The 56476-nt window shown below is 46.5% G+C and carries 58 protein-coding genes and 1 tRNA gene (1 of these 59 only partly in view); 31 read left to right on the forward strand and 28 right to left on the reverse strand.

All coding sequences use genetic code 11. The annotated features are described in order from the left end of the window. Positions 1-369 (reverse strand): hypothetical protein (locus AC1RNB_RS15560; protein ID WP_493084309.1); only part of this gene is annotated, 369 nt, incomplete at its 3' end. Between the two features lie 23 nt (positions 370-392). Continuing rightward, positions 393-1025, reverse strand: coding sequence for an orotate phosphoribosyltransferase (gene pyrE, locus AC1RNB_RS15565; protein ID WP_493084310.1), 633 nt, complete (start codon positions 1023-1025; stop codon positions 393-395). A 71-nt stretch (positions 1026-1096) separates the two neighbouring features. Here pyrE and AC1RNB_RS15570 point away from each other — a divergent pair, with 71 nt between their 5' ends. Then, on the forward strand, positions 1097-1513 hold the full coding sequence (locus AC1RNB_RS15570; protein WP_493084312.1) for an NUDIX hydrolase: 417 nt from the start codon (positions 1097-1099) through the stop codon (positions 1511-1513). Between the two features lie 26 nt (positions 1514-1539). On the opposite strand, the gene AC1RNB_RS15575 is transcribed toward AC1RNB_RS15570, so the two are convergent. From AC1RNB_RS15575 to pyrR, 4 genes are all read right to left on the reverse strand, one after another. Further along, the gene (locus AC1RNB_RS15575; RefSeq protein WP_493084314.1) at positions 1540-1968 is read right to left on the reverse strand and encodes a hotdog fold thioesterase; all 429 of its coding nucleotides are present in this window, start codon (positions 1966-1968) and stop codon (positions 1540-1542) included. A gap of 5 nt (positions 1969-1973) precedes the next feature. Then, a complete protein-coding gene (coaD, locus tag AC1RNB_RS15580) occupies positions 1974-2459 on the reverse strand; it encodes a pantetheine-phosphate adenylyltransferase (RefSeq protein ID WP_493084315.1) in 486 nt (161 codons plus the stop codon). 91 nt (positions 2460-2550) lie between these two features. Beyond that, the gene (locus AC1RNB_RS15585; RefSeq protein ID WP_493084317.1) at positions 2551-3477 is read right to left on the reverse strand and encodes an aspartate carbamoyltransferase catalytic subunit; all 927 of its coding nucleotides are present in this window, start codon (positions 3475-3477) and stop codon (positions 2551-2553) included. A 123-nt stretch (positions 3478-3600) separates the two neighbouring features. Beyond that, positions 3601-4122, reverse strand: a complete 522-nt coding sequence (pyrR, locus tag AC1RNB_RS15590; RefSeq protein ID WP_493084318.1) for a bifunctional pyr operon transcriptional regulator/uracil phosphoribosyltransferase PyrR — start codon at positions 4120-4122, stop codon at positions 3601-3603. An 82-nt stretch (positions 4123-4204) separates the two neighbouring features. Between pyrR and recF the strand changes: the two genes are divergently transcribed. Beyond that, positions 4205-5290 (forward strand): DNA replication/repair protein RecF, encoded by a 1086-nt coding sequence (gene recF, locus AC1RNB_RS15595; protein ID WP_493084320.1) that lies wholly within the window; start codon positions 4205-4207, stop codon positions 5288-5290. A 93-nt stretch (positions 5291-5383) separates the two neighbouring features. Next, positions 5384-5665, forward strand: coding sequence for a DciA family protein (locus tag AC1RNB_RS15600; RefSeq protein WP_493084322.1), 282 nt, complete (start codon positions 5384-5386; stop codon positions 5663-5665). A 12-nt stretch (positions 5666-5677) separates the two neighbouring features. On the opposite strand, the gene AC1RNB_RS15605 is transcribed toward AC1RNB_RS15600, so the two are convergent. Genes AC1RNB_RS15605 through AC1RNB_RS15615 form a run of 3 tightly spaced genes read right to left on the reverse strand, consistent with a single transcriptional unit; the run spans position 5678 to position 8419 of the window. Then, the gene (locus AC1RNB_RS15605; RefSeq protein WP_493084324.1) at positions 5678-6721 is read right to left on the reverse strand and encodes an ABC transporter permease; all 1044 of its coding nucleotides are present in this window, start codon (positions 6719-6721) and stop codon (positions 5678-5680) included. Positions 6722-6765: 44 nt separating this feature from the next. After that, positions 6766-7869, reverse strand: coding sequence for a BT_3928 family protein (locus tag AC1RNB_RS15610; protein WP_493084325.1), 1104 nt, complete (start codon positions 7867-7869; stop codon positions 6766-6768). A 4-nt stretch (positions 7870-7873) separates the two neighbouring features. After that, positions 7874-8419, reverse strand: coding sequence for a DUF1599 domain-containing protein (locus AC1RNB_RS15615; protein WP_493084327.1), 546 nt, complete (start codon positions 8417-8419; stop codon positions 7874-7876). Positions 8420-8488: 69 nt separating this feature from the next. Here AC1RNB_RS15615 and folP point away from each other — a divergent pair, with 69 nt between their 5' ends. Beyond that, positions 8489-9313: a dihydropteroate synthase gene (folP, locus tag AC1RNB_RS15620; RefSeq protein ID WP_493084328.1), complete on the forward strand. Its 825-nt coding sequence runs from the start codon at positions 8489-8491 to the stop codon at positions 9311-9313. An 84-nt stretch (positions 9314-9397) separates the two neighbouring features. Here folP and AC1RNB_RS15625 read toward each other — a convergent pair whose 3' ends face one another. Together AC1RNB_RS15625 and AC1RNB_RS15630 are read right to left on the reverse strand one after the other, a co-directional pair. Next, positions 9398-10312 (reverse strand): FKBP-type peptidyl-prolyl cis-trans isomerase, encoded by a 915-nt coding sequence (locus tag AC1RNB_RS15625; RefSeq protein ID WP_493084330.1) that lies wholly within the window; start codon positions 10310-10312, stop codon positions 9398-9400. A 6-nt stretch (positions 10313-10318) separates the two neighbouring features. Continuing rightward, positions 10319-11326 (reverse strand): DHH family phosphoesterase, encoded by a 1008-nt coding sequence (locus tag AC1RNB_RS15630; protein WP_493084332.1) that lies wholly within the window; start codon positions 11324-11326, stop codon positions 10319-10321. Between the two features lie 134 nt (positions 11327-11460). Between AC1RNB_RS15630 and AC1RNB_RS15635 the strand changes: the two genes are divergently transcribed. Beyond that, positions 11461-11877, forward strand: coding sequence for a nucleoside-diphosphate kinase (locus AC1RNB_RS15635; protein ID WP_493084334.1), 417 nt, complete (start codon positions 11461-11463; stop codon positions 11875-11877). A gap of 76 nt (positions 11878-11953) precedes the next feature. Here the strand turns inward: AC1RNB_RS15635 and AC1RNB_RS15640 are convergent, their stop codons facing one another. Then, positions 11954-12382, reverse strand: a complete 429-nt coding sequence (locus AC1RNB_RS15640) for a DUF1573 domain-containing protein (protein WP_493084336.1) — start codon at positions 12380-12382, stop codon at positions 11954-11956. Between the two features lie 154 nt (positions 12383-12536). Here AC1RNB_RS15640 and AC1RNB_RS15645 point away from each other — a divergent pair, with 154 nt between their 5' ends. Then, positions 12537-13811 (forward strand): T9SS type A sorting domain-containing protein, encoded by a 1275-nt coding sequence (locus tag AC1RNB_RS15645; protein ID WP_493084490.1) that lies wholly within the window; start codon positions 12537-12539, stop codon positions 13809-13811. 91 nt (positions 13812-13902) lie between these two features. Here AC1RNB_RS15645 and AC1RNB_RS15650 read toward each other — a convergent pair whose 3' ends face one another. From AC1RNB_RS15650 to AC1RNB_RS15660, 3 genes are all read right to left on the reverse strand, one after another. Continuing rightward, positions 13903-14355 (reverse strand): phage tail protein, encoded by a 453-nt coding sequence (locus tag AC1RNB_RS15650; RefSeq protein WP_493084338.1) that lies wholly within the window; start codon positions 14353-14355, stop codon positions 13903-13905. 276 nt (positions 14356-14631) lie between these two features. Continuing rightward, positions 14632-14705, reverse strand: a tRNA-Pro gene (locus AC1RNB_RS15655). 5 nt (positions 14706-14710) lie between these two features. Further along, the gene (locus AC1RNB_RS15660) at positions 14711-14956 is read right to left on the reverse strand and encodes a GIY-YIG nuclease family protein (RefSeq protein ID WP_493084340.1); all 246 of its coding nucleotides are present in this window, start codon (positions 14954-14956) and stop codon (positions 14711-14713) included. Between the two features lie 226 nt (positions 14957-15182). Here AC1RNB_RS15660 and AC1RNB_RS15665 point away from each other — a divergent pair, with 226 nt between their 5' ends. The 9 genes from AC1RNB_RS15665 to AC1RNB_RS15705 all read left to right on the forward strand — a co-directional run bounded on the left by AC1RNB_RS15665 (position 15183) and on the right by AC1RNB_RS15705 (position 23112). Continuing rightward, positions 15183-16451: a dihydroorotase gene (locus AC1RNB_RS15665; protein ID WP_493084342.1), complete on the forward strand. Its 1269-nt coding sequence runs from the start codon at positions 15183-15185 to the stop codon at positions 16449-16451. A gap of 5 nt (positions 16452-16456) precedes the next feature. Continuing rightward, positions 16457-16993, forward strand: coding sequence for a DUF4199 domain-containing protein (locus tag AC1RNB_RS15670; protein ID WP_493084343.1), 537 nt, complete (start codon positions 16457-16459; stop codon positions 16991-16993). A gap of 9 nt (positions 16994-17002) precedes the next feature. After that, positions 17003-17947, forward strand: coding sequence for a glycosyltransferase family 2 protein (locus AC1RNB_RS15675; RefSeq protein ID WP_493084345.1), 945 nt, complete (start codon positions 17003-17005; stop codon positions 17945-17947). An 82-nt stretch (positions 17948-18029) separates the two neighbouring features. Continuing rightward, a complete protein-coding gene (locus tag AC1RNB_RS15680; RefSeq protein ID WP_493084347.1) occupies positions 18030-19163 on the forward strand; it encodes a glycosyltransferase in 1134 nt (377 codons plus the stop codon). Between the two features lie 67 nt (positions 19164-19230). Beyond that, positions 19231-20256: a GHMP family kinase ATP-binding protein gene (locus tag AC1RNB_RS15685; protein WP_493084349.1), complete on the forward strand. Its 1026-nt coding sequence runs from the start codon at positions 19231-19233 to the stop codon at positions 20254-20256. Positions 20257-20278: 22 nt separating this feature from the next. Continuing rightward, positions 20279-20854: a D-sedoheptulose-7-phosphate isomerase gene (locus AC1RNB_RS15690; protein ID WP_493084350.1), complete on the forward strand. Its 576-nt coding sequence runs from the start codon at positions 20279-20281 to the stop codon at positions 20852-20854. Then, positions 20854-21552, forward strand: a complete 699-nt coding sequence (locus AC1RNB_RS15695; RefSeq protein WP_493084352.1) for a nucleotidyltransferase family protein — start codon at positions 20854-20856, stop codon at positions 21550-21552. Before AC1RNB_RS15690 ends, AC1RNB_RS15695 begins: the two co-directional genes overlap by 1 nt. 1 nt (position 21553) lies before the next feature. Next, on the forward strand, positions 21554-22108 hold the full coding sequence (locus AC1RNB_RS15700) for a D-glycero-alpha-D-manno-heptose-1,7-bisphosphate 7-phosphatase (RefSeq protein WP_493084354.1): 555 nt from the start codon (positions 21554-21556) through the stop codon (positions 22106-22108). 71 nt (positions 22109-22179) lie between these two features. Next, positions 22180-23112 carry a hypothetical protein gene (locus AC1RNB_RS15705; protein WP_493084356.1) on the forward strand — a complete coding sequence of 311 codons (933 nt, stop codon included), beginning with the start codon at positions 22180-22182 and terminating at the stop codon, positions 23110-23112. 76 nt (positions 23113-23188) lie between these two features. Here the strand turns inward: AC1RNB_RS15705 and lepA are convergent, their stop codons facing one another. Next, complete coding sequence (lepA, locus tag AC1RNB_RS15710; protein ID WP_493084358.1) at positions 23189-24973, reverse strand: translation elongation factor 4; 1785 nt, start codon at positions 24971-24973, stop codon at positions 23189-23191. A 111-nt stretch (positions 24974-25084) separates the two neighbouring features. On the opposite strand from lepA, the gene AC1RNB_RS15715 reads away from it, so the two are divergent. Both AC1RNB_RS15715 and AC1RNB_RS15720 read left to right on the forward strand, forming a co-directional pair. Beyond that, entirely contained in the window at positions 25085-26053 is a 969-nt protein-coding gene (locus tag AC1RNB_RS15715; RefSeq protein WP_493084360.1) for an ion channel, read from the forward strand. Further along, positions 26053-27015 carry an L-threonylcarbamoyladenylate synthase gene (locus AC1RNB_RS15720; protein ID WP_493084362.1) on the forward strand — a complete coding sequence of 321 codons (963 nt, stop codon included), beginning with the start codon at positions 26053-26055 and terminating at the stop codon, positions 27013-27015. The genes AC1RNB_RS15715 and AC1RNB_RS15720 overlap by 1 nt, the downstream gene beginning before the upstream one ends. Here AC1RNB_RS15720 and tpiA read toward each other — a convergent pair whose 3' ends face one another. Then, complete coding sequence (tpiA, locus tag AC1RNB_RS15725; RefSeq protein WP_493084364.1) at positions 27016-27780, reverse strand: triose-phosphate isomerase; 765 nt, start codon at positions 27778-27780, stop codon at positions 27016-27018. It lies immediately after the preceding gene. A gap of 36 nt (positions 27781-27816) precedes the next feature. Then, positions 27817-28974, reverse strand: coding sequence for a putative sugar nucleotidyl transferase (locus tag AC1RNB_RS15730; protein ID WP_493084366.1), 1158 nt, complete (start codon positions 28972-28974; stop codon positions 27817-27819). Positions 28975-29134: 160 nt separating this feature from the next. Between AC1RNB_RS15730 and pruA the strand changes: the two genes are divergently transcribed. From pruA to AC1RNB_RS15765, 7 genes are all read left to right on the forward strand, one after another. After that, positions 29135-30766 (forward strand): L-glutamate gamma-semialdehyde dehydrogenase, encoded by a 1632-nt coding sequence (gene pruA, locus AC1RNB_RS15735; protein ID WP_493084368.1) that lies wholly within the window; start codon positions 29135-29137, stop codon positions 30764-30766. A gap of 251 nt (positions 30767-31017) precedes the next feature. After that, a complete protein-coding gene (pdhA, locus tag AC1RNB_RS15740; protein ID WP_493084370.1) occupies positions 31018-32013 on the forward strand; it encodes a pyruvate dehydrogenase (acetyl-transferring) E1 component subunit alpha in 996 nt (331 codons plus the stop codon). A gap of 45 nt (positions 32014-32058) precedes the next feature. Beyond that, a complete protein-coding gene (locus tag AC1RNB_RS15745; protein ID WP_493084372.1) occupies positions 32059-32727 on the forward strand; it encodes a tetratricopeptide repeat protein in 669 nt (222 codons plus the stop codon). Positions 32728-32739: 12 nt separating this feature from the next. After that, positions 32740-33222 carry a 6,7-dimethyl-8-ribityllumazine synthase gene (ribH, locus tag AC1RNB_RS15750; protein ID WP_493084374.1) on the forward strand — a complete coding sequence of 161 codons (483 nt, stop codon included), beginning with the start codon at positions 32740-32742 and terminating at the stop codon, positions 33220-33222. 17 nt (positions 33223-33239) lie between these two features. Continuing rightward, on the forward strand, positions 33240-33959 hold the full coding sequence (locus tag AC1RNB_RS15755) for a (Fe-S)-binding protein (protein WP_493084376.1): 720 nt from the start codon (positions 33240-33242) through the stop codon (positions 33957-33959). 149 nt (positions 33960-34108) lie between these two features. Further along, the gene (locus AC1RNB_RS15760) at positions 34109-34513 is read left to right on the forward strand and encodes an EVE domain-containing protein (protein WP_493084377.1); all 405 of its coding nucleotides are present in this window, start codon (positions 34109-34111) and stop codon (positions 34511-34513) included. A gap of 116 nt (positions 34514-34629) precedes the next feature. Further along, a complete protein-coding gene (locus tag AC1RNB_RS15765; RefSeq protein ID WP_493084378.1) occupies positions 34630-35370 on the forward strand; it encodes an SIR2 family NAD-dependent protein deacylase in 741 nt (246 codons plus the stop codon). Between the two features lie 113 nt (positions 35371-35483). On the opposite strand, the gene AC1RNB_RS15770 is transcribed toward AC1RNB_RS15765, so the two are convergent. Next, complete coding sequence (locus AC1RNB_RS15770; RefSeq protein ID WP_493084380.1) at positions 35484-36743, reverse strand: nucleoside recognition domain-containing protein; 1260 nt, start codon at positions 36741-36743, stop codon at positions 35484-35486. A gap of 304 nt (positions 36744-37047) precedes the next feature. Between AC1RNB_RS15770 and ychF the strand changes: the two genes are divergently transcribed. The 3 genes from ychF (at position 37048) to AC1RNB_RS15785 (ending at position 40263) form a co-directional block, all read left to right on the forward strand. Next, positions 37048-38151, forward strand: coding sequence for a redox-regulated ATPase YchF (ychF, locus tag AC1RNB_RS15775; RefSeq protein WP_493084382.1), 1104 nt, complete (start codon positions 37048-37050; stop codon positions 38149-38151). Positions 38152-38259: 108 nt separating this feature from the next. Continuing rightward, positions 38260-39405, forward strand: coding sequence for an NAD(P)/FAD-dependent oxidoreductase (locus AC1RNB_RS15780; RefSeq protein WP_493084384.1), 1146 nt, complete (start codon positions 38260-38262; stop codon positions 39403-39405). 45 nt (positions 39406-39450) lie between these two features. Further along, positions 39451-40263, forward strand: a complete 813-nt coding sequence (locus AC1RNB_RS15785) for a glutaminyl-peptide cyclotransferase (protein ID WP_493084385.1) — start codon at positions 39451-39453, stop codon at positions 40261-40263. A gap of 511 nt (positions 40264-40774) precedes the next feature. Here the strand turns inward: AC1RNB_RS15785 and AC1RNB_RS15790 are convergent. The 4 genes from AC1RNB_RS15790 to AC1RNB_RS15805 are packed head-to-tail and all read right to left on the reverse strand — an operon-like array spanning position 40775 to position 47072. Next, positions 40775-41674, reverse strand: a complete 900-nt coding sequence (locus AC1RNB_RS15790; protein WP_493084387.1) for a class I SAM-dependent methyltransferase — start codon at positions 41672-41674, stop codon at positions 40775-40777. 15 nt (positions 41675-41689) lie between these two features. Beyond that, the gene (locus tag AC1RNB_RS15795) at positions 41690-42211 is read right to left on the reverse strand and encodes a hypothetical protein (protein ID WP_493084389.1); all 522 of its coding nucleotides are present in this window, start codon (positions 42209-42211) and stop codon (positions 41690-41692) included. A 12-nt stretch (positions 42212-42223) separates the two neighbouring features. Beyond that, complete coding sequence (locus AC1RNB_RS15800; protein ID WP_493084391.1) at positions 42224-44017, reverse strand: TonB-dependent receptor; 1794 nt, start codon at positions 44015-44017, stop codon at positions 42224-42226. Between the two features lie 13 nt (positions 44018-44030). Beyond that, entirely contained in the window at positions 44031-47072 is a 3042-nt protein-coding gene (locus AC1RNB_RS15805) for a tetratricopeptide repeat protein (protein ID WP_493084393.1), read from the reverse strand. Between the two features lie 414 nt (positions 47073-47486). Here AC1RNB_RS15805 and AC1RNB_RS15810 point away from each other — a divergent pair, with 414 nt between their 5' ends. Then, positions 47487-47909, forward strand: a complete 423-nt coding sequence (locus tag AC1RNB_RS15810) for an acyl-CoA thioesterase (RefSeq protein ID WP_493084395.1) — start codon at positions 47487-47489, stop codon at positions 47907-47909. Here AC1RNB_RS15810 and AC1RNB_RS15815 read toward each other — a convergent pair. Continuing rightward, positions 47897-48325, reverse strand: coding sequence for a DUF6526 family protein (locus tag AC1RNB_RS15815; RefSeq protein WP_493084397.1), 429 nt, complete (start codon positions 48323-48325; stop codon positions 47897-47899). The two genes, AC1RNB_RS15810 and AC1RNB_RS15815, sit on opposite strands and share 13 nt — an antisense overlap. Before the next feature lie 88 nt (positions 48326-48413). Beyond that, on the reverse strand, positions 48414-49805 hold the full coding sequence (gene dacB, locus AC1RNB_RS15820; protein WP_493084399.1) for a D-alanyl-D-alanine carboxypeptidase/D-alanyl-D-alanine endopeptidase: 1392 nt from the start codon (positions 49803-49805) through the stop codon (positions 48414-48416). A gap of 42 nt (positions 49806-49847) precedes the next feature. Here dacB and AC1RNB_RS15825 point away from each other — a divergent pair, with 42 nt between their 5' ends. Both AC1RNB_RS15825 and AC1RNB_RS15830 read left to right on the forward strand, forming a co-directional pair. Then, a complete protein-coding gene (locus tag AC1RNB_RS15825; RefSeq protein WP_493084401.1) occupies positions 49848-51104 on the forward strand; it encodes a competence/damage-inducible protein A in 1257 nt (418 codons plus the stop codon). 130 nt (positions 51105-51234) lie between these two features. After that, positions 51235-52707 (forward strand): dihydrolipoamide acetyltransferase family protein, encoded by a 1473-nt coding sequence (locus AC1RNB_RS15830; protein ID WP_493084403.1) that lies wholly within the window; start codon positions 51235-51237, stop codon positions 52705-52707. Positions 52708-52763: 56 nt separating this feature from the next. On the opposite strand, the gene AC1RNB_RS15835 is transcribed toward AC1RNB_RS15830, so the two are convergent. Beyond that, positions 52764-53249, reverse strand: coding sequence for a DedA family protein (locus AC1RNB_RS15835; RefSeq protein ID WP_493084405.1), 486 nt, complete (start codon positions 53247-53249; stop codon positions 52764-52766). A 2-nt stretch (positions 53250-53251) separates the two neighbouring features. Further along, positions 53252-54379, reverse strand: coding sequence for an alkaline phosphatase family protein (locus AC1RNB_RS15840; protein WP_493084407.1), 1128 nt, complete (start codon positions 54377-54379; stop codon positions 53252-53254). Positions 54380-54533: 154 nt separating this feature from the next. Here AC1RNB_RS15840 and AC1RNB_RS15845 point away from each other — a divergent pair, with 154 nt between their 5' ends. Beyond that, the gene (locus AC1RNB_RS15845; protein ID WP_493084409.1) at positions 54534-55307 is read left to right on the forward strand and encodes a glycosyltransferase family 2 protein; all 774 of its coding nucleotides are present in this window, start codon (positions 54534-54536) and stop codon (positions 55305-55307) included. 26 nt (positions 55308-55333) lie between these two features. Here AC1RNB_RS15845 and AC1RNB_RS15850 read toward each other — a convergent pair whose 3' ends face one another. Further along, on the reverse strand, positions 55334-56476 hold the end of the coding sequence (locus AC1RNB_RS15850) for a bifunctional YncE family protein/alkaline phosphatase family protein (RefSeq protein ID WP_493084411.1). It continues 1293 nt past the right edge of the window; 1143 of the gene's 2436 nt are visible here — the last part of the coding sequence; its start codon lies beyond the right edge, outside the window — the gene reads right to left on this strand; the stop codon is at positions 55334-55336.

Below are 56476 nucleotides of genomic sequence, written 5' to 3' on the forward strand. Positions count from 1 at the left end.
CGGGCCGCCGCCGTCTTCGGCGCGTTTACAGATGGGAGGTAATAATTTATAGGCTTCCGGTTCGGCTTTATCGGCATCGGCATCAAAACCGGCATTGTTCAGGGCCGCTTTAATGGCAGAAGCACTGGTACGGTCGGGCAAAAACTGTACTTTGATCTCGCCCTGCAGCAGGTTGATCTTCCAGGTCATCATACCACTTTCCATATTGGCCTTGTTCTCCATCAACAGGTATTTGTCCAGCTTTTCTTTACACTCCCAGCAACGCAGGTTGGCCGATTTAATGGTTACCCATTCCGGTTTGGGTTGCTGCGCCTGTAAGGCATTGACACCGGCCAGTAAACAACCGGTTAAGAACAGTATTTTTTTCATGGGTACAAATTTCAGTTACTAGGTCAAATACCCTGCCAGTTAGCCGGGTCGTTACGCCAGGAAAGCAGTAATTGTTCGGTATCGGCAGACACCTGCCCTTTGTCCACCGCCAGGCTGATCAGGTTGGCATAATTGGTGAGCGAGCGGTAAGGCACTTTGGCCTCTTCGAAAGCTTTATCTGCCACAGAAAACCCGTAGGTAAAAATGGAGACCATGCCTACCACTTCCACGCCGGCATTACGCAGCACATCCACCACCTGCAAACTGCTTTTACCGGTAGAGATCAGATCCTCGATCACCAATACGCGCTGCCCTGGGGTATAAAACCCTTCGATCTGGTTGCCCAGGCCATGTTCCTTGGGTTTTGGGCGCACATAGATATAAGGCAGCTTTAACTGGTCGGCAGCCATGGCTCCCCAGGGAATGCCTGCCGTGGCCACACCCGCCAGTACTTCGGCCTGCGGAAAATGTTCGAAGATCACATTACACATTTCGCTCTTCACAAAATCACGTACAAAAGGAAAGGATAATACCCGGCGGTTATCGCAATAAATAGGGCTTTTCCAGCCACTGGCCCAGGTAAAAGGTTTCTCCGGACTCAGTTTTACAGCTGCTACCTGCAGCAGTTTTTCAGCAACGGCTTTTTCGTTTGTCATAGCGCGAAAGTAAGGCCATTTTAGAAAGGGGAATTGGGAAATTGAGAAATTGTATTCACATTTGATGCATCATGGAAAAAATGAAAATTATTGCGGGAGGCGGCCTGGTGCTGAACGAAGCGGGCGAACTGCTGCTGATCTTCCGCAGGGGTAAATGGGATCTTCCCAAAGGCAAACTGGATGAAGGCGAAACCATTGCCCAATGCGCCGCCAGGGAAGTGATGGAAGAAACCGGCATCACTGGATTAACCCTCGGAAAACTGATCGGCATCAGCTACCACGAATACTTTGACACATTTATCAACCAGGATGTGATCAAGGAAACCCATTGGTTTGCCATGCAGGCCAGCGGCGTGCAAAACCTGGTTCCGCAAACAGAAGAAGATATCCTGGAGATCCGATGGGTAAAGGGTGAAACATTGGCCACCTGCCTTGAAAACAGTTATGATACGGTAATCGATATCATTAAAAAGGCTGGACTGATCTGACTGTGTTACTCACCATAAAAATAGGCTTACCGTTTTTTCAGGATCGCCACGGTTAACCGGCTCACACAAACCAGTTTTCCCTGCTCATCGTGGATTTTGATCTCCCATACATGTGAGGTGGCACCCAGGTGTATCGGCGTAGCCGTTCCGGTTACCTGTCCGCTTTGGGCACTGCGGATATGGTTGGCATTGATCTCCTGTCCTACACAAATAAAATTCTCCGGATCTATCACCAGCGCTGAACCTACGCTGCCCAAAGTTTCTGCCAGCGTAACAGAAGCTCCTCCATGCAATAAACCATAAGGTTGTTTGGTGCGGTGGTCTACCGGCATGGTAGCTGAGAGATGGGTATCGCCCAGTTCCGAAAAACGGATCCCGATAAAATCGCCCATGGTGTCTTTACCCAGTGCCTGAAAATCTTCCAGAGTAAGGTCTTTGTTGAACCAGATGCGCATGTGGATTATTTATTTGTATTCAATGAACGTAATGTAATATTCACGGCTTCCGGCAGAAAGGGAGAAGCATCTCCCCCGTTGCGGATGATGTCGCGTACAATGGTAGACGCCACCGATGTATATTTTGGCTCGCCGGTAAGGAAAATGGTTTCGATGTTTTTATCAAGTGTACGGTTGGCATCGGCGATGGTTTTTTCGTACTCAAAATCGCTCACGTACCGGATGCCCCGTAAAATAAAACCGGCATGGATGATACGGCAGTAGTTCACGGTCAGTCCGTCATACACCACACTCTGTACCCGCGGCTCATCCTTATAGATTTCGCTGAACCAGTGCATCCGCTGTTCGGCGCTGAACATGGGACTTTTGGAGGAATTGATACCGATACCCACATAGATCTTATCGAACAGGGGTAAAGCCCGGTTGATGATATCCACATGGCCCAGTGTTACAGGGTCAAAGGTTCCGGGAAACAAGCAGATTCGCTCCATATAGCAGGTTTGAGGAGGTGAAAATACGAAGTAGACAGTACAAACCACGAAGGCCGCTAAACATTCCCAGTTCAGCAGTTTGTTACGGAGATCAGCTTTCTCTGTCAACCAGCAGGTACAGCACGGCCATTCTCACCGCCACCCCGTTCTCTACCTGGTTCAGGATGATGGAATAAGGCCCGTCGGCCACATCGCTGTCCAGCTCCACACCGCGGTTAATGGGTCCGGGGTGCATGATCACAATGTCTTTGCCCAGGCTTTCCAGTACTTTCCGTTTGATACCATAGGCCAGGTTATACTCGCGCAGCGAAGAGAATAAAGGCTGGTTCTGGCGCTCCAGCTGTATGCGCAGCACATTGGCCACATCGCACCATTGCAGGGCTTTTTTGAGGTTATATTCCACCCTTACGCCAAGGGCTTCGGCAATGTATTTGGGAATGAGGGTAGGTGGACCTGCCACCATGATCTCTGCCCCCATTTTTTTCAGCAGGTACATATTACTCAGGGCCACCCGGCTATGCATGATATCGCCAATGATGGCCACTTTCAGTCCTTCCAGTTTGCCCAGCTTTTCCTGCATGGAATAGGCATCGAGCAAAGCCTGGGTGGGGTGTTCATTGATTCCGTCGCCGGCATTCACAATGGCAGCAGGAATATGTTTGGCCAGAAAATGCGGGGCGCCGGAAGCGCTGTGACGCATCACCACCATATCCACTTTCATGCTGAGAATATTGTTCACGGTATCCAGCAGGGTTTCGCCTTTGGCGGAGGATGAACTGCTGGCTGCAAAATTGAGTACATCTGCTGAGAGCCTGCGTTCTGCCAGTTCAAAAGACATACGGGTACGGGTAGAATTCTCGTAAAACAGGTTTACGATGGTTACATCACGCAGTGAGGGAACTTTCTTTACCGGCCTTTGTAAAACTTCTTTGAATTGCTGTGCAGTGGAGAGAATTAACTCAATATCTTCTCTGTTGAGATCTTTGATACCAAGGAGATGTTTGGTAGATAGTTTCATTAAAAATCAAAGGTAATGGTTTCGGGAACAAGAAACAAGTGGGTTACTTGTTACTGGATACCGGTTGCGGGTTACAAGTTGCCGGATAGGCTGGTTTTGTTCTGTGCAGTTTCCCTGCGTCAGTTAAATTAGCACCACTTCATCGCCACCGTCTTTCTCTTTCCAGTACACTTTTACTTTCTGCGAAATGATGGTATCGATCACTTTTCCGGCATAATCGGGCTGTATGGGTAATTCCCGGTTGAACCTGCGGTCTACCAGTACGCAAAGCGACACTTTGGAAGGGCGTCCAAAATCCAGCAGGGCATCCAGCGCCGCACGGATGGTGCGGCCGGTGTACAACACATCATCGATCAGCACTACTTTTTTATTGGAAATACTGAAGGGAATATCTGTGTGGTTGGCAATGTGCAGGCTTTTACGCACATCATCACGGTAAAAAGTGATATCCAGTTTGCCGTATTGCACCAGTTCGGGAGATACAATGGCTTTCAGTTCCTGCACAATCCTATCGCTGAGGAATATCCCCCTTGGCTGCAGGCCAATAATGACCGTATCAGCCAGCTGGAGATTGTTCTCCAGGATCTGGTGTGCCAGTCGTTTAACGGTTAATGCCAGTTGTTGCTCGGATAATATCGTCTTCAAAACCGAATTTTTCATAAAAATAAATGCTTTCTCGCATACCCGATAGGAATTATTCCCTGCGTCTGGTTTAATTTGCCCGCAAATGCTCAGGCTTCATTCCATATCATTGGTTCAGTTCCGTAATTACCTGCAACAGCAGTTTTCTTTTACAGAAAGAATTGTGGGGATCTGTGGCCTGAATGGTTCCGGCAAAACCAACCTGCTGGATGCTGTGTATTACCTGAGTTTTACCCGCAGTTATTTTTCGCGGCCCGATTCACAGAATGTGCACCACGGACTGGCAGGTTTACGCTTACAGGCCACTTATGATTTACAGGGAGAGCCACAGGAGCTGGTCTGCATTCTGCGCGAGAACAACCGGAAAGAACTGCAGCTGAATGAGGAAGCCTATAAAAAATTCTCCGATCATATCGGCAAAATCCCCTGTGTGATGATTGCACCGGATGATGTGGTGCTGGTAACCGGCGGTAGCGAAGAAAGAAGAACTTTTATTGACACCCTGCTTTCGCAGATCAGTAAAGAATACCTGCTTTGCCTGATCAACTACCAGAAACTCTTACAGCAACGCAACAGTTTATTGAAGCAATCTGCCGAAACAGGATCGATGGATGATACCCTGCTCCAGATTCTGGACGAACAGCTATGCAAAAAGGGAAATTATATTTTCAAGGAAAGAAAAACATTCCTCGAAGGTTTCCTTCCGCTGGCGGCATCTATTTACCAGCGTATTGCCGGCAAGGATGATGGACTTTCGCTGGTATACGACAGCCAGTTACTGAAAGATGATTTTGCCACACTACTGAACCTGAGCCGTTCAAAAGACCTGGTCCTGCAAAGAACCACCGCCGGTACTCACCGCGATGACCTGTTGTTTTATATGGGGTCGGCCCCTTTCAAAACCGAAGCCTCACAGGGTCAACGGAAAAGTCTCCTCTTTGCATTGAAGCTCGCCGAGTGGCAGGTGCTGAAAGAAAAAAAAGGCTTCACCCCTATCCTTTTACTGGATGATGTATTTGAAAAATTAGACGAGCAACGCATGTTCCAGTTACTGAACTGGGTTTGCACCGAAAGCGACGGGCAGGTGTTTATTACGGATACACATGCGGATCGCTTGCAATTACAATTATCCGGCATTCGTATTCCCTTTCAATTAATTGAACTGGATTAGAAATGGTCTGGAGTTTGGAGTTAGGAGTTGGGAGTTAGAAATAATGTTAACCGTGACTCCAAACTTCTAACTTCTAACTCCTAACTTTACTTCATGTCTGAGTTTCATATCGGCGATGCGATCAAGGGTTTTCTGCACAAGAGTCATTTGCGCAATGGGATCCGTGCGATACAGATCGAAGAGATCTGGGAGCAGCTGATGGGTAAAACCATTGCAAAATACACGGACAAGATCCAGATCATTAACCAGAAATTATTTATCCATACTGCTGTAGGGCCTTTGAAGAATGAATTGCTTTACCAGAAACAGCAGATCATTGACCGGGTAAATGAAGCCTTTGGAGAGAAAGTGATCAATGAAGTGATCATACAGTAAGCAGTTGCCCCTTTATTTTACCCGTACACGCGGGTCTACCACTCCGTATAACAGATCAGCAAGGATATTCACAAGGATAAAAAAAGTAGCGGTGATCAGTACACTGCCCATCACTACCGGGAAGTCTAATTTCTCCAGCGCATCTACCGTTACTTTACCGATCCCTTTCCAGCCAAAAATATATTCCACAAAAAAAGCACCTGCCAGCAATTCGGCAAACCAACCCGTAATGGCAGTAATAACAGGATTTAATGCATTACGCAAAGCATGGCGAAAGATGACTATTTTTTTAGACAGTCCTTTGGCATAAGCCGTGCGGATATAATCCTGGTCAAGCACATCCAGCATAGAACTTCGCGTGAGCTGGGTAATGATGGCTAGTGGGCGGATACCCAGGGTAATAGCCGGCAGAATCAGGTTCTTCAGTTGCAGCTCCTTGCCGGTAAAGGGATCGATCTGGAACAGGCTGCCCGTCATGTGCAGACCGGTGTACTGGCTCAACACAAATCCGAACAGATAGGCCAGCACAATGCCCATAAAAAAAGAAGGCGCAGAAATGCCCAGTACACTCGCAAAAATGGCGGAGGTATCCATCCAGGTATTTTGTTTTACGGCGGCCAGTATGCCCAGCAGAATTCCGATCAGCGTAGCAATACACATGGCGGCGAAGGCTAGCACCAGCGTTCCCGGCAGGGCTTCCATCAACAGTTCGCCTACGTCTTTTTTGGTTTGATAGGAACGGCGCAGGTAGGGCAGTTTTATCCCCAGCTTTTGTTCACCTCCGACGAAAAATCCTTTCAGTTGTTTCTTTTCGATGTCTGCTGCGGTATGCACTGCCACTGGCGACACATCATTCAGATACAAAACAAACTGCTTCCATTTGGGCTGATCCAATGCCAGCTCTTTACGGATATTTTTGATCGTGGTACTATCACCCGCCTGCCCCAGTACCAATCTGGCCGGATCGCCAAAACCCTGGAACAGGAAAAAAACCACAACCACCACTCCTACCAATACCAGTAATCCGTAGAGTAATTTTTTGGCGAGGTAAGACATGGATTAATGAGTGAATGAGTGGGTGAGTGAATGAGTGAATGGTTTTATTGGGTTTTGATTTGTTGCAGGAGTTTTTCGGCGTCTACATAGCTTGTTTTGGATAAGACGGTAGCAGCCTGCATCATCACATACGTAGGTGTAACGCGTGCGGCTGTTTTTAAAACCGTAGCATCGCATTTGAGTATGGCAAGGCCGGGAAGTACAGATTGAGCCTTATCGGCATCTGCGGTTACTACCAGTATGGGCAGGTTTTGTTGGGCAGCGGCTTCTTTCACTTTATCAAAACCGGATAACCATGCCTCGGTATGATCAAAATCTTTGACCAATAAGAGAAGATATTTACCAGGAGTAGCCAATACCGCCGCAGTAGTATCTACGCCGGAAATGGTTTGCAGGGAAAAGTCGGTGATCTTTGCGGTCAGTCCATTCCCTTTTCTGACCAGTTGATCCTTCCTATCTACGTATTCATAAGTAGAATCAAAATCAGCCGGAAAATTGGCCTGGTCAAATTCCAGTTGTTTACCCTGACGTTTGTAAGTAAATACAATGGAAAAACTATCCGGAATAGCATTGACCGGGGTTTTCATCTGCTCCAGCAGGTCGTTGCCTTTTTTATAGGGCAGACAATCTACAAAAGGAAGATGCTGTAATACATAATACTGTCCATAACTGGTTCCTACCGTTGCCAGTAATAACAATACCATGGCACCGGCCGGTTTTACGGCAGATTTGATTTTGTTGGCCGCAAAAAACAAGACCAAGATCAGTACCAGCAGGAAGATATCTTTTCCAAAAGACTGGGCAGGCGTTAAGGGCAAACAATCGCCAAAGCAACCACAGGTTTTGATCTTGCCGGAAAACAGTGCGTAACCGGTGAGGAAGGTAAAGAAAATGATCAGCAGCAATAATAACCAGCTGAACAGTTTCATGCGCCATCCGATGATCACTGCCACACCGGCCACGATCTCGAACACATTCATCACCAGTGCAAAAGCCAGGGTATAATCATTCAGGAAATGCATGTTCCACACTTCAAAAAACTCCTGCATCTTATAGCTTAAACCCAGCGGGTCGTTGGCTTTTACCAGCCCGGAAAAAATAAACAACAGGCCTACGGTCCATCGTACAATGAGCAGAAATGTTTTCATACGGTTAGTGTTTGCCTTCGGCAATTAAGATTAATGCAAAAACGGAATAATTGATAATGTCTACATAATTGGCATCTATGCCTTCGCTGATAAGTGTTTTACCATCATTCGCCAGAATCTGTTTAATGCGCATCAGCTTCATCAGTATCAGATCGGCAAAACTCTGCTGGCTCATTTCGCGCCAGGCTTCCCCATAATCATGGTTTTTATCGAGCATGGTATTCTTCGCAAAACCAATGTATTTGCGGTACAGCTCATCTACTTTTTCTACCGGCAGTTCCTCTACCTGCGGTTGGCCCAGTTCCAGCTGCATCAGCCCGATAACGGCATAGTTCAGGATGCCCTTGAATTCGGAAGGAATATCATCGCCCACTTTCTGCTTCTGCAGGTCCTGTATGGTGCGGATGCGCAGGGCTTTGATAAAGATCTGGTCCACCACTGAAATGGTACGCAATACCCGCCAGGCAGTACCATAATCCTTGGTCTTTTTGAGGAAGATCTCCTTACACTGGCCCACGGCCTCGTCGTATTGTATATTGGTCCGGCTCATTTTTTATTGCACTGTTTATCGTGGCTTTGGTAATACCTTTGACTGACTGCAAGATAATTGAATCCCTGTATGTACACACTGAATTGTAAAGGAAGATTACTGAAAATAGCACAACCGGTGGTGATGGGTATTATCAACATCACACCCGATTCTTTTTATAGCGGGAGCAGGCAATTTACGGTAGACAGTGCCCTGCTGATGGCCGAGTTGATGCTAAATGAAGGCGCCACGATGCTGGATATTGGCGGACAAAGCACCCGACCGGGCAGCAAACAGCTAACGGCGGAGGAAGAGATAGAACGGGTATTACCAGTGATTGAAGCGATGCGCAGCCGGTTTCCGGAGAGTTTTATTTCGGTGGACACTTATTTTTCAGCTGTTGCCCGTGCTGCGGCAGAAACGGGTGCAGACATCATCAATGATATCAGCGGTGGCAGTTTTGATGCCAGTATGCTGGCTACCGTTGCCGGTTTACGGGTGCCTTATGTATGTATGCATGTGAAAGGAACGGCTGATACGATGCATAAGACCCATGCAGGGATTGATATAACTCAGGAAGTACTGGATTATTTCATTGCCAAAAAACGGGAATGCCAAGAGGCAGGTATTGTTGATCTGATCATTGACCCTGGTTTTGGTTTCAGTAAAACCATTGCCCAGAATTTTGAGATACTGAAGAACCTGGAAGTATTTTCCATCCTTCATAAACCTATACTGCTGGGCGTTTCCAGGAAGTCCAGCATTTATAAAACCCTTGGTATTACACCTGAGGAAGCCCTGAATGGTACCACCGTTTTACATACTGCGGGATTATTAAAGGGCGCTTCTATCCTGCGGGTACACGATGTGAAAGAAGCCGTGGAAGCAGTGAAACTGACTCAGCATCTCCGATAAAAGCGTCACTGCAGTTCTCCCTCCTGCAAAAAAAGCAAAGGTCCCGCATGGCGGAACCTTTGTCATATCTCCTGCAAAATTATTTTAGTGTTGTGGCATACCCGGCATCTGCGGTTGTGCAGGTTTGGCAGCAGCTGTGGTGATATCCAGGACCTCTATCTCAAATATCATATTCGCATACTGTGGAATAACCGGCGGCTGTCCGTTCTGGCCGTAAGCCAGCATAGCGGGGATATAGATCTTTCCTTTACCACCTTTACCAAATAAACGCAGACCTTCTTCCAGACCGGGGATCACACTCTGGCCACCGAAGATCACGCTCAGGGGTTGTGCTCCGGGTTTGTTTTTATCCATGTTGGAATCAAATTCCTTTCCATCCATGAATGTTCCCCTGTATAAAACAGAAGCCTGTTTGCCGGTATCGGCTTTCAGGGTAGCATCGCCGGCAGAAAGCACTTCAACCAGTACGCCGGAAGGAGTAGATACGGTTTTGATACCTTTTTTAGCCACCAACGCCTGCAGGTCTTTTACTTCCCTGTCTTTTTCCAGCCCTTGCTCTTTGGTCAGGTCGGTAGAAGCCAGTTCCTGGTTGTCGAATACTTTAATGATCTCCACACGGCCTTTGATCATGTCCCTGGCACGGAAGATATTGTTGTACTCAAGCATCCCCAGTTTTTTCAGGGTATCTACGCTCATGCTGAACTCAACTTTATCACCTACACCACACTTGGTGATGATCTCCAGAAAACTGTGTTTGTTGGGGCGTGAGGTATCAATCACGAGGTAAGCAGGTACATGACCGTAAGAAGAGGTCAGTACGGAATCTTTTGGTGGAACCTTATATTCAATATTGAATTTAACGAACTGTCCATGTTTCAGTTTTTCTTTACTGCCGCCACTGGTGATCTTGTAAGAAAGACCGGAGGGGGTTTTCTGGAATTGATTGCAGCTTGCAAGCAATACGATCGCTAGTAACAGCGTGGTGGTTGTTCTCATCATTTGTTTTTATTGTAGTTGATTTTGATATTCTTTGATCACTTCTTTAAAATTGGCCACATTGGCATCCAGGCTGTCGTAACTGCCCCCACCTGCTGCATTTACGTGCCCGCCGCCGTTAAAATGTTTCCTCGCAAATGCATTTACATCAAATGCCCCTTTACTGCGGAAGCTCCATTTTCGCTCCCCGTCACGGTCTATCACCAGGGCTCCGAATTTAATACCCTGTATGGTTAGCAGGTAGTTCACCAATCCTTCCGTATCGCCGGTTTTGATATTGTAGCGTTGCAGATCAGCCCGGGTAATATACATCAAAGCGGTGTTATATTCATAGAGAACTTCCATCCGGTTTACCAAGGCATACCCGATAAAACGGAGACGGTTCTCGAGGAAATTATCGTAAATATTATCGTGCACTTTGGTATGATGCAGACCGATCTCTTTCAACGTTGCCACCATCCGATGTACAGAAGCCGTGGTAGCCGGGAAACGGAAAGAACCGGTATCGGTCATAACACCTGTATATAGACATTCTGCTGTATGGATGGTGAGTTTGTCCAGATTACCAGAATCAACGATAAAATCATAGACCATTTCGCAGGTTGAGCTTTTGCGGGTATCGCTGATACCATAGGTAAACGCTTCTTCCTGGGGTTGCTGGTGGTGATCGATCAGTATCTTGGTGCAGCCGGCTGAAAGCAAGGGCTGTTCCATGTGTTTGGTGCGGTGCAGGATATTGAAATCGAGGCAGAAAATGACATGGGCGCTATTGATGATGCCCAGTGATTTCTCTTTTTGCTGTTCAAAATCGATCACCGTGTCAATCCCGGGCATCCAATCCAGAAAACCGGCCCAGTTGGTGGGTGAGATCACGGTTACCTCGTGCCCCATGGCTATCAGGAAATGGTACAGGCCCAAAGCGGAGCCCATGGCATCGCCATCAGGCTTCTGATGCATGGTTACCACTATTTTGGCAGGGGTACTGAGTTGGGGGTAGAATTGATCGATCGGGAGCATATAGTGGCGGCAAAATTGCGGTATCCGGCCTATTCTATCAAATCAATTTGTACGGCTTTAACAAAAATAACACCCAATTCTCCCTGAAACGGGTAGCGAATGCTTACTTTTGCGGCCGAAATTTTACAAACTATATGAGCAACAGAACATTTACCATGATCAAGCCGGATGCTACCCAGAAGGGATATACCGGTGCTATTTTAGACCAGATCATCAAAGCGGGTTTTACCGTGAAAGCCATGAAATGGACCCGTTTAACCGAAGCGCAGGCTGGTTTGTTTTATGAAGTACATAAAGAAAGACCTTTTTACGGCGAACTGGTTGAATTCATGAGCAGTGGCCCGATTGTAGCCGCTATCCTGGAAAAAGAGAATGCCGTGGCTGATTTCCGCAAACTGATCGGTGCCACCAACCCTGCACAGGCAGAAGAAGGAACCATCCGTAAATTATATGCAGCTTCTGTAGGCGAGAATGCCGTTCACGGAAGCGACAGTGATGAGAATGCCGCTATTGAAGGAGATTTCTTCTTCTCTAAGCTGGAAAGGTTCTAACTGACAAACTATACTGATGAAAAAAGCCATCCCGTTAAACAAGGATGGCTTTTTTATATCTGGTCAGTTGGTTTTCTTAGTTGATGCTTACCGGTTTGGCCACCGTACTGTCTGCCACGGCCACTCCTTTAAACTGTACGGGTTTATTCAGTCCATTGGTAAAGGAAATAACCGCTGTTTTGGAAAAAGGTCCGCTGGCTCCCCCATTAAAACCCAGTGTGATAAAAGTGGATTTACCCGGTGCGATCTTTTCATTGGCCCGGTACTTAGGTGTGGTACAACCACAACCGGCCGTTACTTCTTTCAATACCACCGTATCCTTACTGATATTTTTGATGACCACATTATACTCCAGTGGCTTACCGGAAGGAATTTTGCCCATATCATAATCGGCGTTGGTGAAACTGAGCAATTTATCAATATCTGTAACCACAGTAACCTGGGTTTGGGCAGCCAACTGCTGTACCAGCAAAAACAGGGAACATACTAAAACAATTCTTTTCATATCTACTTGTGTAAGGTGAAAGCTCTACACTAAGGTAATTTTAATTTGCCACCTGCCATTTTTCCCGATGGTATTATCAGATAAAATAATATTTTTAACTACCAATTCCTGCGGGAAACAATAACTGTTTCACCATTTCCAAACACTACTTGTGATGAGAATACTTACTACTGCCCTTTTATGCTCGCTCAGCTACCTGTCTTTTTCGCAGCAGACGGGTTATAAAACCTTTATGATTACAGCCAAGCCAGGTACACCCTTTGTGTACGACCGTTTCAGCACCCTTGAACTGGGATCTGGTAAGGCATCGGAAGCACTGTTTGAACCCGGTCAGAAATACTCGGTCAGGAATAACGGTTATAGCTCTTACCAGTTAAACAACCGGAAGGACGAAAAAGGCACCCAATCGCCACTGGGCGGATCGGTAGCCAGTCTTGCCTACGATGCCAAAAGTAACCGCCTGTTCTATATTCCCCTGCAGTTATCCGAATTACGTTATCTGGACCTGAAAGAGTCCGATGCTTCCTTTACCTGCCTGGAGAACCAGTCCATTAACCTCCTGCATAACAAAGAAGATGTTGCCAACCAGGTAACCCGGATGGCCATGGGCGCTGATGGATTCGGCTATGCTTTATCCAATGATGGTGAACACCTGATCAAATTTTCTACCCAGGGTACGCCGGTGATCCAGGACCTGGGCGTTTTGATAGATAACCCGCAGAATACGGTACTCGTCCGCTCCAGTTGTACTTCCTGGGGTGGCGATATGGTGGGTGCGGCGGATGGAAGTCTGTACCTGATCACTTTATACAACCATGTATTCCGTATCAGTTTGCCCAGTAAAAAAGCGGATTACATCGGCCAGATCAAAAACCTGCCGGCCGAATTTACCTCCAATGGTGCTTCGGTTGATGCGGATGGCAGCCTGCTGGTAAGTTGCGGAACCAGCTTTGGTAAAAATTTCTCCCCGGTACAAAAAATCAAATGGCCTTCACTGGAAGCAACCCCTATTGATATCCGTGGTAATTCATTGGGCAATATTGCTGATATGGCCAGCAGTAACCTCTTGTTCCAGCCAGCCGCTTCGCAGAAAGAGAAGGAAAAAGCAAAACCAAATACTGTCAACTTTATACAAACGGTGGAAGCGGATGAGAATAACCTGCCTGCTATCAGCCTCTTCCCCAATCCCATCACCAACCGGAGCAGGTTCCAGATCAAAGTCAGCAACCTGAAAGAAAAAGGAGAATATAAAATGATTCTGCTGGATCTAACCGGTAAACCGATCCTCGAAGGAAAAATGAATATCGGCACCAAAACCAGTACCCATTCTTTCACCTTCCCGGCGCAACATGCCAAGGGTGTTTATTTTGTACAGATTGCGGATGTATTTAACCGTACGGTGTATTCACAGCAATTGATTGTGGAGTAACTAATATTGATTAATAAATTATAAAAAAACCGTCATTTGACGGTTTTTTTATTGTGGGGTTCCACAAAAAGAAAACTATCCTTTTATACGTTTAAACGATGGTTAATCCTTCGTAAGCCAGCTCCATGGTCTCTACTGCCGCTTCGTTCGAGTCTGATTTCATGTCAGTCAACGTCATTTTAACCGGGAATGCATTAGCAAGCTTCCATGTCATAGCCGGTACGTTAGACTCATCCAATAAACAGATAGTAATTGTTTTTCTCGCAATCGTATTCATCTTCATTGCGTTATACATGGCCCACATGCTTTTGTCACTCTTGAAAATACCTTTCTTCAGCGTCACGTTACCGTACTTTTTGATACCCGGCATTTTTATGGTTGAGAATGCGGCATTGTTTCCTGCGCGGTATTCTAATACCTGTGTTTCTGAAGACAGGCCTGTTACTTCCTGAAAAACCAATTCGTCATTTCCGATTGTGACGGAGAATGTAAATTTTACAAGCGGCCATGCAGCCGATGGTTCTTTTGATCCCTTTTCTGCCATAAAAGCTGATATACATTTACTGATTGATGATGTGTACAAGATAATACAGAAAACTATAACGATGAACAGGTTGACTATTGATCAGTGTTGTTGCAGCTGAAAGTGCATAAAAAAGCCCCGTGAATAACTTCACAGGGCTTTACTTGTCGGGACGACAAGATTTGAACTTGCGACCCTCCCGCCTTTCGGCGGGATGCGCTATCGGGCTGCCAAATCATTTAGATTGAATCGATGATATAAAAAAGCCCCGTGAATCTCTTCACGAGGCTTTGCTTGTCGGGACGACAAGATTTGAACTTGCGACCCCACGCCCCCCAGACGTGTGCGCTACCGGGCTGCGCTACGTCCCGAAAAACTACAGAATACTCTTATCCTGTAAGTACCGTTTTATTCCTCTTCTTTTAATCGAAGTTTCCAATCTGATCGCTTCAGATCTATTACTGCAAGCGAAAATATGAACAAGTTTCCAAGGAATACCTTTTGATGTAAAAGCAGATTTCCCAAAATTGTGATTCTGTATTCTCTTTTCCAAATCGCTGGTCTGACCTACATAATACTTTTGCAGATTATCACTAAATAATATGTAAACCACAAAATCCATATTATTTTTTGTCTTCTTTCAATGAACCCCTGCCCCTCCCGCCTATTGGCGGGATGCGCTACCGGGCTGCGCTACGTCCCGAAAAAATCCATCTTTGTACAAGTATCAGAATAACTGAAACATACCTGTAACCAGCAACCTGTAACTGGTAACCACTAAATGGGTTGCAAATATAGGGGGAAAAGAAAAATTCAGGTTATATTGCAGAAAATTTTACCACCGCTACATGAAGATACTTGTAAAGCAGGCGGTTATAGCCGATCCGGATTCCCCTCACCATGGCCAGGTTACTGATATTTTAATCGATGGAGAACGTATTATACAAATTGCACCCGGCATCAAGGTTGCGGCCGATGAGGTCATAGATGCCTCCGGTGCCTTCGTATCTCCGGGATGGGTAGATACTTTTTCCCATTTCTGCGACCCCGGTTACGAATACAAAGAAACCCTGGAAACCGGTGCGGCGGCTGCGGCAGCGGGTGGTTTTACCCGTGTATTTGTGCTGCCGAACACTTTACCGGTGGTAGACAGTAAATCGCAGGTGGAATATATCTGCCAGCAATCCAAATCGCTGCCCGTAACCATTTATCCACTGGGGGCCATTACCCGCGGAACCGAAGGAAAAGACCTGGCCGAGATGTACGATATGAAACAGAGCGGTGCAGTAGCTTTTTCCGATGGTATTTTACCCGTTCAATCGCCCGGCCTGTTTGTAAAAGCCCTGCAATATATAAAAGCGTTTGATGGCACTTTGGTACAAGTGCCGCTGGATAAGAGTATTGGTGCCGGTGGACTCATCAACGAAGGCATTATTTCTACCCGTCTTGGTCTGCCCGGCATCCCGGCACTGGCGGAGGAAGTGATCATTAAAAGAGATATTGACCTGTTGAGATATACCCAATCACGCCTGCATATCACCGGCATTTCTACCAAAAACGGGTTGGACTTTATTGCTGCGGCTAAAAAAGAAGGACTTCAGATCAGTTGCAGTGTTACGCCTTATCACCTGTTCTTCTGCGATGAAGACATGCAGAGCTATGATACCAACCTGAAAGTGAATCCTCCCCTCCGCACCAAAGCAGATATGCTGGCATTGCGGGAAGGCGTGATCAATGGTGTGGTGGATTGTATTGCTTCTCATCATTTACCGCAGGACTGGGACAATAAAACCTGCGAATTTGAATATGCCAAAAACGGCATGACCGGACTGGAAAGCAGTTTTGCTGTGGTGAACCATTTGCTGCCGGAACTGAGTGCAGAAAGACTGGTTCAATTGTTTTCCTTGGAAGCACGTAAGATTTTTCACTTACCTGCGACACATATCAGCGAAGGTGCTGTGGCAGAATTAACGATCTTCAACAGAAAAGCCGTGACTTTGCTTACCCGCACCCGCTTACAAACCAAATCGCCCAATACACCGTTCCTCGACAGAGAGCTGACCGGAAAAATAATGGGTATCGTTCACAAAGGAAAACTAACTTTAAACCAAAACTGATTTTTATGAAAGTAAACATCGTTAATGAAGGTCTCAAATGGGGTTGTATCAATGGATTGATTGCTGTATTACTGATGTACGGATCCTGGGCAGCCGGGTTAAATACATTTGTCAGCGTGCAGTTCTGGGCTAATTTCATTCCCTTCATGATTGTAATCCTGATTTTTTCAGGCATTCAGATCAAAAAACAGAATGATGGGTTACTGCCTTTCTCGCAGGCATTAAAATTTACTTTCCTGAGTTATGTAATAGTTGCACTGATAACTGCCATTGCCACTTATGTGCTGTATAACCTGATTGATAAAGAACTGACACAAAAATCAGTACAGGTAGGTCTGGAAAAAACGAGGGCCATGATGGAGAAATTCGGTGCTTCAGAAGAAGATATCGACAAAGCCATGAAATCCGGCATGGAAGAAGGTGCGAAAGGAACCGGAATAGGTAAGATCTTTATGGGTACCGGATTATTTCTGATCTGGGATTTTGTAAAAAGTCTGCTGATCTCTCTGGTGATCAGAAAAGAAGAAAAATTTGCCGACTAATCAAGCAACATGGACGTATCAATCGTAATTCCTTTAATCAACGAGGATGAATCTTTACCGGAATTGTGCAGCTGGATAGAATCGGTTGTAACGCAACACCAACTTTCCTATGAAGTGATCCTGGTGGATGACGGAAGTACGGATGATAGCTGGGCTTTCATCGAAAGAAAATCGACAGAAAACCCGCATTTCAAAGGCATCAAATTCCAGCGTAATTATGGCAAATCTGCGGCCCTGAATGAAGGTTTTAAAGCCGCCCAGGGCGATGTGGTTATTACCATGGATGCAGATATGCAGGACTCTCCCGATGAAATTCCTGAACTGAGGAATATGATCATCCATGGCGGGTTTGATATGGTGAGTGGCTGGAAAAAAAAGCGTTACGATAATACCCTTACCAAAAATATCCCCTCAAAACTGTTTAATGCTACTGCCCGCTTCAGTTCAGGCATCCGGCTGCATGATTTTAACTGCGGTTTAAAAGCTTATAAACGGAAAGTGATCAAGAGCATTGAAGTATATGGAGAGATGCACCGTTATATCCCCATCCTGGCCAAATGGAGCGGCTTCCGGAAGATTGGTGAGAAAGTAGTAGAACACCGCCCGCGTAAATACGGCGTCACCAAATTTGGCTGGCAACGGTTTGTAAACGGCTTCCTTGATCTGGCTACTATTATGTTCCTCGGAAAATTCGGCAAAAGGCCCATGCAGTTCTTCGGATTACTGGGAACCCTCTTTTTTCTCATTGGACTTGGCTCCAGTATCTATCTGATTGCAGCAAAATTCATGACGGAAGATTTCAGCCTTACCAACCGCCCGTCTTTTTACATCGCCCTTACTACCATGATCATTGGTATGCAATTATTCCTCACCGGTTTTATTGCAGAACTGATTGCCAGAAATGCACCGGAAAGAAACAGTTATCTGATTGAAACCACTTTAGGAATTGATTAAATAGTTTGGGGTTTGGAGTTTGGAGTTAATGCTAAGATAAAGTACTCCAAACCCCAAACCCCAAACCCCAAACCCCAAACCCATGTCCCCAAAAGCCATCATCATCGGTCCCGCCTGGCCCCTACGTGGTGGATTGGCTTCATTTGATGAACGGCTCGCGCGTGAATTTAAAATGCAGGGATATGAGTCAATGATCTATACTTTCTCTTTGCAATACCCGGATTTTTTGTTTCCGGGAACTACACAATATTCAACCGAACCTGCACCGGCAGATCTGTCGATCAAGGTTTGTATCAATTCCATCAACCCGCTTAACTGGTTACGGGTAGGTAATGAATTGGCCAGGTTAAAACCTGATCTGATCATCGTACGTTACTGGCTGCCTTTAATGGGGCCTTGTTTAGGAACCATTCTGCGGAAAGTGCGGAAAAACGGTTTTACCCGTGTGGTCTGCATTGCCGATAATGTGATTCCGCACGAACACAGACCGGGCGATACGGCGTTCACGAAATATTTTGTTAAGCCCATCCATGCGTTCATTACCATGAGCGAAAAAGTGAAGGAGGATCTGCTTCTTTTTACCCATAAACCAGCAAGGCAGGTGGTGCATCCCTTGTATGATAATTTCGGAGATGCCCTCGATAAAACAGAAGCCCGTGCACATTTATCGCTGCCTACAGGTGAAAAGATCATCCTGTTTTTTGGTTTCATCCGCAAATACAAAGGATTGGATCTTTTGCTGGAAGCCATGCAGGATGTAAGAATACTGGCAGCTGGCATTAAACTGCTGGTGGCGGGTGAGTTCTACGAGAAAAGAGAAGAATATGATGCGTTGATCGAAAAACTGGGCATCGCCGGGCAATTGATCTTACGCACCGATTTTATTGCCGACAGCGAAGTACGTTATTACCTCAGTGCTGCCGATTTTGTAATACAACCTTACCGTAATGCCACCCAAAGCGGTGTTACCCCTCTCGCCTATCATTTTGAGAAACCCATGCTGGTGACCAATGTAGGCGGTTTACCCGATCTGGTACCGGATGGGAAAGTGGGGATTGTGACGGAACCTGAGCCAACTGCTATCGCCGAAGGCATCCTACACCTGTATGAATTAGGTGAAGATTATTTTTTGCCCCATCTTCGTGAAGAGAAGAAAAAATACAGCTGGCACCAGCTCGCTATGGCCATTGAACAGATGGCAAAAGAAAGCGCCTGATCGTAGTATTTCCCCTGCGGAAACTTACCGGTTGGCCGGTGCGGCAAACGGTTAATGCAAACAACCCATGATCTATCGCAGCAAAGCTCCTTTACGGATCGGTTTAGCTGGTGGCGGAACGGATGTGAGTCCTTACTGCGACCAGTTTGGTGGTGCCATTCTGAATGCCACATTATCCCTGCATGCACATGCCACTATTGAGACGACGGATGATGGGAAAATTCATCTGTATTCGGTAGACAAACAACAGGAACATAGTTTTGACTGGAATACACACTTACCCATTACCGGGGAGCTGGATCTGCTGAAAGGTGTTTATAACCGGATTCAGAAAGACTATCCCTTCACACAGCCGGGTATACGTCTTTCTACTTTTGTAGATGCACCTGCCGGCAGCGGACTGGGCACTTCCTCTACCCTGGTAGTAGCCATTATCGGTGCTTTTGCAGAAATGCTGAAACTGCCTTTGGGTGAATACGATATGGCGCATTATGCCTACGAGATAGAACGAAACGACCTGCAACTGGCCGGTGGCAGGCAGGATCAGTATGCGGCCACTTTTGGTGGTTTTAATTTCATGGAGTTCTATGGCAACGATAAAGTGATCGTAAACCCCTTGCGGATCAAACAGGAATACCTGAATGAACTGGAGAATAACCTGGTATTGTATTTCACCGCTACCACACGTGAATCAGCGTCCATCATTACAGAACAACAGCGGAATGTGAAAGAGAACAATACCAAAAGCATTGATGCCATGCACCAGTTAAAAGAACAGGCAAGGATGATGAAAGAAGCCCTGCTGGTAGGTAAACTCGGAGCCATCGGCGAGATCCTGGATTATGGTTTTAGGCAGAAAAAAAATATGGCGGCCAATATCAGTAACAGCTCCATAGATGCCATCTATGATTCGGCTATTAAGGCCGGTGCCACAGGCGGTAAGATCAGCGGAGCGGGCGGAGGTGGATTTATGATCTTTTATTGTCCGGGTAATTCGCGTTACAAGGTTATTGAGACATTGAATACCTTTGGCGGAAGGATCAATCCTTATCAGTTTACACAACATGGTTTAACCAGCTGGACAGCACAATGATCCGGCAAAACATAACATGCAAATGAACGCAAAGATTCAAAGTATTATCAGTGCCTCTATCGATGTGAAGCAGCAGATCCTGGCCGATGCCGCTTTTCTCCAAAACATAGAAAAAATAGTAGAAGTTGTAACATACGCCTTTCAGAGTGGTAAAAAAGTATTGTTTTGCGGTAATGGCGGCAGTGCAGCAGATGCCCAACACCTGGCAGCCGAGTTTTCAGGGAGATTTTATAAAGACAGAAAAGCGCTTCCTTCCGAAGCCCTTCACTGCAATTCCTCTTATCTCACTGCTGTAGCCAATGATTACAGTTATGATGTGATCTATTCGCGCCTGGTAGAAGGCATCTGCGAAGAAGGAGATGTTTTGATCGGATTAAGCACTTCAGGTAATTCAAAGAATATCCTGAACGCTTTTGCCGCTGCGCGGGATAAGAAAGTGATCACGGTTGGATTTACCGGCGCCAGCGGTGGCAAGATGAAGGAAGCGGGCGATTACCTGCTCAATGTTCCCTCTGCCGATACACCGAGAATACAGGAGAGCCATATCATGGTTGGCCATATCATCTGCGAACTGGTGGAAGCCAAAATTTTCGGGTAATGCGGGTTACCGAAGCGATCATTCTGGCAGGTGGTCTGGGTACCCGTTTACGGGAAGCCGTGCCAGATCTGCCCAAGTGTATGGCACCTGTTAATGGCAGACCTTTTATCGCCTATGTAATCCGTCATCTTTCACAACAGGGTATCACCCGTTTTATTTTTTCGCTCGGATATAAATCAGAAACATTTCTCGGTTTTCTATCCGAAACATTACCCGCAGGCACCTATGAAGTAGTGGTAGAAGATACACCTTTGGGTACTGGTGGTGCCATTCAATATGCTGCTCAAATAGCAGAACAGGATAATTTTGTAGTGGTGAACGGCGATAGTATTTTCCAAACGGATATTCAGGAACAGGCCGCTTTCCATTTTGCACGGAAAAGCTGTTGTACACTGGCACTGAAAGCCATGCAGAATGTTAGCCGCTACGGTACTGTAGAACTTACCGCGGAAGGAAGTGTTTGTCATTTCAGGGAAAAACAATTCTTTGAAAAGGGATTGATCAACGGTGGCGTATACCTGATCAACAAAGCCTGCTTACTTAGTAAAGGGCTACCTGAGAAATTTTCTTTTGAAACAGATTTTCTGCAACGGTTTTATACAGAGGGAAATATCTATGGCATAGAACTGGAAGGCTATTTTATAGATATCGGCATCCCCGAAGATTACCAGAGGGCACAAACAGAATTAACGTATTAGTATGCTGGACCTGACACAGATCAACAAAGACTGGACCTTATTCCTTGACCGCGATGGCGTGATCAATCACGATAAGGACAATGATTATATCCGCAACTGGGAAGAATTCCGTTTTTATGATACCACACTGGAAGCAATGGCCTTGCTGGCGCAAAGGTTCAGCAGAATTGTGATCGTAACCAACCAGAAGGGTGTTGGGAGAGAATTGATGACCCTGGCTGACCTGCAACGGATCCATCAGCATATGCAGGAAGAGATTAACAAAGCCGGCGGAAGAATTGACAGGATCTATTTCTGCGCTGATCTCGATAATGATTCCCCCAACCGCAAACCCAACCCCGGTATGGCTTTTCAGGCAAAGGCCGACTTCCCGGAGATCGATTTCAGCAAAAGTATTGTGGCAGGCAACCGCACCAGTGATATGGAATTTGGCCGTAATGCCGGTCTGTATACCGTATTTGTGGCATCCACACACCCCGAAACACCCTTTCCCGATCCGCGGATAGACCTGCGTTTTGATAACCTGTTAGATTTTGCCAGGGCCGTAAGGGTCTAAGAAAACCTTAAAATTGGCCGAACCCTAACCTGGGCTTCTTTCTGCTCGCAGATAGGGCGTAATATTGAGGTATGAAGCAAGTATTTGTATTTCTGTTTTTGTTTTGTATCCTGTTCTCAGCGAACGCGCAACAAAAGATCCCTGCTTCTGTACAGTTGTTGACGCAACTGGAAGAAAACATGCGCAATTATGCCAATGACATTGTGAATGGCGAAGAAGTGGGCGACCGAACCACAGCCGACAGCATCTTTACCAAAGCCCTGGTGCAGGCTTTAAAAGTGCCCTATTCTTTCTCCTACCCTTTTGATTCTCTGAAAACCATCTCCCATCTATACGCCCCCGACAGCAGTTTCCGCATATTTACCTGGCAGGTGATGAAAGACTTTTCTTATTACCGTCAGAAAGGAGCCATCCAGTTCCGTACGGCTGACGGTTCTTTGAAACTGATTCCGTTATACGATAACTCTCCTTTTACAGAAAACCCGGTAGATTCTGTGCGAACCAACGAACAATGGATCGGTGCCGTTTACTATAACATCATACAGAAGACCTACAACAATAAAAATTATTATACACTCATCGGTTATGATGAGAACGACGCACGCAGCACCAAAAAATGGCTGGAAGTATTGACTTTCGACGAAAGAAATCGCCCCCTCTTCGGCGGCCGTTATTTCAGCTATGCCAATGATGCTTTAAAACCGGCCCAACCGGCCTACCGTTTTTGCCTTGAGTTTAAGAAACAGGCCAATGCCCGTTTGAATTTTGATGAAGAACTGGATATGATCACTTTTGCCCATCTCACCAGCGAAACAGGCGAACCTGAGAACCGCTATACCCTGGTGCCGCTGGGCAGTTACGAAGGATTTAGATGGGTAAACGGGAAATGGGTGCATGTACCCGTTGTAAAAGAAGCTGATCCCAGGAATAATATTAACCCACCACAGCCCGGAGCCCCGAGAGGAGGAACGGTTTTTCCGGGAGGAAAAAAAGGGAAAGGCTAAAATTCAAAAGTCAAAATTCAAAAGTCAAAAAAATGAACCTTTTGACTTTTGAATTTTGACTTTTGACTTATCGATTTTAATCCAGTTTCAGTACTGCCAAAAACGCTTCCTGCGGAATTTCCACATTACCAATCTGGCGCATACGTTTTTTACCTTCTTTCTGTTTTTCCAGCAATTTCCGTTTACGACTGATATCACCACCATAACATTTGGCAGTTACGTCTTTCCGCATGGCGCTGATATTTTCTCTCGCTATTACTTTAGCGCCGATGGCGGCCTGTATCGCGATCTGGAATTGTTGTTTGGGTAATAATTCTTTTAACTTCTCACAGAGCTTTCTTCCGAAATCTTCCGCCCGGCCACGGTGAATGAGCGCGCTCAGTGCATCCACTTTCTCACCATTCAGCAGGATATCCATTTTTACGATATCCGCTTCGCGGTAATCGATCGGCGTATAATCGAATGAAGCATATCCACGGGTAGAACTCTTTAGTTTATCGTAGAAATCGAATACGATCTCAGTAAGCGGCATTTCAAATATCAACTCTACACGGGTGGGGGTAAGATAACTCTGGTTAATCAGGATTCCTCTTTTGCCGAGGCAAAGGGTCATGATATTACCTATATAGTCCGGCTGGGTAATGATCTGCGCCTTGATATAGGGCTCTTCGATCTTGGCCACTTTTACCGGATCCGGCATTTCGATCGGGTTGTTCACATTGATCTTCTCACCACGGGTGGTATAGGCCGTAAAACTTACGTTGGGTACGGTGGTGATTACTGTCTGGTTAAACTCGCGTTCCAGTCGTTCCTGTATGATCTCCATATGCAGCAGGCCCAGGAATCCGCATCGGAAACCAAAACCCAATGCCTGCGAAGTTTCCAGTTCAAATACCAGCGAAGCATCGTTTAACTGCAGTTTACCCATGCAATCGCGCAGCACTTCAAAATCGTCTGTATTCACCGGGAAAATGCCCGCAAATACCATCGGTTTTACTTCCTCAAAACCATGGATCATTTCGCCGGGGTTATTGGCGAGGGTAATGGTATCTCCCACTTTTACTTCCTTGGCGTTCTTGATGCCCGTAATGATATAACCCACATCGCCAGCTTTCACTTCTTCCTTAGGGGTCATACTGAGCTTCAGTACCCCTACTTCATCCGCAAAATAGTCAGAGCCGGATGCCACAAAACGGATCTTGTCTCCTTTTTTCAATACCCCATTCAGGATGCGATAATAAACGATAATGCCTCTGAAACTATTAAATACACTATCGAAGATCAAAGCCTGTAAAGGCGCGTCATAACGTCCTTCCGGCGCAGGGATCCGCTCAATAATGGCATGCAGGATCTCTTCGATACCAATACCCGACTTACCGCTGGCCAGCAGGATATCTTCCTGTTTGCAGCCGATCAGATCAATGATCTGGTCGGTTACTTCAGGAATCTTGGCCCCATCCATATCAATCTTATTGATCACCGGAATGATCTCAAGATCATTGTCAATTGCCAGGTACAAGTTGCTGATTGTCTGCGCCTGAATGCCCTGCGAAGCATCTACCAGCAGCAGTGCTCCCTCACAGGCGGCCAGGGCACGGCTTACCTCATAACTGAAATCTACGTGACCGGGTGTATCTATCAGGTTTAAAATATATTCCTCCCCTTTATACGGATAGTTGATCTGAATCGCGTGACTCTTGATAGTGATCCCTTTTTCACGTTCCAGGTCCATATCATCCAGTACCTGGTTCATCATGTCCCGGTCGCCAATGGTCTTGGTATGTTCCAACAGCCTGTCGGCCAGGGTACTCTTACCATGATCAATATGGGCAATGATGCAAAAATTCCTGATATTCTTCATAAGGCTGCAAAGATAAGTGCCCGCTACGAAGTATGGGGTACGATTTTCCACATCCGGAGGGGTGGATTGGTACAGTAGTCGGTTTTTACCGCTTAGTTCGTAGTTTTAAGCATGCTGTTGAAAAAAACCAACCGGAATGCCCAGGTAAACAATGAAACCGGCCTGGGTACCAATACGGCCCTGAACGGGGGACGTTTCTTCAACAAAAACGGCGCACCCAATATTGAAGTGCATGGTTTGCCGCTTTGGAGAAGGCTGAACATCTACCATTCGCTTCTGTCGATGCCCCGATGGAAATTCCTCTGTGCCATCATCCTTTTTTTTGTAACGGTGAACCTGTTTTTTGCCGCTATTTACCTGTGGATAGGTATAGACCACCTCGGCGGTATGGTAGCCACCAGCGACGGGGAAAAATTTGGCGAGGCTTTTTTCTTCAGTGCGCAAACATTTACCACCGTTGGATATGGCCGTATTAACCCGATCGGGTTCATGGCCAGTTTAACCGCTTCGCTGGAAGCATTGATCGGGCTGATGAGTTTTGCGCTGGTTACCGGTTTGCTCTATGGCCGTTTTGCCAGGCCCCGGGCCTATATCCGCTATAGTAAAAATGCCTTATTTGTGCCATTCAGAGAGGGCGTGGCACTGATGTTCCGGATGGTGCCGTATACCAAAAATTACCTGCTGAATGTGGAAGTGAAAGTGACGCTGGCACTGAGGATTGAAGAAGGCGGACAACTCAAAAATAAATTTTTCAATGTACCGCTGGATATTGCCAAAGCCACTACCATGACTTCCAACTGGACATTGGTACACATGATCAATGACGAGAGTCCGCTTTTCGGTTTTACCAGAAAAGATATAGCCGATGCAGAAGCAGAATTGCTGGTGTTTGTACAGGGATTTGATGAGAGTTTTTCCAATACAGTGGTGTCGCGCACATCTTACCGCTACGAAGATTTCGTTTATGGTGCTAAATTTGCGCCCATGTTTCATCCAGATGCTACCAACAGCACCACCATTTTACACATCGACAAGCTGGATGAATATTCCCTTGTTGACCTTCCCGCCTATTCAGCCTGATGCAGACGATCATTGGACAAGATATTGAAGCCGCTGCCACTTATCTCCGCAGGGAGGAACTGGTAGCTATTCCTACAGAAACGGTGTATGGTTTGGCGGGCAATGCCCTTAGCGAAACAGCCGTGATCCGGATCTACGAGGCCAAAAACCGACCCAGGTTCAATCCGCTCATCCTGCATGTGCCGGATATAAACAGTATCGAAAAGTATGCTGTGATGGATCCTGTAAGCAAACAACTGGCTGAAGCATTTATGCCCGGCCCTTTCACTTTGTTACTTCCTAAAAAAGAGATCGTACCCGAAATGGTAACCGCCGGCAGTGATAAAGTAGCCATCCGTATCCCCGATCATTCACTGACAGGAACTTTATTGAGCATTGTTGGATTTCCACTGGCAGCACCCAGTGCCAATCCTTTCGGGTATGTGAGTCCCACTACTGCCGAACATGTTTTACAAGGACTGAATGGCAAGATCCCCTATATACTGGATGGAGGTCCCTGCCAGGTGGGTGTAGAATCCAGCATTGCAGAAGTGAACGGGAACGAAGTAATTCTGCACCGGGCAGGTGGTGTAACGGCTGAAATGATTAAACATGTGACAGGTTTGCCGGTTGTTACAAATGCTCACGCAAACACCCCTTCCACACCCGGACAATTAAAAAGCCATTATGCCACGCATATCCCCTTGTATAAAGGGAATATGCATGAGCTGATGGAACAATTCAAGTATAAAAAAATGGCGGTGATCAGTTTTACAAAATTCTATCCGGTGGCAGCAGGTTCTTCCCTGTTTGTACTTTCACCGGCCGGCGATATACATGAAGCGGCCAGGCAATTATTTGCCACCATGCGAAAGATCGACACCATGGATATTGATGTAATACTGGCCGAAGATTTCCCCGACCAGGGAATCGGCAGGGCCATTAACGATCGGCTGAGCCGGGCGCAGGCCGTATTTAAATAATTATTTTTTCAGCGCATTAATGATGGCCACAAACTCATCTGCAATGAGCGAAGCGCCACCTACCAGTCCGCCATCCACATCTGCCTGTCCAAAAATTTCCACCGCATTGGCCGCTTTTACGCTACCACCATACAGGATGGAAATATTGTTGGCAACAGCTGCCCCATATTTGGCAGCCAGTTGTGCGCGGATGAAGGCATGCATTTCCTGCGCCTGTGCACTGCTGGCCGTTTTACCGGTACCAATGGCCCAGATGGGTTCATAGGCGATAACGATCTGCTGTAACTGCTCAGCGGTCAGGTGGTATAAAGATTCTTCCAGTTGTTTGGCTACATAGGTATTCTGCGTATTGGCTTCGCGGATAGCCAGTGGCTCACCACAACAGAAAATAGGCTGGATCTGGTATTCGAGACAGATATTCACTTTCTCTGCCAGTAACTGGTTGCTTTCATTAAAATATTCGCGGCGCTCAGAGTGGCCCAGTACCACGTAACGGATGCCGAGCGATTGCAGCATTTCAACAGAGGTTTCTCCGGTATACGCACCGTTCTTTTTGCTGTAACAGTTCTGTGCAGCTACAAACACATTTTTTTTGCCCGCCAGTTTCTGTTGTGCCATGGCCAGGTATGGGAAAGGAACCGCAAATACCGCCTGCTGGTTATCGGTTAATGAATGAGGGGTGGCCATGATGGTATCCAGTAAGGTTTCTCCCTGTTGCAGGGTAAGGTTCATCTTCCAGTTGGCTGCTGCGATTTGTTTTCTCATGCTTGAAATGAATTGAGTGGTTGCTTGCTTGTTTGTTTAATAATGATCAAAGATATATTGTAAGACGGCTATTTCCGAATGACTGAGGTTAGCTCCTTTTAAACGTTTCCAGTTATCGATGGCAGCAAAGGCTTTTGGCAGTTCATACCGGGTGCCATTCACTCCCCACGCAAAATTGGGAATAATGGTAGGCAGTAAACCCGCACCAAACACATTACAGCTAACGCCGATCATGGAACCGGTATTGATGGATGCGTTAATGGCCACCCGCGTATAATCGCCCATAATCACGCCGCATTTCTGTCCAACTCCTACATATTTTTCTGCTCCCATATCCCACACTTTCACTTCACCGGCTGTATTCTTGATATTGCTATTGGTACTGCCAGCCCCAAAATTACACCACTCGCCTATTACTGCATCGCCCAGGTAACCGTCATGGGCTTTGTTGCTGTAACCCATCATCACGGTATTCTTGATCTCTCCTCCACCCAAACAGGATGGTCCCAGTGTAGTAGCGCCATACACACGGCTATTCATTTTCAGAACAGCATTGTCGCCCAGCACAAAAGGGCCACGTACCGCCGATCCTTCCATGATCTCTGCATTTTTCCCGATATAGATGGGCCCCGTGGCAGCATTCAGGATGCAGAAAGAAAGCCGGGCCCCTTCTTCTATAAAAATCTGATCCGGCTGAACCGTTTGTACGCTTGCAGGAATCGGTTGTGAGGTTCTGTTGTGGGCTATCAATGTAAAGTCAGCCCTGATCTGCACATCATTCCACTGCATCAGTTGCCAGGGATGTCTTAGACGCTGAACAGTTGCCTGATTACCCACATGCGTAAAAGCGCTGAGAAGATTCGCATGGGCTGTTTGTAAAGATTGCTCCGTTTTACCGGCTATCAATCCTTGTTCATCAGCGATACAGCTATCTTTTTCCAATGAAAAGATCCTCTTGTATAATTCTGCATTACCTATCACCGATGCGTCTACCCAGGTATGTTCACCTTCCGGAATCGCTGGATACAAAGCCTGCAGATACGGCTCCGTTACCACAAACACCGGCTGCCCGGATAGCCGCTCCCATCTCTCCCTAGCAGACAAGATCCCGAAGCGCAGGTCTGCCACCGCCCGGGTTAAGGTAAAAGGATACAATCCCCTCCGGTAATGGTTATCGAACAGTATAATGGCCATGCTGCAAAGTAACTGATAAATTGAAATAGTCCCCCTGCCCCCTGAACCAAGAACCCAGAACCTACTACCTCTAACGTGAAACATGAAACCTGTAACCGGTAACTGGTACGCTCCCCAAAACTTTCTTACCTTGCACACTCAAACTGATAAAACCATACGTATGAGTCTTGGATACTTTTCTTATCCCTTACCGGCCAATGAGCCCGTTTTACAATACGCACCCGGAAGTCCGGAAAGAGCGGCCTTAAAAAAGACCCTTGCCGAGTTGAAAAAAAAGGAGCTGGATATTCCGATGTACATCGGTGGTAAAGCCGTGAAAACCGGAAAGAAAGTAGCTATCCATCCACCACATGAAAAGGATTTTACACTGGGTTATTTTCATGCAGGAGAAGAAAAACATATTCACCAGGCCATCGATGCAGCTTTAAAAGCCAAAGAGGCCTGGGCTGCCATGAGCTGGGAGAACAGGGCGCATATCTTTTTAAAAGCCGCCGACCTGCTGGCCACCAAGTACCGCTATCACATCAATGGTACCACTATGCTGGGCCAGAGCAAAAATGCTTTTCAGGCAGAGATCGACAGTGCCTGCGAACTCATCGATTTCCTGCGGTTCAACGTGCATTTTCTGAGTGAGATATACAAGCAACAACCGGTATCCTCTCCTGGTATGCATAACCGGATGGAATGGCGTCCGCTGGAAGGATTTGTACTGGCCATTACGCCCTTCAATTTCACTGCCATCGGTGGCAACCTGCCTACTTCAGCCGCCATGTGTGGCAACGTAGTGGTATGGAAACCCGCCAATACGCAGATCTATTCTGCACAGATGTTCATGCGTATCCTGAAAGAAGCGGGTTTACCGGATGGGGTTATTAACCTGGTGTACGTAGATGGTCCTACATTGGGTAAAGTATGTTTCTCGCACCGCGAGTTTGCCGGGGTTCATTTTACCGGTTCAACAGGTGTATTCAACAATATGTGGAAAGTGATCGGCGAAAACGTGGCTAAATACCGCTCTTACCCAAGAATAGTAGGTGAAACAGGCGGTAAAGATTTTGTAGTAGCACACAAGAGTGCTAATGTAGATGCCGTGGTTACCGCACTGGCCAGGGGAGCTTTTGAGTTCCAGGGACAGAAATGTTCGGCTGCCTCAAGGGCGTATATCCCCAGCAATATGGCCGAAGAAGTAAAGACCAAACTGGTGGCCGCCATCAAATCCATGAAAATGGGAACGGTAGAAGATTTCAGCAATTTTGTGAATGCCGTGATTGATGAGAAGTCGTTCACCAGTATCGCTAAATACATTGATGCCGCCAAAAAAGACAAAAAAGCGAAAATTTTAGTTGGCGGAAACTACAACAAAACCAAGGGCTTTTTTATTGAGCCTACCGTGATCGAAGCCAAAGACCCCAAATATGTGACCATGTGCGAAGAGATTTTCGGGCCGGTACTGACCCTCTATGTTTACCCGGCAGATAAATTTGAAGAAACCCTGAAACTGGTAGACAGCACATCGCCCTATGCCCTAACCGGTGCTATTCTTGCCCAGGACAGAACCGCTGTTGAACTGGCTACCGATAAACTCCGGAATGCAGCGGGTAATTTCTATATCAACGATAAACCCACCGGTGCCGTTGTAGGCCAGCAGCCCTTTGGCGGTGCCCGGGCTTCCGGAACCAATGATAAGGCCGGTAGCATGCTGAACCTGTACCGGTGGTTAAGCGCGAGAACCATCAAGGAAACCTATAATCCGCCGGTAGACTATAAATATCCTTTCCTGCAAGAAGCATAGGAACAGATGAACAGATGAACAGACGAACAGACGAGCAAGGAACAGATGAATAAAAAGTGGAAGAATGCTACCATCAAAAATTGACTAATCCCTGCTCGTCTGTTCCTTGTTCATCTGTTCTTCTGTTCAATATTCTGTCCAGACCTGTGGATAACAGTCCAAATCCCCTTCTTTTCAAGCCAAAACTCCTAAGTCCAGACTCCTAACTTCTAACTTTTCACCTATATTTGCCCCTCTAAAATTCAGCTTACGTGGCAACCAAATTCTCGAAAGAAACTTATCTCTATTGGTATGAACTGATGCAGTTAATCCGTCAGTTCGAGTTAAAGGCCGAAGAAATGTATAAAATGGCCGGCAAGATCCGTGGTTTCTTCCACGCTTATGTAGGCCAGGAAGCCATTGCAGCGGGTTGTATGACCGCCACAGGTGCCGATGATCCCTTTATCACTGCCTACCGCGACCATGGTCTGGGACTGGCAAAAGGTATGTCTGCCAACGCCTGTATGGCCGAACTGTATGGTAAAGCTACCGGTTGTTCAAAAGGTAAGGGAGGCAGTATGCACTTCTTCAGCCTCGAACATCGCTTTTTTGGTGGGCATGGTATTGTGGGTGCCCAGATAGGAACCGGTGCCGGACTGGCTTTTGCCGAGAAATACAAAGGAACCCAGAATGTGGTACTTTGTTTCTTTGGTGATGGTGCTGCCCGCCAGGGTATCCTGCATGAAACTTTTAACCTGGCCATGCTCTGGAAATTACCAGTAATCTTCATTTGTGAGAACAATAACTACGCCATGGGTACTTCTATTGAACGTACCAGTAATGTAGTGGATATCTATAAACTGGCCGACGCCTACGATATGCCTGCTGATATGGTGGATGGTATGACGCCGGAAACAGTACACGAAAGCGTATCACGTGCCGTAAAAAGAGCCCGTTCCGGTGATGGTCCTACCCTGCTGGAATTAAAGACCTACCGTTACAAGGGCCACTCTATCTCTGATCCGCAGAAATACCGCTCCAAGGAAGAAGTGGATGAGTATAAGGACCAGGATCCGATCAGTAAGGTTCGTACCACCATCCTGACCAACAAATTTGCATCTGAAGCCGACCTGAAAGCCATTGATGACCGGATTGGTCTGGTGGTGGATGAGAGTGTGAAGTTTGCAGAAGAAAGTCCCTGGCCGGATGACAGCGAACTGCTGAAAGATGTTTACCTGGATGAGAACTATGTGTTTGAGCAGGACTAACCGATCGGATATTTCAATTTTCAACTACAAATCTAAAAATACAGTATGACTGAGAAGCACGAAGAAACGAACCAGGCCCTTGAAAGAGCGCAGGGATTCTGGCAGAAATTTCAAAAACCTGTTCTGATAATAGTAACCGCCGTGGTATTGGTTGTGGGTGGCTGGTATGGATACAATGAATATATCCTGAAACCCAAAGAAGAAAAAGCGGCTGATGCTTTATTCAAAGCACAACAGCATTTTGCGATGGACTCATCTAACCTGGTATTGAACGGAGATGGACAAAGCAGAGGTGTTTTATATGTATTGAAGAACTTCAGTGGCACCAAAGCGGCCAACCTGTGTAACTATTATGCAGGCGTTAGTTACCTGAAACTGGGCGATTTCAATAATGCCGTTAAATACCTGAAAGATTTCTCTACAGAAGCCAAACAGATTCAACTGATGGCCTATGGTTGTCTGGGCGATGCGTATGCTGAGCTGAATAAAAAAGACGAAGCGGTAGAAAACTATAAAAAAGCCGGTCATACTTTCGATAAAGATGAGAGCAACTCAGCTGAATATCTTTTCCGTGCCGCTCTGTTACAGGAAACCATGGGAAAGAACAATGAAGCACTCGAACTCTACAAAGAGATCAAAGAGAAATTCCCCAGAACAGAAAAAGGATTTCAGGCAGATAAATATATCTATCGTTTGAGTATAGAAAAAAACTAACAGATACTACCGATGGCTACAAAAGGTAATACATCCGTTAACAAAGGCATCCCCGTAATCAAGGATGCCTTTGTTGTTATCGTGAAAACCGAGTGGAACGCGCATATCATTAACAAACTGGAAGCGGGTGTAAAAAAAGTGCTGAAGGCGCAGAATGTTGGCTGCAAAACCCTGGTGGTACCCGGTGCATTCGAGATCCCGTTTGCCGTTAAAAACCACTATACCTATGCCAACAAACTGCCCGATGCATACATAACATTGGGCACTGTGATCCGTGGCGATACCCCGCATTTTGATTATGTATGCAAAGCCGTTACCGATGGTGTGGTACAACTGAACCTATCGCTGGATACACCTGTTATATTCGGAGTGTTAACAGTTGATACGGAACAGCAGGCACTGGAGCGGATTGGCGGCAAACACGGTCATAAGGGCGAAGAAGCAGCTGTTACCGCCATAAAAATGATAGCTTTGAACAGGAAACTAAAACAATAACCCATTTACTTCCGCACATGCATGTTCAGTTATTCATCCCCTGTTTTATAGACCAGTTATACCCCACTGTTGGTTTTAATATGGTGAAAATACTGGAGAAAGCAGGTTGTACGGTAGCTTACAACACTTCACAGACCTGTTGCGGACAGCCGGCCTTTAATGCAGGTTTCTGGGGCGAGGCAAAGGAAGTATGCAGCAAATTTCTGAACGATTTTTCCGGGTCCGATTATATTGTTGCCCCCAGCGCCAGCTGCGTGGGTTTTGTGCGGAATTATTATACCAAACTGTTTGAGAATTCGCCAGAAAGTGCCCTGGCCAAAAAAACGGCGGAAAGAACTTTTGAATTATCAGAGTTCCTGGTACATATTTTAAAAGTGGATGACCTTGGTGCGAGTTTTCCGGCCAAAGTAACTTACCACGACAGCTGCGCCGGCCTGCGCGAATGCAGGATCAAAACAGAGCCGCGCCAGTTATTGAGCAAAGTAAAAGGACTGGAACTGGTAGAGATGAACGATGTAGAAACCTGTTGTGGTTTTGGCGGAACTTTTGCCGTAAAATTTGAACCCATCAGTATTGCCATGGGCGATCAGAAAACAACGAATGCCGCTGCTACCGGCGCTGAATACATTGTTAGTACAGATATGAGCTGCCTGATGCACATAGATGGCTGCGCCAAACACAAAGGCTCTGGACTACAGGTGATGCACCTGGCAGATGTACTCGCCAGCGGATGGTAGTTGTAATTAGCAATTAGAAATTAACAATTAATAATTGCTTCAGTTGCCAAACACCGCTGTTTTGCTACAGGCCGCTATATTTCGAAGTATAGGGGGCTTTGATTAAACTCTTCAAATTTTTAATTTTTAATTGCTAATTTTTAATTCCCATGAACTATTGGTTAATCAAATCCGAGCCATTCAAATACAGTTGGGAGCAGTTTGAAAAAGAGGGACAGACTTTCTGGGATGGCGTTCGCAATTATGCAGCCAGAAATAATTTACGGGCCATGAAGAAGGGAGACCTTGCATTCTGGTACCATAGTAATGAAGGCATGGAGATCGTGGGCATTGCCAAAGTGGTGAAAGAAGCCTACCAGGACCCAACTACCGAAGACCCCGCCTGGCTGGTGGTGGATTTTAAACCCTTTAAGAAACTGAAAAAACCGGTAGGACTGACACAGATCAAAGCCGATAAACGCCTGGCCAATATGGACCTGGTGCGGTTGGGCCGATTATCTGTTGGCGCCGTGCGTGAAGAAGAATGGAATATCATTATGGAGATGTCCCACTAACGGTCGGGGCGCTGGAGCGGCCTGACCGTTAGTGGTGGCTATCTGAAATATTTCTCAGTTCCTCTGCCATTTTTCAAACAGCCCTACCCCATTATCCCACTATCAAATTTGCCCCCATGCAAAAAAAGAAACTGGTAGTACTCACCGGCGCAGGTATCAGCGCAGAAAGCGGCCTGCGTACTTTCCGCGATAGCGATGGTTTGTGGGAAGGATATGATGTATACGAAGTAGCTTCTCCACGGGGCTGGGCCAAAGATCCACAGTTGGTGCTCGACTTTTATAATATGCGGAGAAAGGATGTGGCCAACGCAATACCCAATGCCGCGCATATAAGACTGGCTGAACTGGAAAAGCATTTTGATGTAACCATTATTACGCAGAATATCGACGATCTGCATGAAAGAGCCGGCAGTACAAACGTAGTACACCTGCATGGGGAGATCTTTAAAATGCGAAGCAGTTTCCGAACGGGGAATGACCTGCAGCTTGGGTTTGATTCGGAAGTATATGAGATCAGGGATGATATCCATCTTGGTGATCTGGCACCAGATGGCGGACAGTTACGCCCCCATATCGTCTGGTTTGAAGAACCCGTTCCGATGATCGAACTGGCAGCGGATATCAGTTCCACGGCGGATATTTTTGTAGTGATAGGCACATCCCTGGCCGTGTACCCTGCCGCAGGATTGCTGAGATATGCACCGGCATCCATTCCCAAATTCATTGTTGACAAATCGATCCCGCAAACAGGTTCTATCGCCAATCTTTCAGCTATTGAAGCAGCGGCAACAGTGGGGGTGCAAGTGCTTACAGAGCGGCTGCTGAAACTTTTGGAAAGTTATTTAAAGAAGGTATAAGCAATCCTAATGGCGGTAATAACATTTAACAGATATAATTGGCAATGTTGGTCCGACCACCAACATCGGCGCGAAACTTTTGGAAAGTTGAAAACTTTCCAAAAGTTAGTAAGTTATCTAAAAAAGATATAAGCAATCCCAATCGCAGCAATTACGCCCAACAGATCTGCCAGCATTCCTGCCCAGATCGCATATCGTACTTTTTTGATACCAACACTACCGAAATACAACGCGATGATATAAAAAGTGGTATCGGCACTACCCTGGAAAGTAGACGCCAGCTGACCGATAAAACTATCGGCACCATGTACTTTAAAAATATCCAGCATCAAGCCTCTGGCACCTCCCCCACTGAACGGACGCATGATGGCTACCGGTAAAGCCGGAACAAAATCACTGGTAATGCCTACCTGTATAAAACACCAGCTGATCCCATTGATAATGGCTTCCAGTGCCCCACTGTCGCGGAATACGCGGATGGCCACGAGTAAGCCTACGAGGTAAGGAATTACTTTGATGATCACATCCCAACCCTGTTTGGCGCCTTCAATAAAAGCATCAAACACATTGATCTTCTTAACGAAACCGCCAATGATGAAAGCGGAAATGATAAAAAACAGAATACAGTTACCCAACACATTACTAAAGGTCTCTTTGGTAAACAGACTCGGTACCGGCACATTTTTCTGCGAAGGCAGGCTGTAAATGAACATCGCAAACAAACCTATACTGAGAATAATACCCCCAAGCCATAGGATCAACACTTTATCGAATCGTAAACGCTGGTAGATACCCGTAATAATGATACTGGCAATGGTTGCCACGGTGGTTGCCAGCATTAACGGCACAAATACGCTGGTAGGATTGGTACTGCCCCCACTGGCGCGGTAAGCTATGATGGAGAGCGGTATGAGGGTGAGTCCGCTGGTATGCAGCACCAGGAACATGATCTGTGCATTACTCGCCGTTTCTTTGGTTGGATTCAGTGTTTGCAGGCTTTCCATGGCTTTTAACCCAAAGGGGGTGGCCGCATTATCGAGTCCGAGCATATTGGCACTAAAATTCATCACCATCTGTCCCATGGCAGGATGTTTATCCGGTACTTCAGGAAACAGCCTTTTCATAAAAGGATTCAGGATCCGCGCCAGGAAATTAACGGCGCCGGCTTTTTCGCCAATATTCATCAACCCCATGAAAAATACCATGGCACCGGTTAAAGGAAGACCTATGTCCATCACAGAGGATTTGGAGGCATCAAAAATACCTTCTACCAGTTTTTTAAAGATCTCATAGTCATGAAAAACGATCAGCCGGAACAGCGCAATCACCAGACCCACCACAAAAAAAACGATCCAGACATAGTTCAGTGCCATAGGGGTAGTTTAAAGGGTGAAAATAATGAATTCGGCAGGCAAATCGGGGATTTGGTAAGAGGGAAATAAAGGAAATGTAAAACCGGAAGCTAATGATTGCTTGCTATAGGTTGCAGGGCTAACTGCAGGCCGAACTTAGGCTGACAAATTGTAGCCGGATTACCCCTAAATCGGGCTATATTTGCGGCTCAAATTTTTGATGAGCAGGGTACCGAACCCACAAGTGTGCGACGCAACAGCAGCTGATATAAGAATTGCTGCCGGGCCCATGCTTCACCGTCGGAACCTATAAAATTGTACTTAGATGGCTTTACAAGCAGGGATCGTGGGATTACCGAATGTTGGTAAATCAACCTTATTTAATGCGGTGAGCAATAGTGCCAAAGCACAGGCCAGCAATTACCGTTTCTGTACCATTGAGCCCAATGTGGGACTGGTAGAAGTGCCCGATGCGCGCCTGAACAAACTGGCCGAGCTGGTGCTGCCACAACGGATCCTGCCTACCCAGATGGAAATCGTGGATATTGCAGGCCTGGTAAAGGGTGCCAGCAAGGGCGAAGGTTTGGGTAACAAGTTTCTCGGAAATATCCGCGAAGTGGATGCCATCATCCATGTGATCCGTTGTTTTGAAGATGAGAATGTGCTGCGCGAGGAAGGCGCCATTAACCCCATCAGCGATAAGGAGATCATTGAAACAGAATTACAGCTGAAAGACCTGGACAGTGTTGAAAGAAAATGGCAACGCGTAGAAAAAATGGCGCGTGTAGGTACCGATACCAAGGCCAAAGCCGAGTTTGAGATCCTGAACCGTTGCAAAGAGCACCTGGAAAAGGGCAAAAATATTCACACGCTGGGACTGGATAAGGAAGAAAAAGCCGTGGTAGCAGATCTGTTTCTGCTGACCGACAAACCCGTTTTGTATGTGGCCAATGTAGACGAAGCCAGTATGCACACAGGCAACAAATACTCAGAAGCACTTGCTGCTGCTGCCAAAGAAGAAGGGGCAGAAGTGATTGTGATGTGTAATAATATTGAAGCACAGATTGCCGAGATGGATAGCGCGGAAGACAAGCAGATGTTCATGGAAGAATATAAAATGACCGAACCGGCGCTGAACCGTTTGATTACTTCTGCCTATAAACTGCTGAACCTGGATACTTATTTTACGGCCGGAGTACAGGAAGTAAGAGCATGGACCATTCACAAAGGCTGGAAAGCCCCTCAGGCCGCCGGTGTGATTCATACCGATTTTGAAAAAGGCTTTATCAAAGCCGAAGTGATCGCTTACGAAGATTTTGTGAAATACGGAAGTGAAGCCGCCTGCCGCGAGAATGGCCGCTTACGCATTGAAGGAAAAGAATACGTGGTGAAGGATGGGGATGTGATGCACTTCCGTTTTAATGTATAAAAAAACCCTCGTGACGCTAAAGCGGCATGAGGGTTTTTACTCCCATCAGACCACTTTAGCGTTTTTTATACCCGTCAGTCCGCTTCAGCGTTCCGACGGGACCTACAAATGATGATTGCGAACCTGTCTATATGGGAAAAAGAGAGCTATTACGCTCCACAAGACCTCGTAATTGTGGGTGCAGGACTCATGGGTTTATGGACGGCACTTGAGCTGAAGAAACAACGCTCTTCCCTACGCATTACGATACTGGAAAGAAATACAACGCCCTTGGGTGCTTCTACCCGTAATGCCGGTTTTGCCTGCTTTGGGAGTCCGACGGAATTGATACACGATGCAGATACCCTGGGGCCTGATGCCATGCTGGCCGTAGCAGAAATGCGTTATAAGGGTATTCAGAAGATACGCACACATTTTACAGATGAACAGATAGGGTTTGATGCCTGTGGGGGATACGAATGTATTAACCGCGATTATAAAAACTGGGCATTACTGCCGGATAAGCTCAACTGGCTGAACAGTTTGCTGAAAGAAATTACTGGCAGTAAAGCCATATTTCAGCAGACCGATCACAAGCTGGCAGAAATGGGTATGCAGGGATTTGATGCACTGGTAGAAAATGTAACCGAAGCCGCTTTACACAGCGGCAAACTGGTACAGGCGCTGACACAGAAAGTGCAGGCAGCCGGTGTAAGCATTTTGTACGGAATACAGGTGAGCAGTATAGAGAAACAGCCAGGTAATATACAGATCAATACCCTGCAAAAACGGGTTCTTACGGCAGCTCATGTATTACTCTGCACCAATGCCTTTACGAGCGAACTGGCCCCGGAGGCAAGAATAGAACCTGCCCGGGGGCAGGTAATTGTAACCTCCCCTATTCCGGGTCTGCCAATGAAAGGCACTTTCCATTTTGATGAGGGGTTTTATTACTGGCGAAATCTTGGCAACCGGATTTTACTGGGTGGTGCCCGTAACAGCGCTTTTGAAGCAGAAGCCACCACCGACTTATCAGGTTCCGCTATCGTGCGTCAGGCATTGGAACATTTCCTGACAGAACATCTGCATCCCTCCCTTCGCTTTACTATTGAACACCATTGGAGCGGGGTAATGGGTTTTACCACCGATAAACGTCCGTATACCAGGCTTGTGCGTGAAGGTGTTACTGCTGCCATTGCCTGTAACGGAATGGGGGTAGCTTTAACCCCGGTGGTAGCCGAACAACTCAGCGTTAGCTTGTTGGATTATTTTTAACGAACCGTACACCCAACTTATTTATTTTTATCGCAACTTCCCTGTATGAAACAAGTCTTTACCAGTTTTATTTTATTGGGTTTACTGGCAGGCTGCCAGAATGCAGCAACAGAAAACGGCTCCAGTTTACCAGCTGGTAATGATGTACCGGCGGTGATGAACTACACCATCACCAATGTATATCCGCACAATACCGGTTCGTATACCGAAGGACTGGAATGGCATGATTCTACGTTATATGAAAGTACCGGCAATTACGGCGTAAGTAAACTGGCGAGGGTTTCATTAACAACGGGCAAAGACATCCAGAAAATTGATCTGCCCAAAGAATATTTTGGTGAAGGCATTACCGTATTTAACAACAGAATTTACCAGCTTACCTATGAGCATGGTAAATGTTTTGTGTACGATTTCAAAACCTTTAAAAAGATCAAAGAATTTAGTTATGAGGGAGAAGGCTGGGGCATGACCAACGATGGCAAATACCTCATCAACGATAACCGCAGCAATAATCTCTATTACCGCGATCCGGAGACTTTCCAGGTGGTAAAAACAGTACCTGTAACGGATAATAATGGTCCGCTGGTAAATATCAACGAACTGGAATATGTGGATGGATTCATCTATGCCAATGTATGGCTCACCAACAAGATCGTGAAGATTGATCCTGCCACCGGTAAAGTGGTGGCGCAGGCTGATTTCTCTTATGTGCTGAACAAATATGCCCCGGGTGCTATATCTGATGAAAAACAGGTTACGGATGAAGTGTTGAACGGCATTGCTTACGACAGTGTTGGCAAACGGTTTTTTATCACGGGCAAACACTGGCCCAAGCTGTTTGAAGTGAAATTCCAATAGTAAACACCCTAACTAATCAGGTTAGCCTCCTTTGGCGCGAAAGAAGACATCATGGAAAGCTATACTAATGATGTGTTAAGTGTAATCTGCACTTGTTTATTGAGTAGTATATTACGTATTGTACTATTAAAAATCACCCTGATAGTCAGGATTTTTTGTCGCTCACGGCCGCTGGGCCCCGTCCCTGTTATCCCGCCGGTGGCGGGACTGCTTTTTCTTCTGCTCCCGCTTTTAGCGGGATGCTACGCATCATTTTGTCTACCCTCGCCTTCGCTCGGCACCGAACAAAAAGAGGCCCGTACACAGGGACTGATTAGAAATCTTTCATCCAACACCCTGAAGTAGCATTTTTTATTTTACTAACCAAACAAATTTTGAATTATCCAATAGCACAAGACGTTAGTATATTATAGGAAGCACCCGCATTCACTGCTCACTACTCATTACTCCAGCACAACCAGCCGGCGATTTCTCACTATGCTCTGCTCTGTTCGAAATGACGGCGTACTTTTTATTTCTTAGCGAACACATAGATCACCGAACTGCATTTTTTCCGGTTGAACAGGGCTTTCAGGTTCGAGAGCATCCCATTCCAGACAGCACCGAAGATATTGGCACTGCCGTTACGGTACTGCTCGCTCAGCATGGATACATAAAAGCTGTCGAACCACATGGGTTTGATATCTACCAGCTGAAACCCATGGGCCTGGCCCAGTATGTCCATGCTTTTGGGAGCGAAATGATACAGATGCCGCGGCACATCATAAGCCGCCCAGTACTCGCCATATACCTTGGCATCATAACTGGTATAATTGGGCACGGCAATCAATAAACGGCCACCGGGGGCAAGAATAGTGTGGAACTGTTTCAGGTATCCCTGCAGATCATGCACATGCTCCAGTACATGCCACATAGTGATGGCGTCAAACCCTTGAGCGGGAAGAGAAAATAACTGGTCGGGCGATGAGAGATCAAGCCCATATTTATTCTTTGCGTTCTGCCTGGCGGTATCATCCGGCTCCAGTGCCGTTAGCTGCCAGCCTGCCAGCAACATGGTGTGAGAGAAAGCGCCTGTTCCGGCACCCACATCAAGCAGAACACCGGTTTCTTTACCTGTCACTTCCTGCACCAGTCTGCGTTTGCTTTTGAGTGTATAATTTCTGACAAGGTGATAGAGGCGGTTCACCAATCCCTTCTCTGTATCTGAATGCGACACATAACTGGCCGATTGGTAATAAGGACCGATGTCTGCGAGTACCGGTACCCGCTGGGTAAAACGGCCCGTACAATCATCGCAATGCCAGATCTCGAACTGCTCGCCGGAAACCGTATAGTCTTTGGCCGACAAGGCCGGATAAACCGCGGCAGAACCGCAAATGGGGCAATGAGAATAATTGATCAGTTCAGACATAAGAATTTGGGGGGATCAGATATAATAATAGGCAAGTGCACCCAGGCCCAGAATCAGCAAAATAATAGCATAATACCACCAGTAATCTTTTGGGGCTGCTGCCTCTTCGTCATCCGTCAAAGCAGCTGTATCAACGGCCGCAATACCTGCGATAGCCACCGGCGGCAACAGTTCCTGCAGGTCAGTGGCTCTTTCGAACCGGATCTCATCATTATCTGTCAGAAACAATGTGCCTACACCCTCCCAGACCGCCGTTTTTTTCGCCTTCAGTTCTGCCTGCAAACCATTGGCAAATTCGAGATATTCATGAATGGCTGCCGGTTCTTCCTGTCCCGTTTCACGGGTAAGAAATTCAAAAAAAAGTTTATCGGTACCCGACTGGTGTTTCTGTGTAAAATGAATCAGCGAACGGGGTGCCGATAAGAGGCTAATATCATCCTGGTAAGTGGCGGGCTCTTTCTCCACATAAAAAAGACCTACCTGCGGCACTACCAGCTGGTGATGTAAAACAAGGTATTTATGCAGGATCTGAAACATGATGACGGTTGATTACCGGAACGAATATACAACTCCTCCCAAAACAGTAAAGCCCAGCACACTATATTGATTCCAGCGCTGGTAAGTGTTGTTCAGTACATTGTTCATCTGTAACCAGAGATTCAGGCGTGGCATGACCGTAAATTCGGCTCCCAGGTTGATATCTGCCACCGCTGCCGCCTTTTTTTCTTCCATGATTTTGGTCCGGTAAGCATTGCCGTCCCAGAGATACAGATCGGCTTTCAGCTGCAGGTCTTTCAGTAGTTTCCATTTTACTGAGCCATTGGCTTCCAGCGGCAATAAACCCCAGGCTTTTTTATTAACTGTCAGCGAGCTGTAATCGGTAAAACTCGCTCCTGCTGTAAAAGAAATATTTTCCTGCACCGTATAACTCATTTCACCATGTAAACGAACAGCTTTCATGTCGGGTTCGTATACCACATCAAAACTTTTGCCATCGGTAGTATTATTGAGGAATAACGGCTGGTTACGGAACCGCAGTAAAGAAGCTTTTACCTGATAGGTAAAATGATCTCCCCCTGCGCCCCTGATACCGGCATACTGTTCGGTAATCCTGGTATTCTGTAAACCGGTAAGCGATCCAATCCAGGGATTAAACCCGGCCAGAGAACGGAAAGTATTTTTCTGGAAATAACCCACCCATCCGGCTTCGAGCACCAGGTTAATCTCCGTCATCTTGGCCTGCACCGTCAGATTGGGTAAGGCTGCAAACTGTTTGTTATCCCAGGAAGGTTGTACACCCAGGTTCAGTTTCAAATTCGGCGTATTAACCTGTATGGAAGGATTGACATAATAGAGATTATTCTTCAATACCAGCTCATTCGGGATCATGGGGAAACGGGCGGTTGACATATCGGCCGTGAGTCCCAGGTCAAAAGCAAATTTTTCACCAAAAGCTTTGTTGATGGGCGCTTTCAGTTGTATACTGTTTTCGTGCGCCTCCGAATTATTAAAGAAACGGGACACTTTCAGTTGCGGATGATAGGTGATGCCGAAAGCATTGGCTTTTTTATTCTGCATACCCAGGTCTACACCAATGGTGGAATATCTTTCCAGTAACTGGTCTTTCGGAAAACTGAGCGTGCTCGGTTCAAATCCGTAATGGTATTGCGTGGTGCTGCGATAATACGGATTGGCCGTCCATTCGTGTTCCGTAGCGGTATTGAATACAGAGATCACTTCCAGTCCCCATTTAGCTGCCTGTTGTGCATAAAGGTGACCGGTAGACGTAAGAAAATCGGCCCGTACCTGTGTAATGGAGCGTTGACCATCACCAAAGGAGAAACCTGCTTCTGCCAGGTAGGTACTGAAATTACCGGCCCCTACTTTGATATACTGGTGGTTTTCCCATTCGTAGCCTGAATCAATCCCCAGTGCCAATGGTTTGATAGGAACCGGCTGGTAGGAAAAAAACAGGTTTTGCGAAGGGATAGTATAACTCACCGGCATGCGGGAAGAATCTATGACTGGTGTGGCCGCCGTAAAATTCACTTTGGCCGCATTTTTCAGATAGGGTTTAAAAGCCGAGGTAATGGTAACTACTTTGGGTGAAGAGGTATCGCCCATACCCTCTTTAGACAACTGCGAAGACAGTTCTTCTGTATTTTTCACCGTTTTTTTGACTACAGGTTTTACTGTTGCCGTTTTGCGGCTGGTCTTTTTCTTTTTAGGGACCGTTTTCTGCGTACGGACTTTTTTGCGGGTCTTCTTTTTCTGTGCCTGCACAGAACCCACTGCAAAAACTGCCAGCAAAAAGATCACTATCGTTCTGATGATATATTTCATGTAGGGGTCTGCTTTACTGTTGTTCAACTTGGTTGGTTTTTACTTTCTCCGCCAATACTTTATCCAGTTTCTGTTGTGCTTCTGTTTTCAGTTCGGCTATCGTGGCATTCTCTACAATACTTTTAAAAGTGGCTTCTGCATTAAACCAGTCTTTCTGCTGTACAAATACATCGCCCAGCAGAATATAACTACGGGTTACCCAATGATCGTACGAACCCATTTTTTTGATCACTTCAAAAGCTGCTTTTTCCGCTTCTGCCAGTTTGTTCTGTTGCAACAGGATCTCTGCTATCCGATACTGTGCCTCTGCCGCATATTCCGATTTACCGGCAGCGATTACCTGTTTGTAAGCGCCAATAGCGGGTTCTGCTTCATTACCCAACTGGTGGTTCTTGGCCACCACCATACTGGCCATCATACGGTCGTCTGTAGCGATTCCTTTCTCGAGCAATAACTCTGCTGCATTGGTGGCTGCTTCCTTCCATGCCTGCGCTTTAAACTGGCAGCGTAACAGGCCTCGCATGGCTTCCAGCCGGTTCTCCTGCTGGGTAGCGAGGGATTTTAACTGTGCAAAATATTTAGTGGCATTGGGATAGTCTTTCAGATCAAAATAATAGATCCTGGCTGCCTGCAACGTACTTCGCTCTGCATATCTGTTCTGCGAACGATCGGCCACCGCTTTGTAAAAAGGCAGGGCTTCTGTGTTGGCTTTGTTGTTGATCAGCATTTCTGCCAATAGATAATTGGCTTCGAGCGAATACCTTCCTTCGGGAAATTTTGCCAGGTAAGATCCGAAACCCGTTTTGGCTGCGGTCAGGTCTTTGGCCTCATAGCGCAGCATATACGATCGGAATGTAAGCGAATCCTCTTCTGTATCCGTAATGGGTTTGCCATTCTGTTTCATGAAAACCGCAAAATCGCCGGGCTGTTGGTTCTCTACAAAAATGTTGCGGATATAATCGATCGCATCAGTACTCTCCTGTGTATTGGGATGCGTGGTTACCAGTTTCTGAAAGTTTTTCAACGATTCATCGTTCCGGTCGAGATTAAAATAGGCCACCCCCAGTTTCAGGTACACTTGCGGCCCCATGGCAGCAGCCTGTGGATTACCCACCAGCTTCTGCAAGGGGGCAATGGCTGCCTGGTAATTTTCATCCGCCAGATAAGTATTGGCTACCTCAAGTTGGGCATCGGGCACCAGTGCAGAAGAAGGATATATTTTTTCGATGGATTGTAAGAGGCTGATCTTTTCCGGATTCTTATTCATTGCGCCGGCAATAATGCCTTTCTGGTACAACGCATAATCAGCCGATGCCAGTTGGAGGGATTGTACCGTTTCGTACATTCTCAGCGACTGTTTAAAATCCTTACTCATAAAATAACAATCAGCCGCGCGCAGGTAAGCATCCTGTTCAATCTGGGTAGAAGTTGCAGACACGGTTCTGGTGATCTGTTCAAAATAATTTTTAGCCAGCGGATACTGCTCACTCTTCAGGTAACCATAAGCCAGGCTGTATTTCGCATTCACGGGATTCACTTCCCCATTGGTAACCGGGTTTTTCAGGTAATTGAGGAAAAAAGCAACGGAAGCCTCTGTTTCTCCTTTGCGGTAAGCGATCTCTCCCTTCCAGAAATAAGCCAACGGCAACTGAGCCGTATTATAAGGTACTTGCAGCAGTTTGGTGAGTAAGAGATCTGCCTGGTCAATCTGCTGGTCGTTGATCAGTTCCACCGCACTTCCGTATAACAGTCTTGGATATAGTTTGATCACCAGGTCACTTTTCACACCCAGACTCTCATATAATTTCAATGCCTCTTTGTAATTACTGGTATTAGCGAGTGTGTTCACCAAAAGTTCCCTGGCTTCCTGCGTATAAGCTGATTTAGGGTAAACATCGAGAAATGATTGAAAAGATTTCAAGGCTGCATCCATATAACCCAATTCATACGAAAGTTTACCATAGTGATAGGCTGACACTTCTTTCTGTACCGCATTGCTGTTATTGGCGGCACAGAACTGGAAGGCCGTGCGGGCATTGGCTTTATCGTTGGTTTTGAGATATGCATCGGCCAGCAGGTACATACTGTTCTGGGCCAGCGAGTCCTGGGCACCACCCAGTTGTTTAAATCCTTCGATGGAACGAGACCAGTCTTTGGCTTCGTAATAACAAAAGGAAAGTTCATAGAGATCTTCCCTCCGCACTTTCTGGTTGGCAGATACATATTGCTGCAGGTAAGGCAGGGCTTTGGCAAATTCGCGTTTTTCAAACAGCAGGTGCCCCACCAGCTGTTTCAGTTGCAATTCATAAAACAAACCGCTTTTCTGTAAAGCCGCTTCTCCGTACTGGAGTGCTTTTTGTTTATCGCCACTGAAATAATAGATCTCTGCTATATAAAAAGGGATCACCGGCTGGTAGGCAGGCAGTTTCTCCGCTATCTGGAAACTTTCCAGTGCCAGCTGGTAATTTTTATCATTGAAGCAGATAAAACCGAAATAATAATTCGCATCAAGGTAATTGGGATCGGTTGGCAGTTGGCGGATGGCATTGAACAAAGGTTTGGCTTTCTCAAAATCCTGTGTCAGAAAATAACCATAGGCCTGATGAAATTTCATGTCAGCGATCTCACGGTTGCTCAGGTTGGCGATGCCTGTAGCCGCATATTGTTCCTGTGCATGGGTGAAATCCTGCTGGCGGTAAAAGTACTCGCCCAGATGAAAACGCATCATCTGTATACGGGCAGGTGTATTCTCCTGTTCAATGAAACGCGTAGCAAGGGGTACCGCCGTACTATCGTTTAGCTGTAGTCCGCAGATGATATAATAATAGCGGCTTTCCAGTTTGATGAAATCGGTGGTCTGCCCCTGTCCTGCTTCATCGTTGTAAACCTGTTTGAATACAGGATAGGCCAGGCTGAACTGTTCTTTCTGGTACAGGTCTTTGGCCCTTTTGAAAGCCGCATCCGGATCCAGGTGTATTTTGGTAAGCTGGGCCTGCAGTGTGGTACCGCCTGCAGCCAACCATACAAAAAGGAATATGCGAAATGTTTTCTTCATAGTGCAAGGAACGGTTTACAACTGTTTATACTTCAGGTATTGATAGCCCATTTCAGAAACAGACGGGTCTTGTCGTTTATCAACCCGGGACTAAAGTCCCTGTACAATATCCTTTCCAACCTTTTACCCACGCTCTGAAGAGCGTGGCAATGCCACTTTCTTTTTTGCCGCGCTCTTCAGAGCGTGGGCCAGGATCTCAGATTTGTAAAGGCTCCGGGACTTTAGTCCCGGGTGTAACGCTTGTTTTGGATCCTCTATATAAACGAAGCAACGCGGCAAAGATTTCCCTTTGTTTCTTAATGAAAAGCGAAAACCTGTTTTAAAGGTAGTATTCGGGGTTTGTAAGCAAACATCATTCCATCATTTGTGGAAAAACAGATAAGGGGCGTAAGTTTGTCAACAAATTAAGATCCCATGTACGAACATATCACCACCGTTCGGGTGCGTTATGCCGAAACAGACCAGATGGATATCGTGTACTACGGCAACTATGCCCAGTACTTTGAAGTGGGTCGCGCAGAATGCATCCGCGAGTTGGGGTTTACCTATAAAAAAATGGAGGAGATGGGCGTACGGATGCCAGTGGTATCAATGGAAGCGAGGTTTCTGCGGCCTGCCCACTATGATGATCTGATTACTATTAAAACCATCCTGAAAGAACTACCGGCCAAACACCAGATCGAGTTTCACCATGAGGTATATAATGAAAGAAAAAAACTACTGACCACGGGGAAAGTAGTTCTTTTCTTTATCGATAGCCATACCGGCAAATGGATCGGATTACCGGCAGAACTGAAGGAAAAATTAACACCTTTTTTCACAGATCAGGCCCTGTGATGGTCGGGACGCCAGTTCCGGATGGCCTGTTTGATCTCGTTACTTTTTAAGTTTTCATTCACAGCCCGGGCAGCCAGTTCCACCAGTTCCTCATCACTCGCAAAGCGCAGCGCGATGATCTGGCTCATGCGGAGCGATTTTGGCAAAGGTTTACCGGTAAGCACAAAATACCTGAAATTCTCTTCTGCACGGATGGCACGGTCCTGCGCTTTTAAGGCAAAAGCCCGCATATACCAGAAAAATAAACAGAGGATCAGGCTGACCAGGCAGATCAGCGAAGCGGAATACAGGTTCTCTTTGGCAGAATGCGACAGATTGATAAAAGAACCGATCAGTAAAGCCAGAATACCGATGGCTGTGAGATAATGATACCCGGGAACATACTGGGTATGATTACTGTAGTTTTGTTCTTTCATGAAGGCATTGTTTGGTTGAAGATATTCTTTTTATCGCCTCTTCCCCACTATAGCGCAGAGGTTATGCGCGCAAGGAACAAAGTTGGTTTTATTTGAGCTCATCCAGCACCCGGAACATTTTCTTTACTATCTCCCCTGCAGAACCATCATAGTTATTGATGATGATGGCTACTGTATACGTTACGCCCTCTTTGGAAGTATGGTAACCCGCAAAACTCTTGGTGCCGCCAATGGTGCCGCTTTTCAGTTTCATCTGGTTAAAAAAAGGCAAGGATTCATAAAAAGCAGGGTACCAGCTTCTGCTGCGGGCGTATTGCAGTGCCTGCACCAGTGCATCGGGCGTGACCCGGTTCTGGGGAGATAAACCACTGCCATCAATGATCTGCAAAGCTGCTGAACCAATGCCCTGCTCCTTCCAGAATTTTTTAACCAGTCCCACTCCTTTATCAGTACTACCCTTTCCTGTTTTCTCGAAGGCAATCGTCTTCAGAAAAGCTTCTCCATACAGGTTAATACTTTTGCGCATAAACCAGTAATTCAGGCTATCGAGCCTGGGAGAAATGAGTTTCCCGAGGTTTTGTACCTGCGGCACAGTCTTATCGTAAGAAACATTTACTCCTTGCAAACGGATCCCGGCCAGTTCAAGCGATTGCTTCAGCGTACTGGTTGTTTGTAAAGCAGGATCAGGAAAGGATCCGGAAATCACAAACGCTTTTTCTTCTACCGGTATGGTACCTCTTACAAAACCCTGGCTGGCGAATGGGGGCAGATAGATATAGGCATTATCGCCCGTACCCTTGGCGGCGGCCAGTAACTGGCTTTGCAGGTTTGTTCCGGTAAGTGCCGGGCGGGTTTCGATGATATCCACCGTATCGCCTATGTTTTTTCCTGAACGGAGAATCAGGTCGTACTGGTTCTCATGCCAGTTCAGTGCCGAAGTACCGGCACCATAATAATTACCGATATCATCCCAGATCCAGCCACCGGGTAAGGTTTCCTGCTCCCATTTACCACTATAACCCACCAGGTTTCCTGTTATTTTACGGATGCCGCTCTGTGTAAGCATTTTTGTCAACTCCAGCATCTGCCGGTCTTCTTTGGTAGAATCATAGCGCCAGCTGCCCAGACTGGGATCGCCACTGCCCAGCAGGTACAGATCTCCCTGTAAAGTATTCCTAGAAATCTTGCCGGTATACCCCAGCAAAGTCTCATACCGGTAAGCCGGGCCCAGTAATTCCAACGCTGCCACACTGGTAATGATTTTTTGACAACTGGCTGGTGCTAAGCCTGTTTGCGCATTTACTTCAAATACTTTATCGCCTGTTTGTGCATTGATGACCTGTAAACCCAGCAGGGCATGTTTCATTTGCGGGTCTGACTGCAGTATATCCACTGCTTTTGCCAACCTTTCTTTCACGGGTTGCGCCGCCAGGGAAAACGAATAGATACATAAACAAATAACCCAATAGCCTGTTTTCATAATTGCCCTTTACCTTGCACTAAAATTAAGCTTAAGCAGACTATGGAAAAAGTTTTTGCATCCATCATCACCATTGGAGATGAATTATTGATCGGACAAGTGATTGATACCAACAGTGCCTGGATTGCCCAGGAACTGAATAAAGTGGGCATTTCGCTGAAACACCGTGTGGCCGTGGGCGATGTGCGGGAAGATATCTGGCAGGCGCTGGATGCAGAGAGTAAGGAAGTATCGCTGGTGATCATTACCGGCGGACTGGGCCCTACCGCCGACGATATTACCAAACCCCTGCTCTGCGATTATTTTGGGGGTAAGATGGTGGTACACCAACCTACCCTGAAGCATATCACCCATATTTTCGAGCATATCCTCAAGCGCCCCATGATTGAGCGCAATGCGAAACAGGCCGAAGTGCCGGATACATGCACTGTTTTGCTGAACCAGCGGGGTACAGCACCGGGTATGTTATTTAAAAAGGATGGAACCATTTTTGTTTCCCTGCCGGGCGTACCGCATGAGATGAAATGGCTGATGACAAATGAAGTGCTACCGAAAATTCCGGAACTGTTTCAGACAGGTTTTATTGAACACCGTACCCTGCTCACTGCCGGTATCGGCGAATCATATCTGGCCAACCTGGTGCAGGAGATTGAGGAGGCCTTACCTGCCCATATCAAACTGGCTTACCTGCCCAATTATGGCATGGTAAGATTACGGTTAACCGCTTTTGGATTTGATAAGGCAGCACTGATCACAGAAATCGACCGGCATTTTGAGGGGTTCAAGGAAAAAGTGAAAAACTACCTCGTGATTGATGAAGACCTGCCTATGGAACAGGTAGTGGCCAGATTGTTGAAAGAGAGCGGAAAGACCCTTTCTACGGCCGAAAGTTGTACCGGTGGGTATATTGCGCATATCATGACCTCGCACCCCGGATCATCTGTGTATTTCACGGGTAGTGTGGTTAGTTATGCCAACCGCATCAAGGAAAGTATGCTGCATGTACCGGCAGAAACCCTGCAAACCGTGGGTGCGGTCAGCGAAGACACGGTAAAACAAATGGCCAGATCTGTCAGGGAACTGATGCAGACAGATTATGCCATTGCCGTGAGCGGTATCATGGGGCCGGATGGCGCCACCGCCGAAAAACCGGTGGGTATGGTATGGGTGGCCGTGGCTGATCAGGACAGGGTGGTAACCCAGCTGTTCAATTTCCGGTTTGACCGCAGAAGGAATATTGAATTAACTGCCACTAATGCGCTGAACCTTTTGCGTATCTTTATCAAGGAAAAGCCCTAACAGATGTTCGTTTTTGCATAGCAACCGATACATTTGCACTTTCGTTTTCTGTGTGTATTTTACTGTGCGGCAGGAAAGAAAGCGGTAAACAGAGAATAGAACCATATCCGAATTAAAACAGCACGATAGTATGGCAATTGCTGAACTGGTAATGCCCAAACTGGGCGAGAGTATCATGGAAGCCACGATCCTGAAATGGCACAAACAGGTTGGCGACACTGTAAAACAGGACGAGACCGTATTGGATATTGCTACCGATAAGGTAGACAGCGAAGTACCTTCTACCGCAGAGGGTGTGATTACCGAGATCTTATTTAACATCAACGATGTGGTACCTATCGGTACCGTGATTGCCCGCATCCGTACCGGACAGGAAGCTGCTGACAGTCCCGAACCGGCACAACCGGCAGTAGCACCCGTTATTGAAGCAGCAGAACCCGTACAGGCGGCTCCTGCCATGGCAGAAGCCTATTACGCCCAACCGGAAACACCTGAAGTTCCGTATACACCGGCGCCGGTTGAAGCTTCTATACCTGCTGCCAAACCTGCCGCTAACCGTTTTTATTCTCCGCTCGTTCTCAATATCGCCAACAGTGAAAATATTCCATTGAGTGAGCTGGAAAGGATTCCCGGAACAGGTAATGATGGAAGGGTTTCCAAAAAAGACATTCTGCAATATGTGGCCGATAAAAAAGCAGGTACCGTTCCGGTTTATACACCGGCTACTGTTTCTGAAAATATCGTTCCGAGTTCGCCTGCCACCAAAATCAATACCACTCCGGCTGTTCAGATCGCAACAGCTCCGGCGGTGATCACGAGCAGTTATACGCCTGCCTCCTATTCGGGTAAATCATCCGATCCGGCTACCGTTGTTTTATCCGGTGCCACGGAGATTGTTGAGATGGACAGAATGCGCAAGCTTATTGCCAAACACATGGTGGGCAGCAAACAAACCAGTCCGCACGTAACCAGTTTTGCCGAAGCCGATGTTACGCATATGGTATTATGGCGTCAGAAAGTGAAAGATGAATTTGAGCGCCGCGAGGGCACTAAACTCACGTTCACGCCCATGTTCCTGGAATGTATTGCAACGGTGATCAAACGTTTCCCGCTGATCAACTGTTCGCTGGATGGAGATAATATCATCATCAAAAAAGATATTAATATCGGCATGGCCACAGCTTTGCCAACCGGTAACCTGATAGTTCCCGTCATTAAAGGTGCCGATCAATTGAATATCGTGGGGCTAAGCAAAGCGGTAAACAATATGGCCGATGCGGCCCGCAACAACAAACTGAAACCGGAAGACACGCAGGGTGGTACTTTTACCCTGACCAATGTAGGCACTTTCGGCAGCCTGATGGGAACGCCCATCATTAACCAGCCACAGGTGGCCATCATGGCCGTGGGTGCCATCAAAAAACGCCCGATGGTAATGGAATCGGCGGAAGGCGATACGATCGGCATCCGACACATGATGTATCTCTCCATGAGTTACGATCACCGGATTGTAGATGGAAGTATTGGTGCCAAATTCTTATCAGAAGTAGCTAAAGAATTCGAGAACTGGGATGTGAACAAACAATGGTTCCATTATCTGTAATCAACCAAAAAATGTTAACCCAATACCATCTCATCAGATGGTATTTTTTTTGAGGTTTACCCATGCAGCAGCCAGCCTGCTGTAACCCACCCCCCACTCCAGATAATGGCGGTGAGAATAATGATACGGCCATATAAAACCGGCTCTACCTGTAACAAACCAGCTACTACGGGAATATAACTGCGCACAAAAGGCGTTAGTTTGGCGATAAAAATATGTTTCCCATTCTGTGAAGCTATTTTTTGTTTGATCGAGTTCACTCTTTTAACCGGCAGTCTGATCCATCTGGGCTTGATACGCATCAGCCACACACGGCCATAATAGAATAACAGATAAAGGATCACTGAACCCAGCATATCCGCTACAACTACCAGTGCAATTACCAGCGGGAAAGAGAGTGCCGCCTGCCGGCTCAGGTATCCAAAATAGAACAACACCAATTCATTGGGTAGTCCCGGCATTCCCAGCTCCTGTAGCAATACCATAGAAAAAATGGCGAAGTAACCATATAGCACAAAATAATTGACGAGTATTTCCTGCATGCTTATTTGTTTGAGGCAGCTATTTTTCCGTTTCTGTTACCTGCGGCAACCAGTACGGGTGCTACCTGCATAGGTGCTGCTACTCTGTGATCATCGGCACGGAATTTTTCATTCAGTAACGCCGAAACGGTAGAAGCAATCTGTTTCTGGTACAAACGTTCTTTTGTTTTTCTTTCTCCATCCGCCGCAATACCGGCTCCAATCATTGCCATCCATGCCTCGCCCGAACCTTTTACCCAAAAACCATGCTGCGACCATTTGTTTCTTTTACTACCTCTTCCATGATCGGTAGTAATGATAAAAGCCGTGTTGTCTTTATAAAATGGATCGGTTTGCACATAATACCAAAGTTCAGCCAGCATTCTGTCTACCTGGTGCGCTTTCTGCAGGTATTGATCATAGCGTCCAAGATGTGCAAATTCATCTGTTTCGCCCAGTCCGAGGAACAGCACTTTCGGATGTTGCTGTTCAATATAATTCAGGGCACTGGCATACGTGAGCAGATCCTGCCGGGTGCTGCTTTTGTGCATTATATTTTTCTGTACCTCGTTGATGAGTATATTCAGTGTATCATCTCCTTCCGCCAGCATTTCGTAACCACTGTTTACAGGCAGCTGACTTCTGTTTTCATTAATGATATAGGGCATTACATCCCAGGAACTGAAGGCAGCTACCTTGCCGGCATAGGCTTCTGTGGCATTCAGGTATTCCAGAATATTAGTATTACGGTTGCGTACAGAAAGATTAGGAATAAAACGGGTATCTGCAAAACCCGTTAGGATTTCATTGTAGCCCGGGTAGGATATCTTATACAGGTTAGAGACGTTTACTTCGCTGTTGTAATTGCGGTTACCGGATAACCTTCCTTTTTTTGCGATCACATCCCAGAAAAAAGGGAGCAGTCTGCGTTTTCGTTCTTCCCGATCAGGGCTCCAGAATTGCTGGCAGATCAATGCCGTATCCCGTACATAAGCAGTATCACGCATCAGCAGGGAATCTGCCCCGTTAAACACCTCCTGCCAACGGAACCCATCAGTTGTTATGATAAATACATTTCCCGGTGTTGCGGGTGTTTGTGCAGTAAGTATCAGCGAAAAACAACAAAAGAAAAAAGCGATGATGGTTTTCATTCAAAAGGTTTTACAAAGGAATCCTGTGTATGTATCTGCAACATCAACAACCGGTTAAGTTAAGGTTACTGAATCATGATGCTATTGTGAATTCAACGGCGCGATACTATCAGTTCATATGAGATTGGTTATTTCATACCACCATTCACCATTTATGAAAACAACTTCTTTACCCCGTGTATCGGTACTGGTACCGGCTTACAACGAAGAAAAATACATCCACCGTACATTAGCTGCATTGGTAACGCAGGACTATCCCGATTACGAGATTATTGTAACAGACAATGCTTCCAGCGACGGTACGGCATTGGTAGTACAGACATTCATTAACCAGCAGCCGGTTACTGGTGTGCAGATTACACTGATACATGAAAGCCGGAAAGGAACCAACTATGCACGTGAATCGGCCCGGCAACAGGCAGGCGGGCATATTATTGCGCAGATGGATGCAGATTGCGTACCCGCTTCCAACTGGCTTCGCAGAGGCGTAACAGCACTCATAAAAAACCGGCAACGGGTAGCCGTTACAGGACCCTATGATTATTTTGATGGTAATAGCCGGATGCGCTTTTTTTCTCTGTTATCGCAAAGAATCTTTTATCCTTTCATCAGTGATCTGGTACAGGTTTCCGGAAGAGGTGCCATCCTGATTGGAGGGAACACGTTTATTCGTTCGGAAATACTGGAAAAAGCCGGAGGCTATAATACCGCATTTACCTTTTATGGAGATGATATTGAACTGGGTAAACAACTGTCGCAGTTTGGCCATGTAGCGTATATACCTGGCCTGGTGCAACCATCCTCTTCCCGCAGGTATAAGGCCAATGGTTTCTGGGAGGTAAACAAAAAATACCAGGACAGTTTCTGGAACCTCGTATGGCGTAAGAATATATTGGTCACTACTACAGAAAACAGTCACCCCCGTTAAACGCCTTCAGGAAAGATAAAAACGGGCTAGTCCCCGTCCTTATCTTTTTTAGTCAGTTTTACAAATGCCGCCCTTTTAGGAGCGGGCACGGTGGCATCCAGTCCTTTAACCGCTTTCCAGATCACTTCGGTAAAAGCACGATCGGGGATCCTGTCTTCTTTTGAAAAATCAAAGGCTTCACTTTTCCGCTGCCATTCGTTCATGCCTGTGTTTTTTTCAGTAAGATCTACTTCAGCTGGTCTGGCTATAAACGGTGTGAGGTTAACCTGATTGGTAAAACAACGCCACATCGGGGTGGCTGCTGCATCGTACTGGCTCATCGGCGGAATGCCCAGTATCAGTTCCATAGTTCGCAGCATAGAAGAGGTGGAATACATGGTATGATCCACCAATCCTCTTTTTACGAGGCCACCGGCCACATACGCCGGACTCCTGTGTGCATCTACATGGTCGGGGCCATCCTGTGCATCATCTTCCAGTATAAATACCACGCTCTCTTTCCAGATCGGACTTTTACTCAGGTATTCTACAAACATGCCTACCGCGAGATCGTTATCGGCTACATGCGCAAAGGGTGTGGGTTTACCCAAACGCAACCCTTCTGTATGGTCATTGATCAAACGCAATGTGCTTAATCTGGGCAAAGCATTTTTTGACAGCAATGAATCGAAGTCACGTTTCCATTGTCCCACACGTGTTGTATCCCGAACGCTTTCATCCCAACTGGTGTAATAGGGGCAGAAATGATCTTTCAGTACCGGAATATTCGGTTTATAATCATCCGCAAACTCGCCATAGGTTCTGTAACTCACGCCGGCACGTTGGCTATGATCCCAGATAAACCCATTTTTATTGTTGGCAATCTTGCGGTTGCCTTCCGCGTCATAATCTCCTCCCCGGCCACCATAACTGGTTACCCAGGTTTTTTCGAGATAATCGGTAGCATAAGCTCCCATACTCCAGTTATGTCCATCGGCGCTTACTTCACCATCTACATAAAAATTATCGAGCAACACAAATTCTTTGGCCAGTGCATGCTGGTTAGGGGTTACTTTTTTACCGAACAAACAAAGAGAAGTATCGCCATTCCCTTCCGTCACATCGCCCAGCACCTGGTCGTAGGTGCGGTTTTCCTTGATAATATAAAACACATATTTGATAGGAGAAGA

This window comes from Sediminibacterium sp. GW821-FHT12F12, assembly GCF_058806635.1.

Excerpts from the sequence above, each read along its gene's own strand:
- AC1RNB_RS15660 (WP_493084340.1), bottom strand. The coding sequence starts at position 14,956 with ATGGATTTTGTGGTTTACATATTATTTAGTGATAATCTGCAAAAGTAT.
- AC1RNB_RS15585 (WP_493084317.1), bottom strand. The coding sequence starts at position 3,477 with ATGAAACTATCTACCAAACATCTCCTTGGTATCAAAGATCTCAACAGA.
- AC1RNB_RS15840 (WP_493084407.1), bottom strand. The coding sequence starts at position 54,379 with ATGAAAACCATCATCGCTTTTTTCTTTTGTTGTTTTTCGCTGATACTT.
- AC1RNB_RS15845 (WP_493084409.1), top strand. The coding sequence starts at position 54,534 with ATGAAAACAACTTCTTTACCCCGTGTATCGGTACTGGTACCGGCTTAC.
- folP (WP_493084328.1), top strand. The coding sequence starts at position 8,489 with ATGTACACACTGAATTGTAAAGGAAGATTACTGAAAATAGCACAACCG.
- AC1RNB_RS15690 (WP_493084350.1), top strand. The coding sequence starts at position 20,279 with ATGAACGCAAAGATTCAAAGTATTATCAGTGCCTCTATCGATGTGAAG.
- AC1RNB_RS15680 (WP_493084347.1), top strand. The coding sequence starts at position 18,030 with ATGTCCCCAAAAGCCATCATCATCGGTCCCGCCTGGCCCCTACGTGGT.
- AC1RNB_RS15800 (WP_493084391.1), bottom strand. The coding sequence starts at position 44,017 with ATGAAATATATCATCAGAACGATAGTGATCTTTTTGCTGGCAGTTTTT.
- AC1RNB_RS15625 (WP_493084330.1), bottom strand. The coding sequence starts at position 10,312 with ATGATGAGAACAACCACCACGCTGTTACTAGCGATCGTATTGCTTGCA.
- AC1RNB_RS15685 (WP_493084349.1), top strand. The coding sequence starts at position 19,231 with ATGATCTATCGCAGCAAAGCTCCTTTACGGATCGGTTTAGCTGGTGGC.
- tpiA (WP_493084364.1), bottom strand. The coding sequence starts at position 27,780 with ATGAGAAAACAAATCGCAGCAGCCAACTGGAAGATGAACCTTACCCTG.
- pyrE (WP_493084310.1), bottom strand. The coding sequence starts at position 1,025 with ATGACAAACGAAAAAGCCGTTGCTGAAAAACTGCTGCAGGTAGCAGCT.
- AC1RNB_RS15635 (WP_493084334.1), top strand. The coding sequence starts at position 11,461 with ATGAGCAACAGAACATTTACCATGATCAAGCCGGATGCTACCCAGAAG.
- AC1RNB_RS15705 (WP_493084356.1), top strand. The coding sequence starts at position 22,180 with ATGAAGCAAGTATTTGTATTTCTGTTTTTGTTTTGTATCCTGTTCTCA.
- AC1RNB_RS15695 (WP_493084352.1), top strand. The coding sequence starts at position 20,854 with ATGCGGGTTACCGAAGCGATCATTCTGGCAGGTGGTCTGGGTACCCGT.
- AC1RNB_RS15610 (WP_493084325.1), bottom strand. The coding sequence starts at position 7,869 with ATGAAAACATTTCTGCTCATTGTACGATGGACCGTAGGCCTGTTGTTT.
- AC1RNB_RS15675 (WP_493084345.1), top strand. The coding sequence starts at position 17,003 with ATGGACGTATCAATCGTAATTCCTTTAATCAACGAGGATGAATCTTTA.
- AC1RNB_RS15785 (WP_493084385.1), top strand. The coding sequence starts at position 39,451 with ATGAAACAAGTCTTTACCAGTTTTATTTTATTGGGTTTACTGGCAGGC.
- AC1RNB_RS15670 (WP_493084343.1), top strand. The coding sequence starts at position 16,457 with ATGAAAGTAAACATCGTTAATGAAGGTCTCAAATGGGGTTGTATCAAT.
- AC1RNB_RS15720 (WP_493084362.1), top strand. The coding sequence starts at position 26,053 with ATGCAGACGATCATTGGACAAGATATTGAAGCCGCTGCCACTTATCTC.
- AC1RNB_RS15640 (WP_493084336.1), bottom strand. The coding sequence starts at position 12,382 with ATGAAAAGAATTGTTTTAGTATGTTCCCTGTTTTTGCTGGTACAGCAG.
- AC1RNB_RS15765 (WP_493084378.1), top strand. The coding sequence starts at position 34,630 with ATGCAAAAAAAGAAACTGGTAGTACTCACCGGCGCAGGTATCAGCGCA.
- AC1RNB_RS15835 (WP_493084405.1), bottom strand. The coding sequence starts at position 53,249 with ATGCAGGAAATACTCGTCAATTATTTTGTGCTATATGGTTACTTCGCC.
- AC1RNB_RS15770 (WP_493084380.1), bottom strand. The coding sequence starts at position 36,743 with ATGGCACTGAACTATGTCTGGATCGTTTTTTTTGTGGTGGGTCTGGTG.
- AC1RNB_RS15630 (WP_493084332.1), bottom strand. The coding sequence starts at position 11,326 with ATGCTCCCGATCGATCAATTCTACCCCCAACTCAGTACCCCTGCCAAA.
- AC1RNB_RS15570 (WP_493084312.1), top strand. The coding sequence starts at position 1,097 with ATGGAAAAAATGAAAATTATTGCGGGAGGCGGCCTGGTGCTGAACGAA.
- recF (WP_493084320.1), top strand. The coding sequence starts at position 4,205 with ATGCTCAGGCTTCATTCCATATCATTGGTTCAGTTCCGTAATTACCTG.
- AC1RNB_RS15605 (WP_493084324.1), bottom strand. The coding sequence starts at position 6,721 with ATGTCTTACCTCGCCAAAAAATTACTCTACGGATTACTGGTATTGGTA.
- coaD (WP_493084315.1), bottom strand. The coding sequence starts at position 2,459 with ATGGAGCGAATCTGCTTGTTTCCCGGAACCTTTGACCCTGTAACACTG.
- AC1RNB_RS15715 (WP_493084360.1), top strand. The coding sequence starts at position 25,085 with ATGCTGTTGAAAAAAACCAACCGGAATGCCCAGGTAAACAATGAAACC.
- AC1RNB_RS15795 (WP_493084389.1), bottom strand. The coding sequence starts at position 42,211 with ATGTTTCAGATCCTGCATAAATACCTTGTTTTACATCACCAGCTGGTA.
- AC1RNB_RS15815 (WP_493084397.1), bottom strand. The coding sequence starts at position 48,325 with ATGAAAGAACAAAACTACAGTAATCATACCCAGTATGTTCCCGGGTAT.
- AC1RNB_RS15790 (WP_493084387.1), bottom strand. The coding sequence starts at position 41,674 with ATGTCTGAACTGATCAATTATTCTCATTGCCCCATTTGCGGTTCTGCC.
- pruA (WP_493084368.1), top strand. The coding sequence starts at position 29,135 with ATGAGTCTTGGATACTTTTCTTATCCCTTACCGGCCAATGAGCCCGTT.
- AC1RNB_RS15665 (WP_493084342.1), top strand. The coding sequence starts at position 15,183 with ATGAAGATACTTGTAAAGCAGGCGGTTATAGCCGATCCGGATTCCCCT.
- AC1RNB_RS15830 (WP_493084403.1), top strand. The coding sequence starts at position 51,235 with ATGGCAATTGCTGAACTGGTAATGCCCAAACTGGGCGAGAGTATCATG.
- AC1RNB_RS15745 (WP_493084372.1), top strand. The coding sequence starts at position 32,059 with ATGACTGAGAAGCACGAAGAAACGAACCAGGCCCTTGAAAGAGCGCAG.
- AC1RNB_RS15615 (WP_493084327.1), bottom strand. The coding sequence starts at position 8,419 with ATGAGCCGGACCAATATACAATACGACGAGGCCGTGGGCCAGTGTAAG.
- AC1RNB_RS15600 (WP_493084322.1), top strand. The coding sequence starts at position 5,384 with ATGTCTGAGTTTCATATCGGCGATGCGATCAAGGGTTTTCTGCACAAG.
- AC1RNB_RS15760 (WP_493084377.1), top strand. The coding sequence starts at position 34,109 with ATGAACTATTGGTTAATCAAATCCGAGCCATTCAAATACAGTTGGGAG.
- AC1RNB_RS15575 (WP_493084314.1), bottom strand. The coding sequence starts at position 1,968 with ATGCGCATCTGGTTCAACAAAGACCTTACTCTGGAAGATTTTCAGGCA.
- AC1RNB_RS15730 (WP_493084366.1), bottom strand. The coding sequence starts at position 28,974 with ATGGCCATTATACTGTTCGATAACCATTACCGGAGGGGATTGTATCCT.
- AC1RNB_RS15650 (WP_493084338.1), bottom strand. The coding sequence starts at position 14,355 with ATGGCAGAAAAGGGATCAAAAGAACCATCGGCTGCATGGCCGCTTGTA.
- lepA (WP_493084358.1), bottom strand. The coding sequence starts at position 24,973 with ATGAAGAATATCAGGAATTTTTGCATCATTGCCCATATTGATCATGGT.
- dacB (WP_493084399.1), bottom strand. The coding sequence starts at position 49,805 with ATGAAAACAGGCTATTGGGTTATTTGTTTATGTATCTATTCGTTTTCC.
- AC1RNB_RS15825 (WP_493084401.1), top strand. The coding sequence starts at position 49,848 with ATGGAAAAAGTTTTTGCATCCATCATCACCATTGGAGATGAATTATTG.
- AC1RNB_RS15780 (WP_493084384.1), top strand. The coding sequence starts at position 38,260 with ATGATGATTGCGAACCTGTCTATATGGGAAAAAGAGAGCTATTACGCT.
- AC1RNB_RS15805 (WP_493084393.1), bottom strand. The coding sequence starts at position 47,072 with ATGAAGAAAACATTTCGCATATTCCTTTTTGTATGGTTGGCTGCAGGC.
- AC1RNB_RS15810 (WP_493084395.1), top strand. The coding sequence starts at position 47,487 with ATGTACGAACATATCACCACCGTTCGGGTGCGTTATGCCGAAACAGAC.
- AC1RNB_RS15645 (WP_493084490.1), top strand. The coding sequence starts at position 12,537 with ATGAGAATACTTACTACTGCCCTTTTATGCTCGCTCAGCTACCTGTCT.
- AC1RNB_RS15755 (WP_493084376.1), top strand. The coding sequence starts at position 33,240 with ATGCATGTTCAGTTATTCATCCCCTGTTTTATAGACCAGTTATACCCC.
- ribH (WP_493084374.1), top strand. The coding sequence starts at position 32,740 with ATGGCTACAAAAGGTAATACATCCGTTAACAAAGGCATCCCCGTAATC.
- ychF (WP_493084382.1), top strand. The coding sequence starts at position 37,048 with ATGGCTTTACAAGCAGGGATCGTGGGATTACCGAATGTTGGTAAATCA.
- AC1RNB_RS15700 (WP_493084354.1), top strand. The coding sequence starts at position 21,554 with ATGCTGGACCTGACACAGATCAACAAAGACTGGACCTTATTCCTTGAC.